Raw genomic sequence first — 57,671 nt, 5'->3', positions numbered from 1 at the left:
GTCTTATTACGAGTCGGCTTATGGTCGAGTTCAAATCTAAATGTTGCCATCTTTCGGAGAGTATAAAGGTTTTTCCAGCAAAGATACAATGAATAAATTTTAACGTGCAAAAACGTGCAAAAATCTTACTTTTCCTTACACAGAAAGAAACTCAATTAAAAAATATCCAATAGTAACACGTTAATATTCAATAGAATTAAAATATATTTGAAAATATCAGAAAGTAATGTTGGTGGTTCTGTTCCGAGATTAAGTGTTTCATAATTAGCAATACAAAATTACTTAATCTTAGGTAGACTTCGGCCTCCTTTTTTTTGTATTGCTGTTTACCTCTACAACATATACTTTTGTCTGAGTTCACTCTTGGGGACGGACTCGCCACCCCCACCGTTTAGGCGTCCCCCTCCGAGAAGAGAGGAATACTTTTACTCAGCGAGCTGCAACATAAAAACTTTGCGTTTCTATTTGGATTCTTCGTAGTTGAGTGGAAACATCATTTTCGAATGTCAATTCTTTAATCATCTTGAGAAAAGGTTTTCAGCGTGAACTCGCCCGGAAAGGCATTGCCGTCCGGAAAAAATTCCGGCGGGGTTCTACCGAAGTCTATGGCCTCTCCTACTTCAAGGATGGTCAGAAGTTCAAGGCTTCGCATGTTGACCGCAACGGCAGATGCTCTTACGATGTCATCTGCAAGGCTGTCAAGGACAAATACGGACTCACATACTCGCCGCTGAAACAGAAATACGAGGACCGAATTCCGGTATTCAAGGAGCGGATCAGTCAGGCGATTTATGGCTGTAAGTCGTGGGATGAGTTCCCGCGCCGACTCGCCTGTGCAGGAATTGAGGTGAAATTCCATGATGACCACAACACCGGCAAACACATCGGTGTGAAATTTACCGACAGAGACATAACGGTCAACGGGTCTAAAATCGACCGTGCTTTCACATATCGCCGCCTGAACAACCTCTTTGATTTCAACCGCAGGCACGGACAACAACAGTCTGATTACGCTCCGACGCGCCCCAAAGTAACCGTTGAATATACCCCGACGCAAAAGTCCTCACTTGTGGAAGATGTGCTTGAAGCCACCGTCGGGGCAATCGGAAATCTGTTCACTCTCGGCCCCGGCTTCGACCCGGAGGAACAGGCGTTTCAAAACGCCATCAAGAAAGAAGAAGCCAGACGTAAACGCAAATCAAGAAGAATCTGAATATGTCAAAGCTATATGATGACGTCAAGAAACAAGGTGAGCAGATTGACGACCTGCAAAAGACAGTTACCAACCACGGCACACGCATCGAGACCCTCGAAACCAAGGCAAAGGCAAAGGCAACGCCACCGCCACAAGCAGTCAATCCAGGGCCGATAACGGTGAAATTGCCCGACAACATAGCAACCAATGAAAGCGTCAGCAAACTGCTTGATGAAAAGCTGACGGCAACCTCAACCGACGGCACACTCAAAAAAGTCATGGAGCAACTGCCGGGTAGTCTGTCGAAAGGAGTTGCGGATGTACTGTCCGACAATTTTGGAGACAAGGTCAAGGACGCTCTTTATGAAGGATTCCGCAGGGAGTTTGCGGATGAGCGAAGAAAGCTCTATGACGTGGTAAACGACATGCGCTACAAAGCCCAGTCGATAATCTGGGGGCAATGGTGGCGTGCAACCCCACATTGGGTCTATACCATCTTTGCGGTTCTACTTCTCGCCGCCGGAGGTTTCGGTTATGGATTCTTCTATCTGTTGAATCAGAACAGCCGACTTATCGAAACCGAATGGCTCTACCGCAGAGAGCGTACACTCTACAAGAGCGAAAAAGAACTTCAACTCCTATTGAATCACGAAAAGGATTTCTTCACAGGAACGTCCCATGAGCAAGATAGCATCAAAGACGTAATCCGCTACTGGGAGCAAAAAGGAGATTTCGACAAGACTTTCCTCTACTTCAGCCCAGCAGAAGACTAATTCCAACGCCGCCGAGAGTCACCACCCTCTCGGCGGTGTTTTGTCTATAATTGTCTGGCATCTTTGTGGGTAGTTGCAGAATTTATCTTTATTTTGGTGGTAATCTCAGAATTTAATTGTAGATTTGCGTTTAAGATCAAAGAATTGTAATCAGTAAGCAAAACAAGTGAAATGGAATCACAGAAGATAAATAGGATAAAAGTTGCATTGGTTGAGAATGGTAAAACCGGTAAATGGCTTGCCGAGCAAGTCGGTAAAAATGAAGCTACGGTTTCCCGATGGTGCTCCAACAAAATGCAGCCCTCCCTTGATACGCTTGTGAGGATTTCAGAGTTACTTGATATTGATGTTAAAGATTTAATCGTAAGCAATAAAGCATAGTCATGGACAAGAAAGAAATATTTAATAGAATTGAATATGTGGTGGCTTGTGTCGGAGCTTTCGCACAGCGATATAATCTCTCCAATATGCAGGCCTACGCATATCTGCGCCGTTTCACGGGCATAGATTTCCTTCTTGACTGTTATGCCGCCGAACATACCCTTTCCATTGATGACGCTGTTTCAGACCTTCAGGTCATTTGCCAACGGGAAGGAGGGAAATTATGATACGCCTCTATCACGGGTCAAACGTATCCATTGAGCATATTGACCTCTCACGCAGTAAGCGTGGCAAGGATTTCGGACAGGGCTTCTATCTCAATGCCAATCCGGATCAAGCCATGGAAATGGCTGTCCGGACAACCCGATTCCTCAGCGAAGGAGCCGCCACTTTATCGTGCTTTGAGTTCGATGAAGACGAAGCGAAAAGGGGCGGGCTTAACATCAAGATTTTCCCTGACTATTCCGAAGAATGGGCGGAATTTGTGGTGATGAACCGCAAGAACAACTCCGACATTCCGGCTCATCCTTACGATATTGTTATCGGGCCTATTGCCGATGATACTGTTGGCGTTCAGATTCGCCGTTTCATAATGGGCTATCTGTCGGCATCTGCATTGGTCGAAGAACTGAGATTCAAGGGCGGCCATGCTGTACAATACTTTTTCGGCACACCCAAAGCCATACAACTCTTAAAACGCATCGAATTATGACACAAGACATACAGTTCCAAATAGAATGCCTTGCGGCTGAACTCACTGAAATGCTTATGGCAGAATATGGCTGGGACATACACCGCGCCCTTGACGAGCTTTATTTATCAACCACTTTCGCGAAACTCAACGACCCCGAATGTGGTCTCTACTATCAGGGGGCAGTCTATATCTTCCAGTTCCTCAAATCCGAAATCGAAACCGGCAAAGTCGCATAGCACCTTTTGAATCTTGGAATGAGAGTTATGGGGTTAATCTCCAATTGCGAGAAAATACCCGGGTTCTTTAGTTGGGATGCATAATATAACCCTTAACCCTTAATCTCATAAGTAAGCTCAAATTTCCAAGCATATTCAAATGCCATCTCAAAAAATTTCGCTAATTTTGCAATATAGTAACCTCATAATTCTGAAGATGACCGAAACGATTAAGACTTAACGGAAGCAATTCCGCTAATCCAAACAAATCCCAAAACTCCAAAGCAGTCGTTACAGGCTCGGTCAGCCCTCAGAAAACTGCCCCGGAGTTTTATTATTTTTAGATGGCACTTACTCAAAGCGAAGATGCACTGGAAAAAGGCTTGATAAAGACCCTCACTGATATGGCGTATGAATACGTTGAAATCAATGAGGAAGCCAACCTTATATCCAATTTCAAACGACAGTTGGAGAAACACAATGCCAAAGAGCTTGCGTCGCATGGTCGAACAGAACTTACAGATAATGAGTTCAATAAGGTCATGCTCTATCTTGAAGGCGGTACAACGTTTGAGAAAGCCAAGAAGTTGCGAGATCTACTGCCATTAGAACTTGATAACGGGCAGCGTGTATGGCTCGAATTTCTAAACCGTCAAAAATGGTGTCAGAATGAATTTCAAGTTTCCAACCAGATTACAGTAGAAGGTCGTCGCCAATGTCGCTATGACGTTACTATATTGATTAACGGTCTGCCTTTGGTGCAGATTGAGCTGAAGAAACGTGGAGTGGAACTGAAACAGGCATACAATCAGGTTCAACGCTACCACAAGACATCGTTCCACGGCCTGTTCAACTATATTCAGATTTTCGTGATTTCCAACGGCGTGAACACACGCTATTTTGCCAATAACCCCAACAGTGGTTACAAGTTCACGTTTAACTGGACTGACAGGAAAAATAATCCGTTCAACCAACTCAGCCTTTTCGCTGCTGAATTTTTTGACCCGTGTACACTTGGCAAAATAATCAGCAAATATATAGTACTCCATGAAGGAGACAAATGCCTGATGGTTTTGCGCCCATATCAATATTATGCTGTTGAGGAGATTCTTGACCGGGTTGTCAACAGCAACGACAACGGATATATATGGCATACAACCGGGGCAGGAAAAACCTTGACTTCGTTTAAGGCGGCACAGCTCGTCTCGGAGGTCGATGAAATTGACAAGGTTCTTTTTGTCGTTGACCGTCACGACCTCGACACACAGACTCAAGCTGAATATGAAGCTTTTGAGCCGGGAGCCGTTGATGGCACAGACAATACCAAAGAGCTGATTCAGCGTCTCGGCAGCGATTCAAAAATCATAATAACCACTATCCAAAAGCTGAATTGTGCGGTCACAAAAGATTATTATAACCGCCATATTCAGGAAGTGCGTGACAAAAAGGTCGTGATGATTTTTGATGAGTGTCATCGAAGCCATTTCGGAGAGAGTCACAAGAATATCGTCAATTTCTTCAACAATCTTCAGATATTTGGTTTCACCGGCACTCCGATATTCGTAGAAAACTCTAAAAATGACCGTACAACCAAAGAAATTTTCGGTAATTGTCTGCATAAGTATCTGATCAAAGATGCGATTGCCGACGACAATGTATTGGGCTTCCTTGTTGAATATTACACCGGCAACGCTGAATTTGATCCTGAAAGCGAGAGCCGTATGCGTGAAGTCGCACGGTTTATACTCAACAACTTCAGCAAATCCACTTTTGATGGCGAGTACAACGCTCTATTTGCCGTTCAGTCCGTGCCGATGCTTTTGCGCTACTACAAAATTTTCAAGGAGTTGAACTCCGATATCAAAATCGGTGCGATATTCACATACGCGGCAAACGGCAGTCAGGATGATGAAGCCACCGGCATGAACCGTGGTTTTGCAAACCCGAAAGTTGCGGCCGATGAGATGCAGGAAATTATAGATGACTACAACAATACCTTCGGCACATCCCATTCGGTAGAAAACTTCGGACTCTACTATGATGATATCAACAAGAGGATGAAGAAGAAAGACCCGAAGATGAAGCCGCTGGACTTGTTGCTTGTCGTCGGTATGTTCCTTACCGGGTTCGATGCCAAGAAACTCAACACTCTCTATGTCGATAAAAATCTTGAATATCACGGACTGTTGCAGGCATTCAGTCGCACAAACCGCGTGCTGAATGAGAAAAAACGATTCGGCAAGGTAATCTGCTTCCGCGACCTCAAAAGCAACGTAGATGCGTCTATAAAGCTGTTTTCCGACAATAATCCTATCGAGGATATAGTGCGCCCGCCATTCAAGGATGTCAAGCGCGAATACATTGAAAAGACTGAACAGTTCCTGTCGAAATACCCGAATATCGATGAGATAGACAATCTTGAAAGCGAGAACGACAAAGTGGCGTTTGTGCTTGCTTTCCGCGACATAATCAAGAAACATGCAGAAATGCAGATTTATGAGGAATATTCTCCTTCGGATATTTCTTTCATAATGACGGAGCAGGAGTTTCAGGATTTCCGCAGCAAGTATCTTGACATTGCCCAGAACTTCGGTGCCAAACCGGCAAAAGTAGCCGCAGAACCCGCCGCCGCTTATGGCGATGATCCGGAAACGACGCTTGAAGATATTGACTTCTGCCTCGAATTGCTCCACAGCGATGTTATCAACGTGGCTTATATCCTCGCTCTGATACACGACCTTGACCCGACAAGCGAAGATTATTCAGAAAAACGCAGGGAAATTCTTGACACGATGATTCGTGATGCCGAGATGCGAAGCAAGGCTGAGCTTATCGACGGGTTTATCAGCGAAAATGTCGATGCCAATCAGGATGAGTTCCAGCGGTCGAAGGCTGACGGCACCATAGATCTTGAATCCCGGCTGGTGGAATATGTACGCAAGGCAAAAGACCGAGCCGTAGAGCAACTTGCCGAGGAGGAACAAATAGACCGAGCGGCACTTCATAAATTCATGGAGGAATACGACTATCTCCATCGCGAGAAAGACGAGATACTTCAGGATGCCATCAAGAAAAAGAAACTCGGTCTGAAACAACGCCGGAGCGTGTTCAACCGCATTATTCAGAAACTCCGTAAAATTATAGAAATATACAACTGGGAATAATATATGAGCGAGGAACTTCAACAGCAGCTTCGCAGTCAGCTTTGGACTGTGGCAAACAACCTTCGCGGCAATATGTCGGCGAGCGATTTTATGTATTTCACCCTCGGATTCATATTCTACAAATACCTATCCGAGAAGATAGAAATGTATGCCGATGACATATTGTCGGAGGACGGCGTCACATTCAAGGACGCTTGGGCAAGCGACGATGCCGAGCTGAAAGCCGACATAAAAGACGAGTGTCTGAGCAACCTCGGATATTTCCTCGAACCGGAATTTCTTTTTTCGAGTATAATCGATGCGATTGACCGCAAAGAGAACATTCTGCCTCAGCTTGAACGCTCTCTGAAGAAAATTGAGGACAGCACGGTCGGACAGGACAGCAACGAGGACTTCGGAGGTCTTTTCTCTGATATTGACCTCGCTTCGCCGAAGTTGGGAAAGTCTGCCGATGATAAAAATACGCTAATTTCCAACGTGCTTGTAGCCCTCAACGGCATAGACTTCGGACTTAACGAAGCCTCCGATATCGATATTCTCGGCGATGCCTACGAGTATATGATCGGACAGTTTGCCGCTGGTGCCGGCAAGAAGGCCGGCGAATTCTACACTCCGCAGGAAGTCAGCCAGATTCTCGCCGAAGTCGTGACCACCGGCAAGACACGTCTGCGCGATGTATATGACCCTACTTGCGGTTCCGGCTCCCTTCTTCTACGCACAGCCCGCAACGGCAATGCCGACACAATCTATGGACAGGAGAAGAACCCCACCACGTTCAATCTTGCCCGTATGAATATGCTCCTTCATGGTGTCAAGTACAAGGATTTCACCATAGAAAACGGTGACACACTTGAAGCGGATGCTTTTCCTGACAGAGAGTTTGATGCCGTGGTTGCAAATCCTCCATTTTCGGCTCAATGGAGCGCAGCGGAGAAATTCAACTCCGATGACCGTTTCAGCAAAGCCGGGGCACTGGCTCCGAAATCGAAAGCGGACTACGCTTTCATCCTGCACATGATTCATCACCTCAATGATGGCGGCACACTCGCCTGTGTAGCTCCTCACGGTGTATTGTTCCGTGGCAACGCCGAGGGAAAGATACGCCGTTATCTTATTGAGAACAAGAACTACATTGACGCTATTATAGGTTTGCCTCCAAATATCTTCTACGGCACAGGAATACCTACCTGCATCATCGTAGCCAAAAAATGCCGCAAAGAGGATGATTCCATTCTTTTTATAGATGCAAGCCGGGAGTTTGAGAAGGTTAAGACGCAAAACAAACTGCGCCCTGAACACATACAGAAGATTGTCGACACCTATCGCAATCGTACTGAAATCGAAAAATACAGCCATCTGGCTTCGCTTCAGGAAATAGCCGACAACGATTATAACCTCAATATCCCCCGATATGTGGACACATTCGAGGAAGAGGAAGAAATCGACATCAAGGCTGTAATGGCCGAAATCAAAGAACTTGAAGCGAAACGCTCAGAACTCGACGCGCAAATCGAGGTCTATCTCCGCGAACTTGGAATCGTGGAATAAGAATCCTTAATGTAGAACCGTAAAGATTGAAAATCCCGATGGCTGACACTGAAAACAACAAAAACTCCAATTCGCCCGCTTTGCGTTTCCCCGGCTTCACCGATCCGTGGAGTAAATTTGCGCTTGGCGATTTAGGCACTTCTCTTATAGGGCTGACATACTCCCCTAAAGATGTTGTTCAGGAGGATGGAATCATTGTATTGCGCTCGTCAAATATACAGGATGGAGCATTAGATTTCAATGACATAGTAAGAGTTTCCAAAAAGATAAGGCCAGCTCTTTTTACGCAAGAAGATGATATTTTAATCTGCTCACGAAATGGTAGTGCTCGTTTAATTGGGAAGAATGCAATTATACCGAAGAGTCTTAGTGGGCTAACATTCGGAGCTTTTATGATGGTGTATCGCAGTAATCAAAACCGATTCATTCATCACCAACTTAATACCAAACGCTACCAAGCTCAAGTTTCTGAAAACCTCGGAGCGAGGATTAATCAGATTACGTCTTCAGACCTTAATTCCTTTGAGTTTTTCTTTCCGTGCGAAAGGGAGCAAAACAAAATAGCAGAATTCATTGATTTAATTGACGAGCGCATAGCTACCCAAAGGAGGCTGATTGAGGATTTTATATCCCTACGGAGTGCTATACTGCAAGATGCAATAAAAAAAGGATTATCCAAAAAGTCTTGGAAATTTACCACGTTAACCGAAATTCTAACCGAGCGAGGCGAAAGGAACTATAATGGATATGATGTTTGCTCGGTATCGGTTTCTGAGGGAGTTGTAAATCAAATAGAATATCTCGGTCGCTCGTTTGCAGCCAAAGAAACCGGACACTACAATGTCGCCCGCTATGGGGATATTATATACACTAAAAGCCCGACTGGAAGTTTTCCATATGGCATAGTCAAACGCAACACTCAAAAAGAACCAGCTGCCATTTCCCCTTTATATGGAGTATTCGTCCCCATACATGATTGGATGGGTATGTTGTTAGAATATTACTTTGAGAGTGAAGTAAATACTTTCAACTATCTTCATCCAATAATTCAGAAAGGTGCGAAAAATACAATCAACATCACAAATAGTGGATTTTTAGCAAATAGCGTTCCTCTGCCAACAAGTGAAAGCGAAGCATTAACCCTCGCAAAATGCTTGGACACGATTACGCATAAGATTGTTCTTGAAAAGTCCGTTTTAGCCAATTATACAGTTCAGCGAGAATACTTTCTTTCTAAGATGTTCGTGTGACATAGATTGAGGATATATTTCAATCAATGTCCTCAATAAATGAAACACTATATGCGACGTTGACCACGAATTACAAGATATCGTTTAGTGAAATTGGCAACGATTATGGAGGGTTGACCGGGAAATCTGCCGAAGATTTTGGAAAAGGAAAACCTTTCATCACATATCTGAATGTATATCAGAATCAAGTAATAACCGATTGCAATTTTGATTATGTTGAGATTGGAGATGGAGAAAAACAGAACAAGGTACGACAAGGAGATCTACTAATTACTCTATCATCGGAAACTCCAGAAGAAACCGGGTATACTGCGGTATATATGGGAGATGACAAAGAGCTATATTTAAATAGTTTTTGTTTTGGCATACATATCCCAGAGTCCGAGTTGGTCTATCCGCCCTATTTGGGATACCTTACTTCAACATCATATTTTCGCAGAAAAATAATCCCTTTTGCACAGGGCTGTACCAGATTTAATCTACATAAGCCATCGTTAATGAACATGAAATTCTCCCTGCCTATCAAAGAGAATCAGATAAAGATTTTCAATGCACTCCAATTGATTGTCAAAAAAATATCCACTGAAGAAGAAATACTCAGCAACTTCACTTATCAAAGAAATTATCTACTTACAAAATTGTTTATATAAACATCTCTTTAAGGAAATAGCTTCTTTGTTGTTCGTATCTATTCAGAATCGAGGCTTCAACATTCAGCTTAAAACTAAACATGGAGAGGTTTTTTACTATTTCTGCTTGTCTGTTTTTGGAATGAATTGAAATGTTCATCTCCAAAAACTCATCTACATTTATAGACCTACCATCTCTGATACCATAGGTGACGAGAACCAAAGACTTTATAAACTTTGGGCTGTTGAAGTATTCCTTCAGATAGCCATACTCCAATCTTTTATTTGGTCGAAGAATCGTATAAGCTGGGCTGCAAATGCCTTCAACTTCGGCAAAGGCAAGCCCTCCTTGAAAGCTGCGAAGATGCAAAATATAATCTCCAGCATGAACTCGCTTATAAGCCTTTACTGACTTCGCTTCTGCCTTTATATCAATATCAAGGCTTTCTCTCTCAATCATTCCAAACTCTTGGCTGGCTGACAATATACTATAATCAGCTTTGCCATCATTGCGTAGATTTGAGACCTCTAATACGTCACGATATTTAACGACTTCACCGCTCACGTCTGAGAATACTCTGTCTACAATTGAGGACTTTAGTTTTTCCAAATCCTCAATCAGCCTCCTTTGGGTCGCAATGCGCTCGTCAATTAGCGATATCAATTTTATTAATTTTCTCTGTTCGTGTATAGACGGGATACTACATTCAATATTTTCAATTGTTTTTTTTGATAAGCTTGGAACTCCTGATGCTTCATTATATTTATACCAGTCTATATTTTGGAAAAGATACAGCACGAAACGCGGATACACACCAGAAAATGAGTGGGTATAGAACAATGTATCAACAGTCCAAAATGCACCATTATAATAAAACGGGCGATCTATCGAGCCTTTTCTTCCAATGAAAACAGTTTCTCCCACAAAAAGAGCTTGATTAACTCTGGTCATTAAGCCTCCAGAACCGAACACAGGAACATCACCTTTTTCCAAATGTTTATAATCTTTACCATTCCCAATTTTTAGAATTTCTTTGAACTTAAGTTTCTTCCACGGCTCGGTGAAGCCGGGGAAGCGCAGAGCGGGAGCGTTGCCTTGCGCTCTCTCAGCGGGCGAATTGGAGCGATTTTTTCTTTAATTATCCTAATCAATTCATTTCATCGAATATGGAAAAAGAAAAAATCACCATCAAAGACCTCGCTATCCTTTGGAAAAAGGACAAGCGACAGTATGTGAAGCAATCCACATACTCAGCCTACGCGCTGATAGTAGAAAATCAAATCCTTCCGACTTTCGGCAGTCTTTATGACGTGACCGAAGTGGATGTGCAGTCGTTTGTAATCGACCGACTTAACACCGGTCTGAGTCAGAAGTACGTCAAGGACATACTCATAGTCCTAAAAATGATAGTCCGGTTCGGTGAGAAACGCGGTTATCTCCAGCACTACGAGTGGGATATCAAATATCCGACCGCTCCCGATAAACAGGACATAGAAGTCCTGACAGCAGCAAACCACCGCAAGATTCTGGACTACATCAGTCAGAACTTCACATTCCGCAATCTCGGCATATACATCTGCCTTACTACCGGTCTACGCATCGGCGAAGTTTGCGGCTTGAAATGGAGCGATCTCGACATTGAACGCTCCATGCTGGCAGTGCAGCGCACGGTAGAGAGAATTTATGTTCTCGAAGATGACGGCACCAAACACACTCAGATTGTGGTCAACACACCCAAGACCGCAAACTCCACCCGCGAGATACCCCTAAACAAAACCCTTATGACGATGATACGACCTTTGAAAAAGGTGGTCAACGGCGACTACTACGTCATAAGCAACGAGTCGCACCCCATTGAGCCGCGCACCTACCGCAACTATTACATGAAGCTGATGAAGCAGCTTGGCATACCGCCGCTGAAATTCCACGGACTTCGACATAGTTTCGCCACACGCTGCATCGAAAGCAACTGCGACTACAAGACCGTCAGCGTCATTCTCGGCCATGCCGACATCTCTACGACCCTCAACCTCTATGTCCATCCCGGAGCAGAGCAAAAGAAGAAGTGCATCGACAAGATGCTCCGCTCCCTCTGACAGTCAAAATATACCGCCATATATTCAGTCAAATTATTGACGGATTAAATGGCGGTATATATATATATGTTGAAAATTAATTTATATCAAAATTTTTTCGTATCGTTGTGTAAACACATAAAGACACATCGCTATCGCAAAAATCAAAGTTATACAACTGACAGACCAGCAAAGTCTGCAATTAGAGGAAGGCTTTCGCCAAGGCAAGAGCCACGCATACCGCATGCGCTGTCGCGCAGTGCTTCAGAAATCCACCGGCCTGACTTCGGAACAGGTTGGAGAACAGACCGACATGACCCATATATCAGTCAATTCCCGGGTGAAACGCTTCGAGACCGAAGGAATCAAAGGACTGGAAACACGTCCCGGACGAGGTCGGAAGCCAATAATGGACTGCTCGGACGAAGAGTCGGTACGCAAAGCCATAGAGAACGACAGGCAGAGCGTGAAGAAAGCGAAAGAGGCATGGCAGCAAGCTTCCGGGGGAAGAAGCCTCCGAGAGTACCTTCATGGCTTTTTTATCCGCCTTGGCGCGGGATATAGACGTATAAGGAAACGTCCAAAGGGGAAACCCTCGCCGCAACTCTATGCGCATAAGACCGATAAGCTGCAAGAACTCGTACAACAGGAAAAGATGGTCTCATCGACATTCATTATGGAGATGAAAGCCACATCTGCACTGAGGAATATGCGCTACACGGATGGCAGTTCCGCGGTGAAGATGTCTATATTCCATCTGAAAGAGGTCTGAGACTCAATATTTTCGGAATGATCGACCGAAATAATCGGTATGAGGTTCTCTACCACCGAGAACATGACCGCCGACAAGGTCGCTGACTTCCTTGACAGGCTTTCGCTCCGTATCCGCAAGAACACTTTCGTGGTTCTTGACAATGCGAGCGTCCACAGATGCAAACTCATGCGGGAGCTTCGGTCTATCTGGGAGAAGCGTGGATTGTATCTCTTTTTCCTGCCGCCATACAGCCCGCATCTGAATATCGCCGAGACGCTTTGGAGAATTCTCAAGGGCAATGGCTCAGACCTGCGGATTATTGCTCCACAGATTCCCTGCTCTATGCAACCAACCGTGCATTGGCTGCACTTCGATCTGAACTCAATATCAATTTTGCCCATGCGGCTTAGTATAAATTAATTTTTACGACTTACTTATCCTATATAATTTTAATTACAATTAAATTGGATGCATAAGGTAATGATATGGAGTGAAGATATTTGGGAGATTTTTCTGACTGGTTGACGCGATAGAAACAGTAATTCCAGCCTTGTCCCATATCGGTGTATAACGCCTCTTTCACACCCTGAGAGAGTAATGCGTCAATGAAATTTCCAAAGGTGACGATACCTTGACTTTCATAGAGAGCCAACTGATTGTCGGAATCAAGACATAAGGCGCGGAACACGTTTATATTTCTAAGAGGGCGTGTTGTCTTAACAGCGTTGCCATTGTGAATCATCATTTCTTGCGCGAAGCCCATGCCACCTTCTTGTGCAGCACTATCCAAAGCAGAGGTATAATCTTTGTAATGGAATTGTGGCCCGGAAGGCGAAGACCATGTAAATGCTCCGGTATTACGCTTGCATCGATAACCCTTGAAACGCTTGCCTCCTGCAACGTGATCTCCAGCCACATTTGCGTGTCCTTTATCAAACTCTGTCCCGGTAAAAGCACCTGCAAAAGCTAAAATGATGGAATCGTTCTCCGGCGAGGGAATTTCTCCACACATCATATCCATTTTCTGCCCAGTCATATCGGGTTTTAGACAAATCAAATCGCCATATTCGGTTTTGATATGTGAAATGGAAAGTACATCAGGCTGAGTCTTTGTGAAATCTATGATCATTGGCTCCTTGATATCGGGATGGACTCCTCGGATAATATCCATAAATAACTTGACGCGTGCCAAAACCTCTCTGCCGCGATTCCGCCACCATGAAGTGCGTCGCCCGGGAGTCGTGGCATTAAATCCTATTGCCTCAATTCCAAGATGTTTCGCCTGATATAATGCTCGTTCATTGTGGTATTTCTGAGAGATGATGGTTATCGAGTCCTGACAATACACATCCCGCATTTTTGCAATAGAATTAAGAGTACGTGTACCGTCGTAGTCAAGAATAATCCGTGTAGAATCAACGCCTTGCTTCATCAAGGAATCGCGCATGGCAACAGGCTCGTCATATCCATTCTCAGTGTTACGGTAATCTCCGCCACTGACGACAAGCCAATCAACCTTACCGGCTTTATATAGATCTGCTCCGGCTTTAATCCGATGGTCAAAATAATAGTTCCTACGCCCAGTCCAGGTTGAAATTGGCGATGTCCCAAGAATAAGACCTACATTACGATGCGGAATACTATCTACGTTTTCATATAGCCGCCCCTTTGCATTATATGCCACGGATTGGTCACATACAAAAATTGCGCAAAGTATTATGAACAATATGATTCCAACTACTATGCAAACTTTTTTCTTCATAAGTCTTAATAAGTAATATTTGAAACACAGACATTAGTACTCTTCATAATATCCTGTCTATTTCTTCTTAAAGATAATGAGTACAATTAGACCTGCAAATATAACATCAATAATATTCCATGTCAAGCGGTCAAGGGTGATTTTCAGGAAAGGCTGATATAATAAAGCTATAGCTCCAGCTGTAATAGCAAACGAAGTCATCCTTCGGTTATAGAAATGATATGCCCAGCATCCTGCAATGACGGCGGTTGCAAGACGAATGATTGTATAAAACCCGTAAGGAAGAGGAAGCAGACACAGAATTAACGCTATTGCTAAAACTACAGATGCTTTTTCTAAAGTAGAAAGATGTGAGATCAATTGAGTTTTCACGACTTTATAAGATATAATGTACGATTATCCCTTTTTCCATTGAAGAATTTGTCGAGAATACGAGAATATACGCCGTCAGGTGCTACTAAATCAAAAAGTGTCATTGAGGACTTTAACTTTTGAGCATCTAATTTTCCAAAAATGTCTTCTGGATTGTTTGTAGAGAGATTAAGAAGTTCATTTAGAATATCATTCATGTGAGCTGACAGAATAGGATTCTCTAGATATTTTCGAGCCTCATCTAATCCACTAATACCGTAATAATGCGCATTATATGATTGTCCCAAACCACGTAATTGAGGAAGAGTATATCAAATCCAATGTGATTCTTTTTTGCCATTACGTACTTCATAGAGAGCCGTTTTATACATACTCTCATGAGCTTTAACGAACCGACATACATCGTCAGTCAACTCATTTTCCCATTCAAAATGACGCAGTTTAACCATAAGTGTATTTGTTAAGATAGCGCACCGGGATAGCCCCGATGCGCTATCGGGGTTTCAAATTTTATTTCTTGAACAGTCTGTATATTTCTCTTACCCAAAGGACAAGCGATGATACTACTACGATGATTGCAAGGTCGAGTGCTCCCGAGGGATTGAAACTCCAGTCAAGGGTATGAAGCATCGGCTCTACGTTGAAGAACTCGTATGCAATCTCGGTAATAAACAGCTGACCGATAACTATAATGCCAACAATAGTCCAGAAGCCTTGGCTCATTTTCAGCTTGAACACGCTTTCGCCAGTCTCGAAGCTACGGGCATTGAACATATACCAGAAGTGTGTCCATACGAATATCGAGAACAAGAGCGTTGCTTCGTATGGTGTCATTTCCGCTGCAGAACCTATTGTGGTATGGAACATTTGCGGTATAGAGGTGACCTCTGCATGGTTGAAAAGCCAATAGAATCCAAGGGTGATGGCAAAGAAGATAAAGCCTACACTGCATAGCTCCCATAGCATCGGTTTTGAGAGAATGGAGGCTTCACGCTTACGGGGCTTTTCATCCATCACTCTCTGAGAGGGAGGAAGTGATGCAAGGGCCATTGCTCCGAAGGTATCCATGATGAGGTTTACCCAGAGCATCTGCGTAACGGTAAGGGGCGATTCTGTTCCCATGAATGATCCGAAAAGCACGAGGAAACAGGCTGCGACATTGACCGTGAGCTGGAACAGGAGGAAACGCTGGATATTCTTGTAGAGGGAGCGACCCCACATCACGGCACGACCGATTGAAGAGAATGAGTTGTCGATGATGGTGATGTCGGATGCTTCTTTGGCAACAGATGTGCCGTCGCCCATCGAAAGACCGACATGGGCGGTTTTGAGCGCAGGAGCGTCATTTGTTCCGTCTCCTGTTACGGCAACAACTTCGTTGTTGGCCTGCAGAGCCTCTACGAGACGCTTCTTGTCCATAGGTCGGGCGCGGGCAATGATTTTAAGTTCGCCCACACGCTCCTTTAGTTGCTTATCGGAAAGTTCGGCAAATTCCGTACCGGTGATGATATTGCGGTCAGTATCTGTCACATCGTTCCAAAGACCAATTTGACGACCGATTTCTTTTGCAGTTCCGGGAGTGTCACCGGTTACAATCTTAACTTTGATTCCGGCATCAATAACCTCAAAGACCGCGTCGGGCACGTCAATACGGACAGGGTCAGAGATTGCAACAATCCCAAGGAACGTCAGGTTATCGGCAACCACTTTGCCGTCAGCGATTGTTGCGTCCTTATCGTCAAGTTCCTGATATGCAAAGCCGAGAGTGCGCATTGCCTGATTCTGATATTCAAGCAGCTGTGCGTCAATTTCAGCCTTTGTAACCCCATGGGTGTTCTTGCACATACTGAATACTATTTCTGGAGCCCCTTTGATATAGAGGATGTTCTTTCCAGTCGCAGATTTTACGACAGTCGCCATATATTTACGTTCAGTAGTGAACGGCAGTTCTTCAAGTCGGGTTGCACCATTGCGCAGGTCAAGATAATTGGCGCCTCGCTCTTTGAGCCAAAGCAACAGAGCGCCTTCGGTAGGATTACCAAGCACTTGATGTTTGTCACCTGAGAGGTCGAGCTGTGCGGTCGAGTTTACTGCTATTCCTTCGTAGAGAACCTTGTCAGAGGGTTCACCGAAGAAATTGGTCTTGTAAACCTGCATCTGGTTCTGAGTCAGAGTACCGGTCTTATCGGTACAAATCACAGTTGTGGCACCCATTGTCTCACAGGCGTGCATCTTGCGGACAAGGTTGTTGGTCTTGAGCATACGGCTCATCGAGTATGCCAAAGAGAGTGTTACTGCCATCGGCAGACCTTCGGGCACTGCAACCACGATAAGGGTAACGGCAACCATCAGCGTCTTGAGCGTATGGGCAAGGAGGAGCGACCACATGGCACTGTCGGCACCGGAATTGAGCATTGAGAACGCTCCAATCACCATAGCAAAGAAGACGATGAAGAATCCTACGATTGTGAGAATACACTTGGCTTTTGACCAGTCTTCAAATTTCTTGATAACAAGCCAGAAAAACAGAGCCACGGGTATTACTAACGTCCATGCCTGCCATGCACCCCAACCGAGGAAGTGGATCAACTGACCGACGATTATGAGTCCGGCAAATATGTAACTTACATTGGTAATCCAGTCAGCAAGACCGTCAAGTTGCTCATTGAGAGGAGTCTTGACTGAGTCATCAATCTGAGCTTCCTCAAATACCTTGCCCATTTCGGTAGCATCGCCCACTTTGAGAACGCGCATTATGCCATGACCTTCCATGACCTTTGTACCACGCATTACATGGTTTGATGGATAGGTTGCATCCTTGTCAAAGTGTGCTTTGTCGGTGGTCTTGGCACAGAGAGGCTCTCCTGTAAGAGTTGATTCATCAACACTCAGCGTAACAGCATCAAGCAATTCTCCGTCGGCGGGTATCTCGTCACCGGTATTAAGAATTACTATGTCACCTACAACCACATCTTTTCTGGGGATAGTAGTCATAGAGCCGTTTCTCATCACCTCAACCAGCTCATCGTCATTTACCTGATTGAGAATCTTAAAGGCTTTGTTGGCTTTCTGCTCAAAGATGAAGGCAAGTGTTGTTGCAAGACCGATAGCGACAAAAATGCCGATTGGTTCAAAGAACACTTTCCAGTCCTGACCAAGTCCGAAAAACTCATAAAATGAGATTCCGATGGACAACACACCTGCGACCAACAGGATAATAATCAGCGGATCGGAGAATTTATCTAAAAACTCTTTCCACCAAGGGTCTTGTTCTGGAGGCGTCAGAATATTGACGCCATTCTTTCTGCGGCTCTCCAACACTTCCGCGTCGGTCAAGCCAGTATAAGTGTGATTATTTGGCATATAATATTGAAGTATTGTTTAAGAAATAGGGTGAAGAAGCCAAGTAAACTCAACCTCTTCACCCCAAAGGATACGTCAGGCTGCGTCAAAATGCGCCTTCTCGTTTCAGTTCATTAACACGGCGTTGAATAGCTTCGTAATGCTTACCAAGCTTATCCTTACGCTCTTGTCCAATGCCATACTCGCCACGAATAACTTTTATAGCTTCTGCCTCAACGTCATTGGAAACGACAGATGGAGCATTGTTAGTGGCAACATTATTAGTGGTTTGGGGAGCGGCAGGGGTGGTCTCTTGAGTATTTACAACAGCCTCTGATGGATTAGAACTTTCGTCATTATTGGCGTTTTCTTCTACAGCATCTCCTCCGGAAAGAATTTCTGCTTCATTGGACACTTCCTCAGTATTTTCAGCGGGTGTTGTTACCTCCTCAATAGTTTCTTTCTCAACTATAGGTGAGGATTCTGTTGATTTACCGGGAAGCAACCACCAAATCAGAAGAATGATAACAATTATAGCCAGTATTACCCAAAGCCACTTGCCATTCTTTTTCTCTTCTGGTTCGGGGGTCGGGTTAACTGAATTAACCGAATCTGTTGGTTGTGGTTGTGCTACAGGAGCAACAACCGGTTCATCGTCATCCTTAGAGAGGTCGAATTTACGTTTCCCACCCTTTGAAATGTCGAATCCGTGGTCAGTTCCTTTATTTAATTGAAACTTACTTTTGTCTTGTTTTGCCATAATGAATGAATTTTATTCTTCTGTATACATGTCAACAAGAGTCTGCAAGCCACCGTTATAACCATTGCCGACTGCTTCAAACTCCCATTCGCCCTCATCATTGATTATAAAGCGAGCGGCAACGAGTGCATCTTCGGATTTATAATCTTTGCTGAGTTCGTAGAAACATAGTGCCTCGCCGGATTCTTCATCGATAACAGTAATCTTGGCGTTTTCAACCTCGCCAAATGTCTCGACATTATCATCATTGGGGACGTATACGGTTGCGGGAATTGCAACTTCTTGCACTTCAGGAGCGATCTTGCCAAGGCAGATATTGATAGTTTCAATACCTCCTTCCATCTCGTCTTTTGCTCCGAGGACTGCTCCGTCGGCACTCATGGGACGAGTAGAATCAAGATAGTTTTTCTTATTACCAAATTTGGCGCGATCGAACTTTTCAGTACGATTTACAGAGTTGTAGAATACGAAACCCTCGTCATTAACAATGATTCCGTCAAGGTTCAGAAGCCAAGCTTGCGTGTCTAAATCCCCTTTTTGCCATGTAAGCTCGACACGGATGTTGTCGAGGCCAAGACTTTTCGATAGGGCAAATCTATCGCCACCATCGAGTTTTTTGAGGTTGAATTTACCCATAGCTTACTTTACTGGTACATGTCAACAAGGGTTTGAAGCCCACCATCGTAGCCTTTGCCTATAGCCTCAAACTCCCAGTCTCCATCTTCGTTAAGAACGAGAGCACCGGCAACTACAGCTGTCTCAGATGAGAAGTGCTCTTTGAGATTGTAGGAACACAGTTCTTCGCCAGTTTCTTCGTTTGTGATAACGATTTGAGGATCTCGAACATTCTTGAATGTTGTTTTACCTTCCTCATCGTAAATGGTTACGCAGAAGACTATTTCTGTGATTTCGGGACGAACCTTGGAAAGGTCAACGTGCATGGTTTCGCCGGCTTCCTCGCCGCCATCATCCTCTCCATCACCAAGGTCATCAGCGGAACCCACTACTGAGCCATCGAAGCTGACAGGGACTGTGTTGTCACGCCAGTTTTTCTTGCTGCCGAATTTTGTGCGGTCGTAAGCTTCGGAACGGTTGTTGGACTTGTAATAAACAAAGTCAGCATCTTCGGTTATTACACCATCATCGTTAAGGAGGAACGCGGATGCATCAAGGTCTGCACCTGATTTCCAATTCAGGTCAACCTGAATTGCTGAAAGCTCATCACCTTTGCCGAGTGAGAACTTTTCACCTTTTGAAAGGTCGAATTTTTTTGCCATTGTTGTTGATATTATATGATTATATTTTTCGGTAGTCTGCAAGCAGTTTTTTATATTCAGAAGAATTGAGACCAGCTTTTTCGCATAAATCTATATATTCTTCAATCTCTTTGATGATACGGGAAATTTGTTCGCGATTTTTTGATTTTCTATATTCTTCGATAGCGGCTTTCCTTAATTCCACGCCTTTTTGAGAACGTATTATGTCAGAAAGTATACGAGCCATAACGTTGTTGTTTTGGCTCCTATACCAATCGCGAGCTTCCTTGAGTTTACCTTGTGCTATTAAAGAATCTCCATCGTTATTCTTTTCTCTGGCGGATTCTTTATATTGCTTGGTCTGATTGTGAATTCTTCCATCAATAACGCGCCAGTCACCATTTCCGTTAGCCGCAGAAGCAACCCAAACCCATTTGCCGTTAGGGTGAATGTCACCATCTTTATGCCTGGATTTAGATCGCTTAGGTTCATCAGCGGCAATCAATGAAAGTTCGTTTTGAACGGAGCTAATAAGACTGTCTGTTCCTGGTTCCTTTTCCAAAGAATTGAGAAAACTTTGAAGAATGGAACGAGCATCAGATAAATTTCCCGACCTGACTTTTCCTTTCGCTGTAGCCTTAATCTCTCGCCATTGCCGTTCAAATGATTTAATTGAATTATGATTGACAACTGGTGCTTGAGTGATATTATATTTCGCAATTTCAGTAGAAATTTCTGCGATTACATTATCAACTCCTGATATGGCTTGACATTCAGAAAGAAAGTCCTTAAGCATCTGTAGTGCCATGTCGGGCTGTCCACCACGCTGCTTTCCATTGGCCTCGGCCTTAACCAGTCTCCATTTCTTTGAAATTTCCTTTATTTTAATTTGATTGTCGCTTTCCCGCGGAGGATTAACATCAACGGGAGATTCAACAATAATTGTCTCAGGTTCAAACATAGGAACTACTTCAGAGATAATGAGGTTCATCGTGTTATCTCGAAGTTTTTTATCTGTCCTAATAGTTTTTGAAAATCCGGGGCTAAGATTTTGTTCAAAATATGAATTACCGGCAACAATTCCACGCAGCAGAAGAAGAACCCTTGAACGATTTATAATTCCATTCTCTTTAAGGAATTGTTCCAAAGTGTCCTTTATAGATACTACGTCAGAATTTTGGATATAGTCTATTGTGTTCCTATTAAGGCTATAATGGTATTGCTGCCCGTCGGAAAGCAAGATTGTATCATTGACCAATGGCAGCGATGAACTTAAAAAGTCGGATGCAGCTTTACTTATTGCATCTTCTTCATCTGACTTTTGGAGCCATGGATTCTGACCTATAACCCTTTCCCATATCATCTTCTCAACATACTTCTTTCGCGGATCAATTCCTAAGTTTTCAAAACTTTTGACAATGGGAGCGAAATCATTATTCACACCGAATATAGAGAACGTTAAATCAGCACCTTCTGCCCAAGCGACCACGACTTTGTCGCAGACATATTCGTTAGATAAGGATTCATTAATATATCTATTTATATAACAATCATAATCAACGACTCTGACTCGATTATATCCGCTGTCCTTGAATAAACCATGAAGTAAGGCTCTTTCATTAGGCTTTATGTCTGACTCACATACAATTGTCAGAGGCATATTAGCCCGATTGTCGCTCAAAGAGCCAAATCTATTAAACAAGACATGACGGAAAAAATCTCGAAAAATAGATTCCGATGCATCTAGCAATAGATTCCTAATTGGACGAGTTTGACCTCCAATAGTATATGTGCTATCCTCCACTAATCGTTCAAAGTAATTATCGAAAGCGTTAGTGGTTCCAGAATGGGCTGCACGGACAGCATCATCCCCAATTACAATACCTGTATCGGAGCAATAGAAAGCCAATGGGGCGGGCCAATTTCCATTAGGGAGCGATACAAGTTTGTTCTCACCATCGCGTTGCCAGTATTCAAAGGAAATGCGATGGTGAGATATGGATATGATTATTTTATAGCTGTCTCCGTTCATCTTAATAGTCTCAACAACGTGTTTTCATAGAATTTCATACCCTCAAGGATAATGATAGGAGCAACGAAGCTGAAAGGTTTACCGCCCTCCTGTGCTTCTCGTCTTGCCGAACGGAATTCCGGCATATTCTGTACATAACCCGAAATGTTCATATCACGACAGGCGACCTCAAGCTCGGCTGGATTAACCGACCAATTAAAGAGTTGGCGAGCGGCTTGATAGAAGAAGCTACAAAATTCAGTGAATTTATCGGCTTGAGATTTAGTGTTATCGGCACGAAGACGTACACCAATTTGGCCAAGCATCGCAGGAGTAATGGAGTTGGTAAACTCTATTGGCCGAGGTATATTGTCATTACCGGTCAACTCAAATCCTGACTCTCCGATAATTTCGGAAGGCTGCTGAGTACGTGGACGCTGAAGAATGGTATCTCCCTTGGCTAAGCCTTTCGATACTTCATATTTGATATTAGTATCATGAAGCTGAGGCAGTTCAATATGTTGCCATCCAGCGAGGGTTTCCATTAGATGGTTTTTACCATATCCCATTACGAACATCTGTCCATAATATTGCTTAGCTGCTGCAGAATTAATGGTATTAAGCCATTGGAAAAGTCGGGAGCCTTTACCTGCAAACGTAACACGGACATTAGGTTTGCGACGAGCAGGCCATTCGGTCTCAGGAGTCTTATTCAGATCATCAATAAGTTTGTGTGCGACTTGCCCGGCATAGAACATCAAAAGACCGGTTACATACATGTTAACGCACATTAGCTGAGGACAATCAGCTGCAATGCGCCGATATAGATGTTCCAGTTGATTATCGTTAAGACGATTAACGATTTGATCGAAGAAGTATGGCGCTGTATGCTCATTGTATGTGTCATTACCGAAATTAAGTCCAACCATTTGGATTTTGTATTCGGCACAAATGGAGCTTAAAACCTTCTTGAATTGAGGAAATTTTGCAACAGATTGTGATACACGTTGAGCAGCAAAACGCAATGAATTTTGCTTTATCATAGTGACTCCATTCTTAAGGTAGAATAAAGCCGATATATCGGTGGTACTACCACCGACATCAAAGCAAAGATTTAAGACGTTGGTTTCAGTGCCATATTTCACCGAAATGAAATTGGCAACTGCTTCCGCTTCTGATAGGCTCGGATTTGAATTTGCATTCGTCATCGTGTATAGAGGCTCCGGATCATACGACACCTCTTTGTCCGGGTTATCGGGCATAAAATCCTCAGACGAGTTCTCTTCGGCAGGAGCTTTGTTTTCCAGTGCACCAAATCCAACATTATCATCGAAAGAGTTGTCACTGCCAAAATCTCCGCCGAAACTGCCTCCGAAGTCCGAGGAACCCTTACTTCCAAAACCGCCCCCGAAGGAAGAATCTATACTGCCGAAGCCGCCTCCGAAACCGCCACCAAAACCACTTTCGGAACCGGTTGATGTTTGCCCCACTGTACCAAACACCCCGGTACCAATATCGGTTCCTAACGAACGGGTATCAGTATAGCGGCTAACATTTAACTCGTATCTTTCGCCGTTTTCTTTCAAAACCGGTGAAATCGATTTTAGCGTCTCCCAAATACTCTGATATGAATACAGAAGTTGCCCCGCCATCGCAGATGGATAAGACCATTTTATGCTATTAGGTACTAAACCCTGGGCAAACAGCGTAGCATAAACTTGAAGCATAAGAGTCCGCAAGAATGCACTCTTATGAGCTTTATCATCATCGGTGTCCTCCCATTTCATATTATGGATTTGGGTAACTTCTCCAACCCCATTAGGATAGAACAAAGTGATTTTATTCTTTTCGGAATTGGAGAACGGAAGATTATCAGCAAAGCTTGGGAAACCGCCTACGACTTCACGCTCGTTCCTCATTTTGAGTGTTTCGCCAGTTTTAAGTGCAGGCAAGCGACGATTATCATGAATAGTCAACACGCTCTTGATAGCGTTTGACATAACGCTCGGACCTGCACCTTGAAAAAAGAAAACTTGATTCTCACGAGGGAATAACGGCTTCCCGGGAAGTTCATTCCCCATTAGTGAAACACGCTGATTCCCAAACGAAAATCCTTGTTCCTGAGTGCTGTCGCTCGAATATGCGATTGATGTATTGGTACTTCCAAAGTCAATTCCCAAACGGACAGGATTCAACGATGAGTGAGCACCGGGGCGCATCCAATCATGAGGTAAGTTCGCGCCTTGAGCAGAACTATAGTTTATGAGAAGATAGCCACCTTCGTTGCCGGTAGGAGAAAGAAGTCTTACCCCTTTGAACGGCTTGTTTGAGCGATATATCTCGTATTTGTAAGGGTTGTCTGCAACTGCTTCATCAGAAAGAACCAATAGCTCCGATTTGACAACCCTGTCTGGCGCAACTATTCTTCCGTCGCGACTTAGGAGAACAGGAGCTTGCTCTCTATCAACGACAATTCGGAAATAGTCGCCTTGCATATCACCGACGAATGGAAAAGCACGATATGACGTACTGGTGCCGTTGTGAGGCAGTTCGTTATACATAAAGTAGGCATTCCATTGTGGAGAAACGAAATTAGGCCAAATTAAAATATCCTTATTTTTGATTTCTCCATCGGAAGTATATACTTTCTTGAACTGTCTACGTATGCCAGAGTCAGTAACCAAAGTAAGGATTACTTCAAGGTTATCTGTGCGCACAGACGGGTCATATGTCGCTTTAAGGGTTGATGCAATTGCACTCGATGAGCCAGACATTCCAACCAAGGTGGCAACATTTTTTCCAAAAACGTTTAAGCCTTGAGCACTTAATGGAAGTGCAAAATATGCTTTGTCATGCATCCCCTTGACGTCGGCTGTCAGAACAAGAATTGGAAGATTCTTAAATTCTGTCGCACTAATATTTAAGTCAAGTTTGGCGATATGAGCATTATCTTCGAGCAAGAGATTTTTGGGATCGAATTCTACACCTCCGTTCATTTCTGTTTCCGAAATGACACCTTCAACGCCATTGAGAATATCCTTATGACAGAATAGTTTCTCAAAAGGTCCACCAAAAGCTGCACTCACAGGAGGAGTACTGCCAATAGAAAGTTCAAATCCATCTCTTGCAGCACGTTCTTCAATTTCTTGTTTCCAAGAGTTGAGTAAAGTGCGTATTGAGATATAATTAACACCTTCCCCGGCAGGAAGCGACTTATAATATTCCTCTGCTTCGCCTAATCCTTGCAGGATATGACTAACATAGGCATGTAAGGTCGCGACTTGCATGGGTTTCATTGATGATTTTAAAGGGTCAATGAATTTACCCGTTAAGACATCAATCCATGGGCGTTCATCTGATGCATCACATTTGTAGCCTGTGGATGTGAACAATAACGATTCAGGAGCAGTGGCACCGACAACCGTGTTCCTATATTTTATTACGTTAATAAACGGAGTCGCTGTCTGATTGTCAGTAAGATTTTGGTCGCACCAACGATTTCTACGGCGAAGAAGCATATTTCCAAATGCACCTTTAGGCTCGTAAACATTATTTGTTTTTGCGACATCTTTGCCATCGCTGTATGAGAGTGCGATTTTTCTTACGCTGATATGTGCATAATCGAGTGCCATACAAGCAATAAGACCTTTCCATTCGTCAACTAATTGACTATAATAGCCAACAAGATTATTCGTGGTAGTATCACCTCCACTTGTCGCAACATGGTCAAGCGCTGTTTTGAACAAGTCAACGCGAGCGAAAGCAGTCGGGATGCCGGACACGAGTTGACCGACATTTGTATGTTTGCTTAATTGTGGTGTGATTATATTTTTGATGAACACAGAGGTATTGCCCAACTCCTTCCATTTATTGAGATCACCAGAAGGAATGGCTGATGTGTTCACATCTATTGTAAGCGATTTTTCTGCCATAGTTATTCGTTAAAATGTTGAGCAATAGTAACCGCATTATACATTTGTGCGAGAAACTCCTCTTTAAGAGTTGTTGCTTGTGCCTCATCGGGGATTGTATCTTCACTCTTGAGTAGGCTTATAAGTGTATTGAAACGCCTGTCTGATGAAGAATTTAGCACAGCTACACCTGATTTGTCCCAGTGATGAGCTTCATCTGCGAAGATGGTTCCGGGGTCAATGTTATGTAGACCGTTGATGTCTGTAATAAATGCTTCAGGAGCAAAAATAAATTTCCCGGCACCTACTGATTTGAATACTTGGTATATCCACCCGAATACGACGCTGCTCTTAACGAATTTGTATCCAAATTCCTTGAGATACTCATCTATCTCGGCGCATTGTGCATCAGAAAGTTCGTTGAAATTAGTGAATTTTGCCGAGTCGAGATAATTAAGCAACTGAGCGGTTCCACAGGTGCCTTCGTGCGCACCTTCAAATTTTGACAATATAATGTGAGCCAAGGATAGTAAGGCTCCGAGTTTATTCTCGAATACTTCACCGCGTTCAGCCCCCACAAAACTTGCTCCAGACAATTGCATATTGCCATTGTCATCGACTGCAACTGTTCTAAAATCGTACTCGGCTTCGCCTATTTTTTCAAGCTTTGCACGATCTTCGTTAAAGAAGTCATATGCAGCAACTGCACACATCAACTCTGCAACATGACAATCGTTTCGCTGTTCATGCCCTCCTGTAACCACATTCCCGGATTTACCATCTGAATAGTTTATTTTCAAACTGCTCGGCCAGCCAATGTGGTACATACGCTTATAAGTCTTCTTTACGGTTGTATCATCATTATAGAAACTTAAAGCTGCTTGAGAGTTTAGAGCAAAATTATTGGCGTCAGCAATGATTTTATCTATAGTCAGTTGCTGAGTTGTAGGCGTTTTGAATGTGAAGTAGTCGGTTAAAAGAGTAGATCCGAAAAGAACTTTTTTCAGGTTTAACTCATTGTTACCGCCTGTAAGGATTTTAAGGGCTTCACTTATTGCGATAGGTATTACTGGTATAGATGAAGCGCCAGTTCCTCCAAATACACTTCCGAAAACAAATACTCGTGCGGTTGCAGCGTGTTTATTGAGAAGTTCAAGATATCTGGCAAGTTCTTTCTCTTGTGTCTTTACAGCATCTCCGCCTTTTTTGGCGTTTATTGCAGCTTCAATTATACCATGATACATGAGCATTGAGCCAAGATGAGTTTGTGCTCTGTATCCATGATCAAGTTTGAATTGCTGAACTGAATCTCGTTCAAACAGGAGGTCTGAAAGGTCTTGGTTGTCTTGTCGCTGTTCGTCGGTAAGATTTTTAGTTGATGCCAAAGCATGTAGGGTTTGCCTATTCGGTGAAGAATAGTCAGTAAAAAATCTATATAAGTTTAACTTGGCAGAGAAGAACGTATTACTGCGTTGTTCTCCACCCTGATTCGATGCGTCGTTTGTTTTAACTTTGTTGTAGAGCCCTATCAGACTCTCGACTCGATCCTTATTACCATTATTTTGGTCGGTATCAAGAGTAAGAATCTCAATGGTATGGTTATCAAATAGTCCGGCCGCGCATAAATGCACGAAAGATTCAAGGCACCTCATTCCGGTACCGCCGATGGATATTAGGAATACTTTATCGTTCATTTATTTCTCTTTGTGCGTTAGAACCACGTGCCAACTTTAGAGTTGGGGAAAAGTTTGCTGACAACAAAACCGATGAGAATGTAAACAACAACACAAACACCGGCAGCTATTCCTGAGTGCATGAAGTAATTGCTTTGTATGACCGGAACTGTAATGCCTTCGCCAATGGCGAAGTTGATTATAAATCCAACGACACCAGTTGCAACACACAGTACCCAAAAACAAATTCTGCGAGTTGTGGTTCCTGGATTGTTTGGTTTAAACAGAATGAGGTTTGAGATTATCACGGCGAGCAGAAAAAATGACACCATGATTACGATTGCCCACATATAGGCAGATGTGATTGATACTTGTTCCATATGGTAAGTGTTTTATTTATTCAGATATGGTTTTTATATAATATGTATAAAGAATACGACCTTGAGGATTTGATGAACCTGCGGTCAATGTTTCTTTAATAGAATTGGCTAACGATGGATTCCCGGGCCAGCCAAAGAAGTTGTTTACTTCAGCTATATTTGGAGTGGCTTTTGAGATGACAATGTTGGCTCTAAATAGATTTGTGGGATTGATGCCCCCGATAAATGTGCCATTAAAAAGATTGTCAAAATCAACAGTTATTTCTTTCCAGCCAATAGGCAAACCTTTACCATCATGCATTGATGCTGTAAGGAACATATTAACTTCGGGCTTATCAATTCGTTCTATTTCTTCTATTTTTATAGAGTCTCCTTTCGCTGAAATTGTCATCATGGTTTCACACATATCAAAAACGCGGACTTCTACATTTTCAATATTGAAACCGTTTTGAGCTCCGAAATCAATATACAAGTCACTTAACAGATGGTCATATTTGATGTCATCTGGAATTCCGGCTTCCTGCATACGTTTGGCATTAGCAATGGCATCAGTCCAATTTACACCAAGTGGATAGTATTCTGCGTATGCGCCAAGAGATATGTCTAAGGGTGCGAACTGACCGGGAGCTCCATTTTCAGTGGCATAAGGTTTGGCATAACTTATGTAGTCATTAGATCCTCCATTTTCCATTACAGCTGTTACAACATCGACACCATCGTTATTATGGTAGTTACCCCCTTGTTTTAAGGATATATATTGCGTACTGGTAGGATAAGCAAAATTGCGGCTCCCGAGAACGTATCTCTCGGTATTAGGAGCCGTCATAATAACTGCATTTGTAACTAATGAATTTAGCCGATTGGCATTATCATCAAATACAGCCAAGAACATATGCTTGGCTTTCCCTTTTTCCACAAAGTCCCATTTGTAAAAGGTTATGTTATTACCATTAGCAAGCCATGTAATGAAATATTTTTTTGCGTAAGCGGCTTGTTCTATAACCTGCCCCTTATATTCTTCAAAATCGGTCATAAGGAGTGCCGGTTGGTTCTCGGATATTATTTTTTGCAATGTGGCTTCAATCGGAGCTTTCTGTTTATCATAGCTGTTACGATTAAGCATATAATTATAAAGTTGCGTATGAGAATAATCCAATGGAGTTATTTTCTCATCAGCTAATCCATAGAACTTGATAGCTTGGTTTGCTGCAAGTTTATTTATAATTGCTTGAAGCATCTCCTTGCTTCCAGGGGTAGAGTATGCGTAATTCATGCCGTCTGACATATCAACATACACCGATGCGCCATCATTCAGCAAATGCACGTTCTGAGTCATCTCGACGTACTTGTCAAGCTGGGAGCGTTGAAATGTATATGAAGGAGTTCTTGTGAGGAACCAGACCAAGAGACCAATGATTGCTATTACACAGATTGAGCCTCCAATGATTAAAAATCTTGAAGTTGAACTATTCTTTTTGCCATTGCGAGAACGGCGAGATGAAGAAGTATGTGATGACCTGCGAGCCACGACTGGTTTATTGTTTTGTGCTCTATAGACATCTCCTGATTCGAGCGGGTACGAAAAAAGCGTGAGTTGTCTGTACTTGTTGCTCGTCCCACTATCGGAGGCTTCTCGCATTGCCTATTGGAGTTGGACGGCAACGCAGAAGCCCACGCTTGAATATGTGTCAAGTGTATTCAGCGATAGCTCCTCACGGAGTACACTGCTGAATACAATATAATACATATCCACGGGCATCTACCGTTGCTTCATCCCTGACTCCAATGTGAATTTTGCGAGAATTCCCGATAGTCAAGAATCAAGCGTCGAGTAAACGCTTTATATTATGTCTCTGCATCCCGCCTCTCTAAACCCCAGACCGGGGCTCCTGCGATGCGGTCTGCAACTGCAAATGTAATACGAAATTTTAATCTAACAAAGAAATATGTTGAGAAACATATAGTCTTCAGCTCTAAGGAGCGTAAAATTATTTATAAAACAGAAGTTGTAGCTGAGGAACTGCGTGCTGACGGCAATTATTGGATTGAAACTCCGCCAATGCACATGACTTGGAGATTAAAGGCGATAGAGGAATATACAGGAGAGAAACTTGATGAATCAGTTTTGAAATTACATGGCTTCAAAGGAGGTAAAAGTCTTCAACATCCGATGTGTAACAATCCTGAGTTGTTTGCTTATATCGAATCTCAATTTGAGAAATAATGAACTACATCGAAACAGGCCGATTGATTCTTCGCTCGTGGAAGCAGGGGGATTTACCTTTGTTCGCCAATATGAACAAGGATTCACGTGTTATGCGCTATTTCCCGGCAACACTGAGTGATGCTGAGGCAGAGGCTTTCTACAATCGTATTCAGAATGAGTTTGACTTTAAAGGCTGGGGATTATATGCAGTGGAAATAAAATCCACAGGTGAGTTTATCGGATATGTTGGACTGCATGAAATAGGTTTTGATGCCGACTTCACTCCAGGCGTTGAAATAGGGTGGCGTCTTGCCGCTGATTATCACAATCAGGGATATGCAACCGAAGCCGCCAAAGCTGTGCTGAGTCTGGCAAAGATTGCGGGAATTGAAAGGCTGTTTTCTTTCACCTCCAAGATAAATGCCACGTCAGAGCGTGTGATGCAGAAGATTGGAATGGTAAAGGCCGGAGAGTTCAGGCATCCTAATCTGTCTGATGATTCTCCGCTGTGTGTTCATGTGCTTTATAAGCTTGATTTATAACAAAAGGGCGAATAACCATGACAAAAGTCGCGGCTATTCGCCGATACTATACCGGAAAGTTCCCTTATTATTTCCTATTCTTCTTTTTAGCTGCCTCTAATTTGGCTTTAACCTCTTCCTCAGCCAGTCTCTTGGGAATAATGTCGAGATTAATGGTCTTATAGCGTTTATAATGCTCGAAAAGATAATTCATTTCTTTGGCAGAGAGTAAAGGAATGCGGTCTTTCCCCGGATTCCTATCGGCAAGTTTCGCAATAATAGTTCCCACCTGCACGGTGCCGAAACTTTCAGCAAATACATTCTTGATGAATAAGGCGATGTTTTCGCCTTTCAGTTTCAGGAATTTCCCGACATTATAGCCAAGATGTTTCAAGTCTTCTTTTGACAGGTGATTGCTCCGTAGCTGAACAGCATCGAACTGGGCTAACGGATTGACTGTCCAAATTTTCGCATTATTGTGTAGTTTGTCCAGTTCGTGAGACTCCATGAACTGTTCCATCGTATGTGTGATATATGCACAGATAAACGACACTTGTTCAAGATTATATAGTTCTTCGTGACGTTTTAGTTCGTTAAACGCCTCATCACATCGCTGCTTTCGTGTCATTATCTCCTCATGCGATTCGATATTGTCTTTATGTTTCTCATAAAAATCACAAATTGGACCCATGTCCTCAAGATAATACACCGACCCATCTGGAGTAACGTAAACCTCTTGCTCTGTTTCCTCTATCAAAGTGGACCCATCCGGATTCTTGTGGACATCCTGAATGCATACCGATGAGAAGAAACCTACATCTTCATCATATTCCCGCTTCTTTTGAATGCGGGTAACTCCATGCTCATGGTCATAACGCTCCTCATCAGTCATAGAGTCAAGATATACGTTGTATGCTTCCTCAAGTTCAGCATCATAGTCTCTCGAATCATTATATGATTTCTCAATCATAATCTCATCGTCAGATAATTCCATGCCTACATAAGCCTCTTCTCCATCAGGGAAACGTATATGACGCATATCGTCTACAATTTCCAATACCTCAAACGGTCGGTTTTCATTCATGGGAATGGCGACTTTCGATTCTCCTTTGCTCTCTGCTACACAAGCAGTTTCTTGAATCGGCTCTGAGCATTGTTCCTGTATTTCTTGTACATCTGTCGTGGATACCGAGACCTTTTCACCGGTCGGAGTCTCGGCAATAGCCATGACTTCACGGCGGCGAAAAAGAGCCGAAAGGCGGTTGAACACGTCTTCGATTACCGATTGGAAACCGCAATAAAGACCGATTGAGAGGACAAAGAAAACGGCAAAGAGTACATTGCCGGTAAATAGGTCGGTGCCAAAACGGTGAATGGCGGCATGTCTGCCAAGCAGAGCCATAATGCCGCATCCGGCAACTACTGCACTCCAGATAATCATTTTGTCCCTGGTAGGGGGAAGTGTGTTCCTCAATCGCGGGGGCATCTCTGTCATTTTTAGATGTATAAAAAGTGGAATTAAAATATTTTATCACCAATATAGACAATTTAACCCCGCGATTTGTTCATAAGAAACCAGATATTGGGGCTTTGTTAATCTTATAGCAATATATCATATCATGGCTAAAATCGGGCAATAATATTTATTATATGATATGTTAAGGGTATAAACACGACCAATCTTACCGTTGTCGTAAGGTTGGTCGTGGAAGATTATGAAGGTCAATTGGTTCTATAATAGTGGTAGCTCCGAAAGCATCTGTTTGAGGCGTATTGCCAGGCGAGGCATAGGCTCTGCCACTGTCAATGCCACAAGCTCTTTCTCGCGGGCAATGTCATTGATGAGGCGGACAACTTCCGTAAGTTTTAATCCTCCTTCGGGTCCGTCGGCTACTGCTGCAAGAATATCGGAAGGGTCCATAACGTCCATATCGAAGTGAATCATTACTTTCGATACATTGCTTTTGCGTAACCAGTCGATAATGGGTTCGCTATTGGACGCAAGCTCTGCTGGGGAAAAATGTGCTAAGCCAAAATCGTCCACTCGTTTTTCAATGTAAGGATATTCGCACTCCCTTAGTCCTGCGAGGCAGATTCGATCGAGAGAGACTTTAGCCGGAAGTTGTCTGATAATACTCTCATCACCTTTTCCCATGATAGCTGACAATGCCATTGCATGATACCCGGTATAATCATCGCCGGGCAATGTGATGTCGGGGTGGGCATCAACCCAAACCACCACTACATCATCACTGTATTTATCCGCCAGATATGTAAAGACGGGCACACTGACCGAACACTCTCCACCGAGAGTCACAACCTTATCCGGATTTGCAATCTTCAAGGTGTCAAGTGCCGCCTTTGTCTGTAATACAAGGGCATCACGGTCTAATACTCCGTCCTTAACAACTCTTTTTGAAATATCAGTAGATACAGGAACACGGAACGTCTCGCAATCCGATTTGGGAGCAAGAAATTCAAGCAGCATCGAGCCAAGGTAATATCCTCTTGAGGCATCATCCGGAGCTAATTGGGGAATCCACCGTGCAATATCAGCACCTTGCCACTGTGGATAAATCAACCTTATAGTTCTGTTTTCCATATTATTTAAGTTTGTATATTGTTTTTTTTGGAGGCGATTTTGGATGTTATTATAAAATAGTTAGCGATACCCGTCTGCCAAGTTCCTCAAAAATTCGGAAGAGGGTATTGAGCTGAACATCGGCTTTGCCGTTTTCAAGACGGGAGATATAGGTTTTCTTTGTGCCGATACGCTCTGCTAACTCTTGTTGTGTAAGTCCGGCTTTTTGCCTTTCCTCTTTCAAGGTGGTTGCTAAGCAAAATATTTGAGCATCCTTCTCAAACTCATTGCGGCTAGGCGTTCCTTTTTCGCCGTACTCCATATCAAGAAGTTCGTCGAAAGTTCAGCAATTCATTTTTCGGAGTCCTTTATTCTGTTCCATAATTCGTTATTATAATGCCAAAATTAACGAAAAAGTTTACCTTAGCGAAGTAATTTGTGAATTTAAGCCAACAATTTTGAAGTATTCCACTAATTTTTCGCAGATTATAATTATTTTTGCGTAGCTATTCAATATTTAGACAGTTTTTATGAAAAAGTACATTCTATTAAGTTTCTTTATCGCGTTGGGCTTGTTCGCTTCGGCTCAGAAATTTGAGCCGGAATGGGCAGGAGAAGTTGCAGTCTTAAAAGTTGACGGTGATACGCTCTCAATTCCAACTGAAAAATCAATCCCTCAAGTAAAAACATCTGCTTCCGCTGGTCGACTTCTAGTTGGCATAGGTAATATACGCAGAAAGGCCGTACTCAAAAATGGCAGAGCAACCACTCAAATTCCTCAGACAGGAACAATCACATTAGTTGTTAGATGCAAAGACAATGAGACAGACCCTACAACCTTTATACAATTAGTAAAGTTTGAGGAAAAGAAAAAAGAGCGTAAAACTGAATTAGCCAACGTAAATTGGCTGGGGAATGTTTCAGAAGGCAATATGGAGTATATAAACTTCAATGGAAAAAAATATGGTAAGTCATCATACATATTAACATTTCCGGCTCAAGAAGGAGAATATGGGGTTCGTGTTCTTAATCCCAATGACCGAGATGAAAAAACAACAGTGTTCTATTGTTTCGGTATACACCCCGAAAATTGTCTTAAATCTGAAAAGTCAGAACCAAAATATTTAGATCCTATGTACGAAAATTAACTGCACCTTTTCGCTAACCCCATAGAGTCCATAACTTCGATGCCGAATCAGCAAGTTATGGACTTTCATATTTTCTAATCAACTTGGTATGCCCTGTTCGAGTCAAACACTCAACAATGATATTGCAGCTTACGCTCTTGGCGTATGTTTGTCCTACAAATATATTGTTTACGCATGTTAAAGTTTATTTGATGGTGATTGAGTTGGCGGCATCGCGTTTCTTATAATTTATGACTTCGGCGTAGATCTGAGTCGTGACAACGTTTTTATGCGTAAGCATTTTGCTGACGGTGTAGATGTCAGTGCCGTTGGTAATCAGGAGTGTAGCGTAAGTGTGACGGAGTCCGTGAAAGGTGATTTTCTTCTTGATACCGGCATCTTTGAGGCATTTCTTGAACGGTTAGAGAGTGTCGGCACAGCTCAACCCTTTGAATCCCATCCCACGTCCATCTTCACCGCAATATGACAATGCTTCATCGCTCACGGCAATGTCGCCTGTGTCTTTGTCTTCTGTGTGCGGATGCGCATACAGTAGCCGCCATCGGGCGATAGCCCAATGCTCTCCGCAATGCAGAATGTCACTGCCGCTTCCGATGCAGAAGCGGTTAATTTATTGATATACAGATGGGTATAATTCTAATCCGTACAAGTGACGTGCATTTTCTACGTTTGTAAGTAGTTAACCGTCTGCTACTTAAATCGTTACAAGCCGCATTTGCCAAACCGACAACAGTGACTTAATGCAAATTTAGCTATAATAATCCGATTATCAAAGGGATATAGCAACTTTAACTTTTTGCGACATACAGATGCGCGTACAAAACCGGCGAAAATCAGCTTATCTTGAATCTCTACAATAATCACTCCGATTCTCTGATGAAGCGGGTGATTCGCTCGTTTACGATACGGGTGTAGTTGCGTTTCGCTTTGTCGGGGAGGAAGCTTTGGGCAATGAGTTTTATTGTGCCATCGGGTAGGGAGGTGTACTTGTTGAGGATTTTATTCATACGTCTTTTTACCAAGCCGATTTTGTTGCCGAATCGCTCGAAGTCGAGACGGCAGGGATGTCCGGTTTTATCAAACATGTCACTTTTCTCAATGTCGGGTGATAGTCCTCCGTCAAGTCCAAGATCATCTCCGTTCACATGAAGGCTGGTATTAAGAAGGTCGTATGCGGGAGCTAAGCGGTAATCTTGCCCATTAAGAATCAGTGAGAAATTTTTAAGGTGAGCATCGCCGTTTGCATAGATATAGTTGAATACGACTAATTCAAAGAATCGTTCCATATCAACCATCCATGCAGCGACGTTTGCCCGAATTGCCTTGGCAATATCCTCGTAGCTACCATTATATTTGAAATGAAGGCCGGCGGTCTGTTCGTTTTTGCCGACTAACGAAGCGAAATCTTCCATCGGCAGTTTTGAGCTGTCGGGCAGAATATCGAAACGGCGTGTGATATATACCGGCTGACCTTTGGATGTGAAACACAATCCATTAGCTGCTGTATGTATGCCATAGACCTGCGATGCTATCTGCATGGTCAGGTGCTCATTAGCTGGAATAAGTTTGCGATCACGAAGCGTTTTATCCCAAGGTGCAGGTTTCAGGATATGAGTAGAGCGTTCATCGTCCCCCGCAATTCTGATTTCGCCCGATTTAATTATTGCAGGGAATTTTTCTTGCACACCGGAGACAGAAATACGGTGCATCGCATCGGCAATCTCACCGGCATTTCTAAATTCATCAATATCAAAATTGAGAATAGAATTTACCTTTACTCCGTTAAAGAGCATTTTTGTCGCTTTGGGGCTATATGTATTAAAGCCATCTAAAAGTAGGGACGGACAGTTTTTTATTTCAGTCATTGTTAATTCTCCTTATATTTACTGCTCCGATGAAGTCTTTGTCGGCCATAGCTTCAAGAATCCCGAAAAAATCATTCTCATCAATTCTTAGCGAACGGCATATAACCCGTCGATTGGCTCCTTCAGGAACCATATTAGAAAAAAATGGGAAAAGATGCTCGGAATTGAATGCGGTGCTTTGCTTGGGTAAAGTCGCTGAAATCGGAGGCAATGCGGAATTTATATAGTCTTCTTTGTACTGGAACGTATAGTCTGCACCGGGATATTTTTCAGTAAGTATTCCGGCTTCTGTATCATTGTAATATACTGCTAATTCTCTCATCTGTCAACGGTAATTATATAGTCTGTCGTACCTTATAATCTATCTCAATACCAAGCACTTCAAGAATCTTCTTTACGGTGTTTAGTGCAGGATTTCCCTTGCCACGCTCAATATCCTTGATTGTGGCAACTCCGACCTGCGCCATTTCAGCGAGATCCTGTTGTGTGAGGGATAGGATTTCCCTACGTTGCTTCATGATATCTTTAAGCTCCATAGTATGACATAGTAAACTTTTGTGCAAATATAGCAAGAAATCCTGACGCAACCAAATAAGAGTATGATAAAGCATACTTTCATTAATACAATTGCCCAGTAAAAGTCTTTGGAACGAATAGAGTATTATATGTTGTACTTTTATGAACGAGATTAGGCGTAAAGTATTCATATTCTAAAAATAATTTGGTTGAATTGTGAAAAAGTATTAACTTTGTGCCCACAAATTCTGAAACAGATGTTTAGGCAGCACTATAATACAGCAACTACAACAGCCATTCAGAGCTTAAAACGCTCCGAAAGCATACCTTGTGTGCTGTCAGCAAATACAACATCATTACGCGGATATTCCCGACTGCGTTGTTTCAGTGGCTCTACCGAGATAAATTAATCGTCAAAACAGACGAACTGAAATACACCAACTGTCGGAAAGTCTTTACCACGCTTCCCGACAGTTGTTTTTTTGTGTCCATACTGGTATAACCTTCTCCACCACGATTAGCTGCGGACACAGTAAGTACCAACGTTTCAACAACTAAACAAAAAATGTATGAAAATCCAATACGCATCTGATTTACATCTGGAGTTTCATGAAAACAGCAGATGGCTCAAAGGTAATCCCTTACTGCCCGTCGGCGACATACTCGTTCTTGCCGGTGACATCGGTTATCTCGGAGATGAAAACTACGAACGGCATCCGTTCTGGGATTGGTGTGCCGAGAACTTCCGGCAAACTGTAGTCATTCCAGGAAATCATGAACTCTACAAAAGTTTCGACATCAACGAGCTTTATGAAGGTTGGCAACTCAATATTCGCCCGAATGTAAAGGCAGTCTATAACTGCGTTATTACCATCTCTAAGGATATAGAGCTTATAGCATCTACTCTTTGGGCAAAGATTCCTCCCCACGAGGAATTCCAGACGGTACGAGGTGTAACCGATTTCCATAGAATACGCAACGGACAGTTCCGACTTTCTGCACAACGTTTCAATCAGGAACATGAAATGTGCCGCGAATTCATTGAGCGGAGTGTTGCTGAAAGCAACGCTCAACACGTGATTGTCGCAACTCACCACGTGCCTTCTTTTGCGCTGATGGCTGATGAGTTCAAAAGAAGTCCAATCAACGGCGCATTCACCGTGGAATTGGGCAACTATATAGCCGACAGCCGTATAGACTATTGGATATATGGTCATTCACATCGAAACATAAACAAAATAATAGGCAATACCCGGTGTATCTGCAATCAGCTTGGCTACACATTTCACGGAGAGCAAACCAGTTTCCGCCGGGATGCCATAATAGAAATCGAAGACAATGAACTATAAATTTGATGGTGATAAGGTGCTCTTCACGTCTGACACCCATTTCAATCATACCAATATCATCCAATATTGTCAGCGTCCTTTCAAAAGCACTGATGAGATGAACGAGGCGATGATAGACAACTGGAATAGTGTTGTCGGTGAAGACGATACAGTGTTCCACCTCGGAGACTTTTGCCTTGGAGGCACAGCCGAATGGAATAAAATACTTAATCGACTCAACGGCAAGATTTATCTGATTCTCGGCAATCACGACCTCAAGAACATCAGGCAGGGCTTTATCGAACGCTTTGAACACGTTGCAATGGCAATGCGCATAGAGATAGGGAAAAAGAAAATCTACCTCAGCCACTATCCCTACCTGTGTTTTGATGGAGGGTACAAGGATGACGTGTGGCAGTTGTTCGGACACGTTCACACTCGCCCCTCCAACACCGGAATAGATGCTGGTCGTCTCCAGTATCTTTATCCGACTCAACTTGATGTCGGAGTTGACAACAATAATTTCACTCCACTCTCATTCGAGCAAGTCAGGGCAAAAATCCTGAAACAGCTCGAAATAGCAAGGAAGTAAATCTGAAAAACGCTTCAAAACTACAGACTTCAGTATTTTACTCAAAGAAACGTCTATATCACGATATTATTACTCAGATTATTAAAGAATTACTTATGCCGTGAGATTGGCGATAGATCAAATAATAATTGCCTTATCTGTTTATCGTCAAGACGCAGCGTTTCTAGCATTTCAAGTAATTCTTCTTGTCTTGGTTGACCCATAGTCAACCGATATAGTGATAGCACGTCAATAAGTCGGTGATATTTATCAATATCGCTACTCATAGGATATTGAGGTACTATTCGCTCAATCCATTCAATATCAATATTCGGATCATGAAGCCATTCGGTGGGAAGACACCAGTTGGGCACCATTTCTGAATAACGCTTACCAAACTGTTTTCTGACTTCTTCGTTAGCGCTGTCAAATAGTTTATCCCAGTCGTAAATATCTGGAAAAATCTTGGCAATATTTCGTCGAATTGCCAAGCATTTGTATCGGTTAATTCGACCTTCACGTTGCTCAAGATCTTGTGGATTTGAAGGTAAGTTCCAATGAACAATCTTTCGGCAATACCAGTGGAAGTCGAGTCCCTCTTGACCAACGGATGTACTGGCAATAATGAAAGGATAAAATGGTGATTGAAATGCGGTTCTTATATTGTTACTGCGTACCTCGCTCTTTTCATCGGCAGTATTTTTCGCCTTTGTAAAAGGTACGGCGTATGACACACGCATAGCGAACTTATTCCCGTCGGCAGAACCGAAAGAGTTATCAGTGTCAATACGGAGCGTTGAAACATTTATGAACGCATCGTTCATCTTTTTGATGAAATTATCAGGCGTTGAGCATAAATGATAGTATTCATCAAGAACGGTCTGTAGGTTTCCAAGTACGCAATAGTCAATAACCCCATCCAAGAAGAACTCATCTTCGTGATACTTATCTTGAATTTTATCAATGATGTATCCCGATAATCGACGGTTGAATATGGTTATGAATCCCTTGGCTGCCTCACGCGCCATATCAAAATCTTTTAATATGCGATAAAGGCATACACCGGGAGCAGCGATAGCCATATCGGTGAGAATCTCAATAGTATTAGCTGGCATCTCATCCGGACGTTCTGTTTCGGGATTATCGAGCCATTCAATCACACGCAATATCTTACCATAGTTTCGACGTTCTGATGTTGGAATCCCTTGGACAGCGTTAGAAATCTGACGTTTTATGTGAGTCTTGATTATGTGTAGTTTTTCTCCATAAAAATCTGATGGAATATAAAGTGATGCAAGGAATTTAGAGGGATATACCAGAATACTTTGAGCATCTGGCTTAAGGCGATTACCACCTGTGCGCTTATCATACCCAGCCTTCTTATATTTTGAGAAAATAACTTCGCGCTCCGCTTCATAGGTCATGAGTGTAGCAATCATTCGTGGTACCATCTCCCACGCTGAGAAGACAAGCACTTTTGAAAAACCATGATTCTTTACGAAAGGATTTTCTGCATTGGTGGTGTAATAGGGACGTGACGCTGGAACCCAGAGTAGAAGTTCTGTTCCACGTCCTTTGGGCAACATCATATCGCGCAAATATTGCATACGGGCATTCCGCATGGGAATCTTATGGAACTGAGATATATCTTTTTCTCTAAGGAGAACCTGTTCGGAAGGTTCGGGTAATCCCTTGAATCGGCCTTGATAGACTGTAGAAATTTTTTGCTTTAGCTCATAGGTGTCCATGAACGAAAGCAGATATGGCGATGATTTGACATATTCCATTGGTACATTTGACAATGAAAAACGTAGTTTTGAACTTCGCCCAGAAGCTTCCTTACATGCAGAAATAATTCTCTGCATTTCGCAAAATGAGAGAATATCATCGGTAGAAATCGGAATTTCGGCTACTGCCTCAGTAGAGATTAGCCCTTCATTTAGTCTTTCTGTGCGACACATTCCGTGATACATCTTCTTTTCAGCTAATTGCTTGGAGGCAAGTATCACATCGAATTTTTCTGTGCGAATATGTGATAATTTATGGGAATAGTCAGACCAGAGCTCATGGAACTCATTTTCACCGCTAAATAGGAAATTCATCAGTCGATTGAAATCTTCATAATGCTCGTCGGCATTATACTCGGTTAGTTCCTCAAGAGTAGAGAATGGCTTATACGGAGTTGCGGACAGAAGTAATATTAGTGGTTGTTGGCCGCCTTCTTGTTCAAAAAACTTTTTGGCAATCACACTCTGCTCGCTTTCATCGTTATAATCCAACAACGAACTGAATCTCTGAAACTCATCCATAATGATAAGATCAGGCTCAAGCATAGACATACTAAGGTCTGCAAATATTCGGCGCAACATATTTATAATTCTAGTGCTGTCTAAGTTTGAAAGGTCTCCATTTTTTAAATTTCCAATCAATTCTTCCTGAATATCCAAAAATGTTTGATTGCTATAAAGATACTGATGCACATCTTTTATATAAGATTGACCAAGATCACTAACCCTTTTGGAATAACGCTTCAACCAATATCCCCATCCACTATCGCCTGAGTTGGCTTGAAACAACCGTGACAAGTGATGCTGGAAGTTGGAGAACTCGTCAAATCTTTCTAAAATAGTCACTATCAAAGCTCTTTCGGCAGCATTACCCTTGCTGTTTCCACGCAAGGAGAATGATGTTGAAGGAGTAAGCGGTATAATAATTTCTCCCATTTTACCGCTTTTTGAATTAACTATTTTTGCTTCCCGCTCGCGAATTGTCAGATGCTGCATTGAGAGACGGCTCTCCGTAACATCCGCCTTGTTTTTTATACCGAGTTTCTCTATATTTTGGTTTGCAATACTCATATTTGAGCAAACATAAACCACACGAAACATATCGTCGTTGACAGCCTTGCGCATTTCTCGCACTCGGTCGATTACGGCAGATGCAACGTGGGTCTTTCCGAGGCCGACTTCATCAGCAAGAAGCACTCTACGCTGACCTCCGGATTTTATCTCATTACCATTTGTATCGATTGTTGCCTGTCGAAATATATCGGCAATGCGATCGGCAGTAGCCCTTTGAAAATCATATATTGCCATAATCAACGAAGTTTTTTGATTGAACGTTTGAACATGTCAGACATCTGACGGAAAGAATCAGGGACGACTGTCGCATCCAGTCGATTTACTAATTCTTCAATTTCTTCCAATCTTTCTGGATTAGTGGCAGCAATACGAAGCAAAGATTCATAAAGTGTATTACCTTTATGATTAGCAAAAGTATTTTCTCCCATAGATTTTGCCTCATCGGTTTGCATCATTATTGACGCGAACTCTTGTGGACGGTTCGTAATCATCATCTCGACGTAGTTGAGAAACTTATCAGAAGTATTTATCAACGAACGGAATATATGATTATCGCGATCCTCAGGAATACCTTTTGTTGGAATCTTTATTGCCATTCTAATTGGTTTGATTGTCTCATCAAATGGAATGACCTTAAGAATATAAAATTCCGAAAGCTGGATTCGTGATATACCGTTCAATTTACATATCAGCGCATCCGGCATTAGCTCTGACTCATTACAAGGCTCTTGAATTGGGGCAAATGTTATTCGGCCATTAATGCCATTACACTTCTTAGCTGAGATAACAACAGTATATTCTCCTTCAATTTCAATAACCTCGGCTGAGAGGTTATTCCTACTAATCAAGTTTTTGCGTATAGCAATAGTAATAGAATGATCCTCTTGGCTGCTTTCAGATTTTGGTAATGACGTTATTTGTTCACACAATTGCTTTTTCTCATCGCAAAATTCAGATTTGAACGTCTCAAATCGACCTCTACCTATAGGCATTGATAGCCTGAGAAGGAACTCCGAATTTTGGTTGAAGCCACTTTCAGTAGCATTTGCCGAACCAAGCCAATAATAGATTCCATTCGGATAAGTTTCCGGAGCCCAAGAAAAATACATCTTGGCATGAAGATTCATCGGCTGAATATCATTTTGTTCCGCAACCTGCGACATAACCCAAATCTCACGTTTATTGCTGGAATAAATACTCAAGATTTCAGGTGTAAGACTATCAATGCGAGTAATCAGCACCTTTTCGCTCGATGGCTTATATTCATTGAGCCACTGAATAGGATTTGAATTGCCGTCACTCTTGAGGGGTGTCTTATCAATGAAGGGTGATACTATCATCATCTTCTGTCCTGCTAAATCTCTTGTAATGTCTATTTTCGGATTCAGATTCTCGCCGAAATGAATCGGAAGAAACTCATAATCTTCGAAAGGAGAATCAAGAACAAATTTACCCATTGAGTCGAGGTCGTTGACAAGTTTTCGAATCTTCTTTTTCTTGTCAGGATTAGCCTTCTCCGCAAGAATCATCAATAAATCTTTAAGAGGTTGATGTTTGCGGCGAAGTTCAGCAGAAGTCTTTACATCAAGAGGTGCTGTCATTGTAGCCGCGATATCTAGACTTGAATCTTTTGTGAGATTACGACTCATTACCACAAGTTTTATCTGACGCTTGGTACGGTCGTCAAGCGAACGCTCTTTTATCACCCATATTTTCGGATGGAAGTTAGCCAATTCTTTTCCTTTATGCTCGTCTGCAACCTCAAATACACTCTTGTCAAGCATGGCATACAGTGGATTCATGCGTAGGGGCGGTTGTAATCCGGCACGATTACAAAAGAGGGCAATACGATTATTTGCTTGACGCAAACCTTCAAGCAGACGGAATGGAGATTGGAAATCAGCATCGGTTACGTCACCAAGACGAGCAAAAGACAAGGCGATGGCGAGGAATGCCTCCGCATCAAGACTGTAGGTCGTACCGACTGCAAATTCCAACTCATAGCCTGGAGTTGCAACTATTTCATTATATACCAAGTCATTCATTGCTCAATCCTTCCTCAATTTCAGACAACACAGTTCGAACAATTGTATTCCATCGGTAAGCCATTGGCTGGGGAGATTCAAATGGTTTTCCTTGCGGCATGTCTTTATAGTTTAGGAGTTTACTTCTTTTTAGACCCTTGATGGTTTTCTCTCTCAGTACGATTTGTCTATCAAGTTCGTCAAAATTCTTTTCCGCAATGAGTTGAGCACTCTTTTTGATAAAAAGCTTGCATGACTCCTCGGTCACTTTTGACGACACGAACTGGATTATCTCATTGATAGAGTCTGGAGTAAATTCATATGCGTATTTAGTCAGTAGCCTACTAAATTCCGCCGCCTCAATTTCTGCTGATTCTTCAGCTCCGACTAGTATATCATATTGCATAGCATATCTCAGTCGTAGTAGATAGGCAAATCGTGAATAACGCAAAGCTAAATTGTAGGTTAGATATAATTCATCTGGTACATTATCTTTTAATAATGTACCCAAGTCATCATCATCGAACGAGAAGGCGGGGACCCTCTCGTATAGGCCACTGTCAAGCAGATAACTAAGCAACGAACCATGAGTAGTAGTCACTATCTGCTGCTTGAGAAATTCAGCCTCTTTACGCATTAATGTAATAGATAACTGCGCTTTGCTATTGAAATTATAGTTCACACCACAAGTTTTGAATAGCTGACGATTACCTGTCAGGTCATCCGAATCATCTCCATTTTCTTCGGTTCCCTTATGTTTTCTCGGCATGTTTTGATAGATGGCAGAACGCTCAGCAAGAGTTGCATAGATATTGCCTCCGGAAGGAATTAGTCCATATGTTTCCATTCCGGCTTGATATACATAGGCTGGATCATACTTTACATATTTCGCGCCTCGACTTTCCTTCAACATATCTGCGCCGATAATACCGGTAGTATCTTTTGAGGACCCTTCAATAAGACGATATGTCAGCTTAACTTCCTGTTCGCGCACAATGGTACGCGCTTCGCGGGTGTCGGATATTCGTGTCTTTTCGAGATGGGCATAGAGTGCCGGCATTAACAAGAAATATTTGGCATGAGTCTGCAAGACTGACATGCCCGGGAACATGGTATTTGAGAAAGCATCTCGGATACGTCCAAGCCCAAGTTCGTCAATCGCTCCTTGACCCTGCAATAGTTTCATCACCTTGTTAGCACGGTTCAGAGCCTCTTGATTAAAACTCACAAATCCTATTTCCATTCGTCGTAATAGTATATCCAAGTGTAACAACATTTTATTATAATAAAACACAGTATAGATTTCATGCTCATAATTCCGAAGGCGTATTGTTAATAATCCAAGTTGCATTATTCTTAGCCCCAATTCGTGAGAGGATTGCTTTCTCTTTAAGCGAAGCTATGGCACGATCGACCGTCCGTTTACTCAGACTTGTTTTAGTTGCAATATTTGCTATTGAAATTTGCGGGTCGTTCATTATAAGCCTGATAACAGCCATTTCTTTCAATGTAAGTCGTGCGGATAATTCTTCTGACGTTTCCAAAACGTCATTTTGGCGTTTAGGAGATTCCCAAACGTCATTTCGAGATTTTGACTCTTCCCACCGGATGTGAAGAGTTCGGTTACGGAGATCTGCCGGTATGCCAAATACCGCAAAATTCATGAATCGTTCAAGTGGTTCAAATGTACGGTGAACGCCCTTAGGTATATTCTCGTATTGAGAACGAACGAGGGCATTACGGAAGAACCATGAGTGCTTTTCAAAGCTCTCATTATTCACATCGAACCCAAAACTTCTCAAATACTTGATAAGGAAGACTGCGGTCGTTCTAGTGTTCCCTTCCCCAAAGGCATGAATCTGCCAAATGTCTGAAATGAATCGCGTGATATGTCTTATAGCCTCAACGGAAGAAACAGCACTATAATCAAATTTTTTCTCTTCACTAAAATCATATGTCAGAAGTTCTGACAAAGAGTTTGCACTACCATAGCCGATAGTATCGCCATCAAGAATCCACTGATTCTTGGTAATATTATAGGTGCGGTACTGTCCGGCATGAGAAAGGACATCTTTGAAGAGAAAGCCATGAATGCGGGACAACTCCATAGGCGAGAATGAAAAAGCCTTCTCTGCTAAAAGTAGATTGATTCGGTTTGAAACTTGGTCTGCCTCAAAAGTCCCGTCAACTTCAGCTTGCTCGCGGACAGACCTCTGGCTATAATACTCCTCCAGACGTTTGCCAACTTCCTCACTTGAAAGCGAACCTTCTATGTTTGCCTTGGCTTGTTCAAGCAAAAACTCCGATGGCTTCAATCGGTCAACATCCTGTAACCCGATAGCAATAGACCAGTTACGGGCACGCTCCTCCACTCCCGGCTCACCGGAAGTCAGATACTGCTCAAGCCCTTGATATTTTTCTTTGTATGACATCTCTAATGATTATTCTGAATCTAACGAAAGGACGTTATCGTTAAAACGGTTGAAGTCCGATTGGAATAGGCGATCTTGAATAATGAGGTGTTTTTTCAAACTACGACTCAGCAAAACTGTTGGCATAATAGAATTTGAGATGCGATGTACCTGACGCTCATCTTCGGTTTGAACTCCCGAGAATTTCTCGGTAGTTGCCTCTTGCAATAACTCTCCGGTATCATATATATTTTTCAGATGTAACCCGATGTTATCAGTGGAGCAATCAAAAAGCTGCGCCATAGCCTTCTGTGTGCACCAGATACTTTCATCCCGGTACACAACCTGCACACCGTACTCCTTCCCCTCAATCTGAAAGATCTGGAATTCCACCGTGCTATTTCGTATCTCAAACTTCTTAGCCATCTGTATTATATTAGTGTAATTTTTACATCGCTGTTTGCATATCGAGGACTTTTAGATTGCCTTTCTTATCAAACATAAAGTTTCCTTCATTCAAGTCGATTCGTCCGTAAGGACAGATACTAAACAATTCAGCATACGCCTTTTCTATGAACTCAAAGAAAACAGATACGTATTGAATCCGTGTGGATATTTGTTGATCTGAAAGTTTCATAAGCGTATCCTCATTCTCATTGATATGTGATATATAATCGTTACACAACATTATACATCGATTGATTTTAGCTGTTTCTTTGTATTTGTATATCGACCAAAGGTCGCTCCAAGTTAGATAATTGGTGATTGGATTATCTGGAAAAAGAGAAAACCATGCATGTCTGAAATCACGGAAAGCTTGATTGACCCATTCTTGTTCAGGTGATTTATACAGTCGTTCCATAATAATCCAAGTATACATTCGCTCCTCAATACCAGAGTAAAACGCTCCCATAGATTCTATATCACAGAGATGTTTACAATGGCTACCTTGAAGAGCCTTGCATACCGAATCAGAAGTTAATTTCAGAACTTTCTCATCAGGTATGGCAAAGGCAATTCCGTGATTACCAGTCCCAAGTAGTCCCGTAAGCCTTATATGGGGATATTTGAGTGAAAATTCCTGTTTTAATTTATCGATTTTTCCTTGTGCCATTTTTATGAAGCGTCATCTTTTAAATCAGAATCAACATCAAAGTCAAAAAGGGTTGGAGAATTATTAGCCTGACGTTGTAGTTGACGTTTCCTTTCACCGGTCGTTATTTCTGGAGGATTATCATCTTTCCCGCATGAGTGTACTTCTATAACTTCATATCCACTAATTTTAGTTTCTCCTTCTTTATCAACCGAAGTGTAGATTTTTAGGTCACATATAATATATGTACCGCCTGTAAAATCCACATCGCCTTTTAAAACAGAATTTCTAAAATCTACATCGCTTAACTTAAAAGGAACTGGCTGAGAATTATAGACTCCTTGCCATTTAATTTTTCGTTTGCGAAGCACAGGCGCAATAATATCAATTCTGACGTTATAAATTGTATTTTCATCCTCCATCGCGTCAGTGATAATATATGCATCGAAAGAATGTCGATTGATAACAATTTCATTATTGTCAGCATTACCAACGGATGAAGAAAAGCCGATGCCTGTAATACGAGATTCTTTTTTTGCTTCACAATATAGATTCGATACTCTTCGTTTTATCTTATTCTGAATGTCTACTGTTGCATGTTTTAATGAATCTGCACGCAGTTCTCTTACTTCCTTTTCTAATTCAAGACGTTCTTTTTCTTTCTTTAGATTGTGTATATAGGAACCATCTTTAATGTATTCAAATGCCCAATTAAGAACATTATCTAAGGAAGTAGATAGGGGATTAACAGATAATGCTATAACGAGAGCAATAACCCATTGGAGTTTAATTTCTTTTCCATCTTTGGCTGTAAACTTTAATCTACTCCAAAGGCTACCTTCTAAAAGTGGCTGTACGCTTACTTCTATATCTGCACTTACTAATCTCTTTACTTCCTGAATAATCCCCAATAATTGGTATTCGCATTTATTAAAAATAAATGCGTCCATAAAATGTCCATCATCCGAAAATAGATAATGAGTACTGAGTTTGTTAAGAGTTGCCATTCGAATCAAGAACTATGGTGGGTAATAGTTATTTTATATCAAACTTCGATGGTTATGAGAATTTGATGGTTGGAATTGCTATGAATATGTTTCGTTGTAGAGGTCAAGTAGATTCTGTTCCTCTAATCTCCACTCACCGGTTGGCTGAATTGCATGATCCAACCCCTTGAGTTTTTGAGTGAGTTTAGTCAGAGAATATTTCTTGCCGTTATACTCAACCTTATTTTCGCTAACGACCGTAGCATTGATACTTTCATCAGCGACGAAAGTTAGAACATCACCATCGATTAGCCCCATCTGATAAAAGTTAAGATTGGGTCGGCGCTTTCTTGCTTTGGAGGAACTTTCCTGATACTGAATAAAATTATCGAGATTCTGACTTATATCAAGAATATCATCATTGAAATCAAAATATATATCCCCGTCTTTGGCTATAACTGTCAATTTAAAGTCTATAGATTTTGATATTTCCTTTACTGCCGCAAAAACTACTGGATATAGTTTAGAGGTTGTAAGGGCTTTCTCTAATTCATGTAATTTTGATAGCATTTCGGAAGATGGGGTAATTCCCATCTTTTTTACTGTGTAGATTGCGGATTTAAGATCTTTTAGTTGCTTTGTTGAATCAGATATGTCAATATTTTCGTTAGCATTTTCAGTATCCTTTTTTTCACCCGTTTGTACTATTTTCTTTCGTGTACGATTAGTGAAGGCTCGGAAGGAAGGGTATTTTGAAGATAGGTATTCTCGCGTAATAACAGCCGGAGGGTTATCAAGTAACTCTATGCCAGATAGTGTAATCCGCGCAAAAGAACGTTGAGGTCTTTCTGCAAGCCCAGCTTGACACAAGTAAGTTAACGACCATGTAATACGATCGATTACTTTCGTATTATTGCCGCTTCTTGTAGTCTCTGCCAAATCATTCTTGGAAAAATTGAAATAATTAATGACATCAGAGCGTAATTGCTGAAGGGAAACTGTTTTCCCATCTTTTAAAGCCTTTAGCGTCGCTAATATAAATTCTTCGAAATCTGGTACCATAATGTTATTCCTTAGGCATTATATAACCTTTATCTTCTGCTTTAGTGACAATCTTCACGAGTCTCTTACACTGAGCAGTAGTAGGTAGTGAATTCTTTCCAATATAATTAGCAATAGAGTTTATGAAGCTAAGATCGCCAGAAGAGAGTAAATCCTCCTTCTTTAAATCGGAGTAAACATTTCTCCAATAGTTCTCTCCAAGTTTGAATATTTCAACTGATTGATCTATACTAGAGTTGAAACGGTGGGCTCGTTTAGCGGAAGCTTCAACATCTTTAGTTTCATTACGAGAAATTAATGACGTCTCGAACTCATCAGAAAGTTCATAATTAACCTTCTGAAATCCGGTCCAAGTACCTATATTTCGTGAAATAGTTCGCACGAGTCCACCACCAGCCTGATCCATTAGATATGTATGAGCCAAGAACGCTATGGCGAGTAGCTCCTTTGCCAATGCAGAATAAACATTTTGTTTTTGCCAGATTGCCTTCCAATCAAGATCTTTATCTTTTGGAAGCAACGACATTAGTTTAGCAATAGCATACGGTACAATTTGTGCTTTATTGCCCCCTTTCGGATACCAAGATGATTTATTGACAAGACTATCAAGCTTATCAAAGATGATGACCGAACAAATAGCTTTCTTGAAGTATTCTTCGTTTATAGAGTCACGAGACTCTGAATAAATTTTTTCTATCTGTTCAGCGAAACGATTGAAATTTATTGCTGAACTTTGGCACACTTGATGAGGATTCATTGCAAGTGTATTTAAACACTTTGCCAATTTTTCTTTCTTTACGACCTGTGATTTTGGATGCATGTCACAATATTTCTTACGCTGCGCTGGCGTTAGCTTCATCTGCTCCTGTTCCCACTTACCTCTGGAACGTTCATAAAACCATTTAGTTTGAACAGGGTTTCCATCAATAGGCGGAGCTAATACTCTATCTGACAATTTCTCCATCATCACATGGAAAGGATGATTAGAAAAGAAATCAGCAGCCGAAACTGCGTTTTGACTATTTGCACATTGAGAGATTGTTTTAGTAATTTCGTTGTAGTGGTCGATTTCTTCCTCAGACATATCATTCTCTACGTTAAGAACAGTCAATTTCATTGGTACAAATATATTCTCCATCCCGTTTTTTGCCTCCTTCCGAATTATGGCATTTGCTAAAGAGGCAGTCGTCTGGCCTCCGTTTATGATTTGTGGGTCTTTGAAATGAACTATCTTTGTGCCATCAGGAGAGAAAGCTACTGAGCGAGCTACAATAGCTATGCCATTGTTATAGGTAAAGAATTTATGAGGTTGCTCCATGATTGTACGACGAATGCCCTTATTGACATTGCCTCTTACACTTAGGAAAGCACGAATATTACCTTGGAGTAGTTTGCTACCGTATTTCAGATAAAGATTAGCCAAGAATTCTCCCGGGACAATCCCAAGATAGGAATCAAAACTATCAGTATTACCAAGCTCCGCCTTAAGATACTGGATTCCGGTACAACCAAATTCAGTTGTGTCAAATTCAATAATTTCGCTCGAATTTGATGCAAATGTTTGGAAAAACCGCTCAATAGTCCATACGTTGAGTTCAACGGGACGTTCAAGGAAGTCTTCTTGTGAAACACTTTTTACTTGTTTACTTAGGACTGAGTCAGAAAGAATATAGAACTTAAATCTCATAATATCAGTATTTATGAGACCTTTGCCGATGTATTTCTTGAATTCTTTAGCAATGTCTATGACTTCATCAGAATCATCGCAGTAATCCGAGATTGAACCATTGACAGCTTCTTCAAGGAAATTGCGCATTCGTATTGAGAGCTCTGCAATGCGTGAATTTGTAAGGGTTGAGGGTTGTTCTCGCTCGTTAGAAAAATCGCTGGTAATGAGAACAAGTGATGCATCAGCATCATCGTATGCGTAGGCATCGAATGCCATTATACGTCCTCTGCGGCCTTTCATCTCCACAGACATTGGAATCGGATCCTTTAATTCTCCGATTGCTTCCAAATCTTCTAGTGCCTGATTTATGAATTGCGTTTCAGGCTCACTTCCTTCATGCTCTGCTTGGAAGCGAAGATTATCAATATATTGAGTTCTAAATTCGAGAATGTCCATAGTAAATAATTATTCCGTTGACATTTTGAATGGTTCTAGTTCAGCCTTATTGAGGTCATAGCGTACACAGCTAATTGAAATAGGGATATATTCTCTTTTTAATCGGGGGAAACTGTCATTCACCACATATTCTTCAAAAGAGCTCAGTGAAAACACGTAATTATTGTATTCTGGTGAAAAATCATATCCGAAACCACTGAGTTTATTCAAAAAAATTTCCCGTTGATGGATATTTAACAGTTGCAGTATCGAATTGACTATCTCATTTAACTTTATGCCATTAAATGAGCTACTCATCTTCTCAAGTTCATAGACAGCTAAAGTCCCATCTATGTCACTGTCGAGTTGTTCGAGGGATGCAATCTTAATTGCACCTTTGCCTGTGGATATTGTTTTAACCTCATGCCACTCGTTATCAAGGGAGAAATCTTTATGAGTATATTCTGGACCTGTCCATGCCTCAATTGCAGAATCAGGACCATGTTGCACAAACATGTTGTCTTTAAGATATAGTAATTCCCCAATGAGTCCCATGACTTCATTTTCATTAAGACGACCTTGATTCGGCCTAAAAAGCCTTTTCCAAGATAAATATCGCTGAGATAATAATTTGTAGGCGATATTATCGTCTGTTATATCTAATGTCGAGTTTACAAGATCTTCGCAAAATGTACAGAAGTATTCAAGGAGGTCTTGATTTTCTAGCGAAAAGCGGATAGAAATAAGTTGCTTATGCTTAGTCTGTGATACCGATATGACCTCAGAACCTACAAGTCGTGTGGGTGTAAAGTGGCCAAGAAATTCAAAGGAAAAACAACCATTATCATCTTTCCCTATGTAAAGATTCAACGAATCATTATCATTAAGACGTATGAATTGTCCCGGATGAAACCCTTCTGAAAATGTAGTATATATCTTATTCTTCATCTTCTTCCTCCTCGCTTAAGTCATCAAGCATGTTTAACTTGTAGTACGTCTTGTTCGCCTTGTAGTGGCAAGACTTGCCATGATCGTCCACAGCTGGAAGACCAATGCCGAATGCTACGATTTTTTCTGATTCCAAAGCATCCATAAACTTAATCAGTTGTTTGGTATCATCTTTATCTTCTTTAGTGGGATCCACCAATACAATGTATAATACAGGAGTCCTGTGAGGCAACTCGGCAAAATACGCATTCATTGGCATATTCCTACGTGCGACTTCTTCTGGGGTACAACAACCTTCATCTACCCAACGCTTTCTTTGTGATTCTTCGGCCTCCTTTATCTCATGAGGGTAGAGAGCCAATTTACCAGCTGATGCGCTTAGAAGGCGTCGTCTGGAGGTTATCTGAATTACACGCTTGGGATTATAGTAGACTGTACGGGCTGCACACTGAATGTTTTCAAGACCCGGGATGTCATAATACTCCTGACTTTCACCACCAACGAATACGATATTCCAATTCTCTATGTCAGAGTTCTCCGGATCTCGTAGGAAGGTTAATATGTTCTCCACATTAAAGAACATATTTACTAACGAGCATTTTATCGAGGAGATGAAATCAATTACTATTTGTTTAGGTACATTCTCAAAAAATCGTGATGCACCATTTTTATCATTAATGTTTTTATCATCGTATTTACGAATGTCTGCGAATCGGAAAGCATATCCTGACTCAAATAATTTTCTAGTTAAAGAGACTACGGCTTCTCTGTTTTTCTTATTCTGCTTGGCATTTAGACTCACATATGGAGTCTCAAAGAAACGACCATAGTAAGAATACTGAACATCAAGATTGTATGTGCTACGCATCTTATTTGATGCTGTGATTTGTAGCTCGTCACAGTTATCTCTAACCTTAATGCCGAAATCCTTTGGAGTAAGCTGTTGGTCAAACATGCTACGAATATCTTGTTTTAAATCATCAGAAGAACGTGCAATCTCAGCATACCAACTGGCACTAAGAGGGGTAGTCCATATTTGGAAGATATCCTCATACCCATGACGATACCCAAACCATCGGCCCATCTGCATAAGGACATCAAATGTTGCGGTGTTTCTATAAAAATAGCTAACCATCAGGCCTTCTAATGTAAGACCACGGGATAGTGCGATGCCACCAACGGCAATAACACGGATGGATTTGTTAGTCTTATAATCCAGTTTATCGCTATTTTTAGAACCGTTAATTACCATAACCTTTATTTTCTCAATGGCAGTTATAAGGTTCTGTTTCTTTATCACGTCTGCAAAAGTTACGTCTTTTACATTTGTGAAATGTTTCTCCCATATTTGCTGGAACTCCTTGAATAATGGCAATTTGAAATTTTTGGCAGTATTCTCCGAGAAATCATAACGTATGGCATTGAAAACATCTTCTTTCTCCTTGTCAACATGTTCAGCAATACGATGTTGCACTTTTACAAATCGGCTCATGTTAATCAACATACTTCGAGGTGAAGAATGATTGCCACGAAGATCGCGTATTACATTCGCAAGGAAAAAGCAAAGGATGCTTTCGCGCAAAGAAGCTGGATATATTCCATTCCACTCCTTCTTATGACGATAGTAGAATGGTCCTAAATTCAGTGTTTCCGGATTATTCTCTACAGCATCTCTATATTCATCTGAGCTGTAATCTGGTTCCTCAATATCTGTTATATAACGAAGACTTCTATGGCAATCGCCTTCCTTATAAAATATTCGATTTGCTCCCACGTAATTCGAGGGGGTTGGTAGGGCATATATGAAGTGTTCTGGGAATAAATCTGCGTGTTTCATAGAATCCTCTGAGTCTGGATCAATGAAAACATTGGCGAAAGGGGTTGCCGTAAAACCCACATATGTCGCATTTTTAAAGAGATTACATAGCTTACGAATCAATTTATTAGTTCGAGTGGGATCAGTCTCATCTTTGCGTGTATTAACCGAGGCATTATCAGCTTCATCGTCAATAAGTAGCATAGGGACATCAACATAATTATAAATGGAATCAAGATTAAGTTCCTTAAGCCAATTATATAGTTTCTGAAGAACAGAAACATTTTTCTTTACCACAAACAGAACCAAGGAGTTCTGTGAGTGGAGAGAAGTTGCAATCTTATCACTACTGCTTACGAAGTCGGTGACGCAAGATGTGAATGGTGAAGCGTTAATTTGATGATTAGTTTTGCCAACTCCAACACGTTCGCGAATTTCACTCTTATGTTGTTTCTTGATTGTATAACCGATAATACCTTCATCAATGCGCTCTTGAGTCTGCTGACGTAAACTTTCAGTTATGCCTGCCAAAAGAATAACTACCTTATAACCAGCATCAGCTGCTTTACATATTAAACCTGAATACGTTGCAGTCTTTCCAGACTGAACATCTCCTATGATTAACCCTCGAGTAAGACGAGTACCATCAAAAGAATCTTTTGGATTACCCAAACAGTTCATAATATTGGGGAGTGTTATTTCATCTAAAAGATTGATACTATTGAGGTCAATATTAGTGTTATCAATTAAGTGCTGACGATATCGTGTCCAATAACCATTAGTATATGTGTCGTTGTCATACCAATCATGTCTATCGTCGTATTCAGAGAAGATACATTGCCCCGCAGTATGGGTTATGCGATAAGCGTATTCAATATTTGAGAATATTTTAGCATTGTCTTCGGCATCAATATCAGCATGTAACCATCCTATAACACGGTCTATATAAGCTTGAATGCTATCGTATTCAAGCCGTTTGCCCTTGTCAATATCCCAGTCAATCTGCTGTTTAAGCATTGACATTATCTGCATATGTTCTTGCTCAGTTAACTTCATTGTTAAGTCTTATCAAAAGGGTTTCACGCACTTGAGGAAAATTACATAACGGTTCTGACTTCATTAGGTCATCCACAATGTCTGAATAGGGTCGATTTGTGAAAGACATAATGCTTTTTGCCATACTTGTACCAATTTCCAACACCTCGTCAAGACGTTGATCGGATTCCTGTATTGTAATCTTCTCGTTAGATTTATCAATATACATCTGTTGAATGGGAAGATTCTTTTCGACTTCATTTAAAAGCATTTGAAGCAGATAAAAATCGTCATCCGTCATTTTATCACGTATAAACTGAAAGAGTTTACTATCTCTGTTTATTTGATAATAAAATGACTTGTTGCGGTCTTGAAAACGCTCCCATATATAATCTCGGTCATCATCAATTTTCTCCTTCCTTCCACGATGAGTTTGCTTCGTAGTTGAAATGTCTAATGCCTGAATAACCGTATTTTTCAACTGTTGTTGAATGCGTTTAGGTATAGATGCTGATTGTTTCTTAACGTCAATACTCCATATGTCATCAAGAGAGTTTGGTATATCAACTCTTATACGGGCATTCTTCGTCAATTCTGCTCGTGGCTTCATACCGAACCAAGTGCCCCAGATTATCAAACGATTATTTCTGTAAATGTAGAATCCTTGACGAAGACGTAAGTTCTCAATGCCTCCAATTAATTTTCGGTCTTTATCGGAAAGATCGGTGATGTAAGGTAGAACAAATGGTTTAATTCTGATATGACGCTCAATTCCTGTCGTATCTTGAATTGCAATACTTCTCTCTTTCTTTGTTGTCGTTTTAGGATGAGACTCAAGGAACGGATCTTGAGGACGCACTTTATGATTATTTATATAAATGGATAATTTATTCTTATTAGCTGATAAAAAACGGTGAAAGATGAGAGTGAGTGCATCATCCAATCTCATTTTCATATCGTTTAGTGCATCAAAAACAAGTCCCTCACTAGACTTGTGTAAAATGTCAAAATCCTGCCAAAGTACAAGTGTGCCTTTCCCTTGAATTCTTAATTCTTCAATGTATGGTAGCCGGAGGATTTCTTCTATATGTAGTTCTTTGGCTATCCAATCTTTCTTTTGAAGAATATAATTATAATCCCAAGAATAAGCTACCATGTTCCCATCATGATAACTGATAACTGTCAAAATCTTACACTGAGAGAGCGATGCAGATTTTAGACCAAGTCCGAATCGGCCTAAATCATATTCATCGCGTTTATCCTCGGATGCTATGCTCCCGTAGCGCATAGCATCTACTAAAACATCTTTAGACATGCCAATACCATCGTCCAAAATACCAACTGCTAAATCATCTAAAGGTGTATTTGGAAACATTATTTTGACAGTGCTACATTTTGCGGTAATACTGTTATCGATTATATCGGCTACTGCTGACTCAAATGAATAACCCATTGAGCGCATAGAGCCCATGAGCATATCTGCTCGTGGATCAATTTTTTTGTCCTTGCTCATGGTCTTCAGTTAATTTAAGGATTTGTTGAATAACAGCTTTAGCTAATAACGGAGGAACGGCATTACCAATTTGTTGCTGAATATGAGAGATTGGTCCTTCAAAATAGAAGTCATCGGGAAAACTTTGAATACGTGCTGCTTCCCGAACAGATAGACCTCGATCTTGAAAGGGATGTATAAGCATACTCTTTCGGTAGTTCGATATAACCACAGATGGTTCATCGGCTTTGAGACGTTTGTAAATACCGCTATGGCATCTCTCTTTATCGGCATAATTGACCATTAGTTCATCGGGAATATCTCTCCAATTTCCTCCTTGAGGAATATGCTTGTATCGTTTAATGACCAATTCATTGTTAAGTGAGACCAGATTCTGAGTGGGAATTTCAGAATCATGTCTCATTAGTCGTTGATATGCGGTAGCTTCAGCTAAACTGCAAAGATACTTACCCTCGAATGACTGTTCTCCATTCCCAACGATAGGTAAGTCGCTTATTGCTTCCCATACGGATATTGGCTTTTTGTGTTTTTGGGGAAATTGAAATTTAATACCTAAACGATTACCTACCATGAAATATCGATTACGTCGTTGAGGAACACCGTAATCAGAAGCCCACAAAACTTCATCTGCCACTTCATAGCCTAAACTTCTAAAACATATTTCAACCAATCTTCTGACTGCTCCATTACTCATATTGGTAAACCCGTACACATTTTCGAAAAGAAACCAATCCGGTTGTATTTCTTGAACGAATCTTAGAAATTCTTCAAAAAGTGAATTATTAGGATTCTTCATAGTCCGGGTTCTAGTGTTTGACAATGAAAAGCCTTGACAGGGAGGGCCTCCCATAATAATAAAGACGCCCTTATCTTTAGGTTTTAAATCTGTGGGATCTAAATCACGTATATCCGAACAAATGACTTTGGTGTCAGGAT

At 41.7% G+C, this 57,671-nt stretch carries 50 protein-coding genes and 2 pseudogenes (2 of these 52 cut by a window edge); 18 read left to right on the top strand and 34 right to left on the bottom strand.

Annotation, left to right across the window (positions count from 1 at the left end; genetic code table 11):
- On the bottom strand, window positions 1-50 hold the 5' portion of the coding sequence (locus tag E4T81_RS00780) for a hypothetical protein (RefSeq protein WP_135040581.1). Its footprint begins 229 nt before the window's first position; only the first 50 of its 279 coding nucleotides appear in the window; the start codon lies at window positions 48-50; the stop codon falls past the left edge of the window.
- Between the two features lie 473 nt (window positions 51-523).
- On the opposite strand from E4T81_RS00780, the gene E4T81_RS00775 reads away from it, so the two are divergent.
- From E4T81_RS00775 to E4T81_RS00730, 10 genes are all read left to right on the top strand, one after another.
- Window positions 524-1,213: a hypothetical protein gene (locus E4T81_RS00775; RefSeq protein WP_135040579.1), complete on the top strand. Its 690-nt coding sequence runs from the start codon at window positions 524-526 to the stop codon at window positions 1,211-1,213.
- Window positions 1,214-1,215: 2 nt separating this feature from the next.
- Entirely contained in the window at window positions 1,216-1,968 is a 753-nt protein-coding gene (locus E4T81_RS00770; protein ID WP_135040577.1) for a hypothetical protein, read from the top strand.
- A gap of 171 nt (window positions 1,969-2,139) precedes the next feature.
- Window positions 2,140-2,349, top strand: a complete 210-nt coding sequence (locus E4T81_RS00765) for a helix-turn-helix transcriptional regulator (protein ID WP_123398420.1) — start codon at window positions 2,140-2,142, stop codon at window positions 2,347-2,349.
- 2 nt (window positions 2,350-2,351) lie between these two features.
- Window positions 2,352-2,576: a DUF3791 domain-containing protein gene (locus tag E4T81_RS00760; RefSeq protein WP_135040575.1), complete on the top strand. Its 225-nt coding sequence runs from the start codon at window positions 2,352-2,354 to the stop codon at window positions 2,574-2,576.
- On the top strand, window positions 2,573-3,061 hold the full coding sequence (locus E4T81_RS00755) for a DUF3990 domain-containing protein (protein WP_135040573.1): 489 nt from the start codon (window positions 2,573-2,575) through the stop codon (window positions 3,059-3,061). The genes E4T81_RS00760 and E4T81_RS00755 overlap by 4 nt, the downstream gene beginning before the upstream one ends.
- Window positions 3,058-3,279 carry a hypothetical protein gene (locus E4T81_RS00750; RefSeq protein WP_135040571.1) on the top strand — a complete coding sequence of 74 codons (222 nt, stop codon included), beginning with the start codon at window positions 3,058-3,060 and terminating at the stop codon, window positions 3,277-3,279. Before E4T81_RS00755 ends, E4T81_RS00750 begins: the two co-directional genes overlap by 4 nt.
- 323 nt (window positions 3,280-3,602) lie before the next feature.
- A complete protein-coding gene (locus tag E4T81_RS00745) occupies window positions 3,603-6,422 on the top strand; it encodes a type I restriction endonuclease subunit R (protein WP_135040569.1) in 2,820 nt (939 codons plus the stop codon).
- A gap of 3 nt (window positions 6,423-6,425) precedes the next feature.
- Window positions 6,426-7,970 carry a type I restriction-modification system subunit M gene (locus tag E4T81_RS00740; protein ID WP_135040567.1) on the top strand — a complete coding sequence of 515 codons (1,545 nt, stop codon included), beginning with the start codon at window positions 6,426-6,428 and terminating at the stop codon, window positions 7,968-7,970.
- Window positions 7,971-8,008: 38 nt separating this feature from the next.
- Window positions 8,009-9,220 (top strand): restriction endonuclease subunit S, encoded by a 1,212-nt coding sequence (locus tag E4T81_RS00735; protein ID WP_135040565.1) that lies wholly within the window; start codon window positions 8,009-8,011, stop codon window positions 9,218-9,220.
- Window positions 9,221-9,246: 26 nt separating this feature from the next.
- Window positions 9,247-9,870, top strand: coding sequence for a restriction endonuclease subunit S (locus tag E4T81_RS00730; protein ID WP_135040563.1), 624 nt, complete (start codon window positions 9,247-9,249; stop codon window positions 9,868-9,870).
- Here the strand turns inward: E4T81_RS00730 and E4T81_RS00725 are convergent.
- Window positions 9,863-10,930: a restriction endonuclease subunit S gene (locus tag E4T81_RS00725; protein ID WP_135040561.1), complete on the bottom strand. Its 1,068-nt coding sequence runs from the start codon at window positions 10,928-10,930 to the stop codon at window positions 9,863-9,865. The genes E4T81_RS00730 and E4T81_RS00725 overlap by 8 nt on opposite strands.
- Before the next feature lie 86 nt (window positions 10,931-11,016).
- Between E4T81_RS00725 and E4T81_RS00720 the strand changes: the two genes are divergently transcribed.
- From E4T81_RS00720 to E4T81_RS00710, 3 genes are all read left to right on the top strand, one after another.
- Window positions 11,017-11,946: a site-specific integrase gene (locus E4T81_RS00720; RefSeq protein WP_135040558.1), complete on the top strand. Its 930-nt coding sequence runs from the start codon at window positions 11,017-11,019 to the stop codon at window positions 11,944-11,946.
- Between the two features lie 223 nt (window positions 11,947-12,169).
- The gene (locus tag E4T81_RS15830) at window positions 12,170-12,697 is read left to right on the top strand and encodes a hypothetical protein (protein WP_245206970.1); all 528 of its coding nucleotides are present in this window, start codon (window positions 12,170-12,172) and stop codon (window positions 12,695-12,697) included.
- Window positions 12,698-12,736: 39 nt separating this feature from the next.
- Window positions 12,737-13,099 (top strand): transposase, encoded by a 363-nt coding sequence (locus tag E4T81_RS00710; protein WP_245206969.1) that lies wholly within the window; start codon window positions 12,737-12,739, stop codon window positions 13,097-13,099.
- Window positions 13,100-13,118: 19 nt separating this feature from the next.
- On the opposite strand, the gene E4T81_RS00705 is transcribed toward E4T81_RS00710, so the two are convergent.
- From E4T81_RS00705 to E4T81_RS00645, 12 genes and pseudogenes are all read right to left on the bottom strand, one after another.
- A complete protein-coding gene (locus E4T81_RS00705) occupies window positions 13,119-14,441 on the bottom strand; it encodes a vancomycin high temperature exclusion protein (RefSeq protein WP_135040556.1) in 1,323 nt (440 codons plus the stop codon).
- Between the two features lie 57 nt (window positions 14,442-14,498).
- Complete coding sequence (locus E4T81_RS00700; RefSeq protein WP_135040554.1) at window positions 14,499-14,813, bottom strand: DUF6804 family protein; 315 nt, start codon at window positions 14,811-14,813, stop codon at window positions 14,499-14,501.
- Window positions 14,810-15,262, bottom strand: a pseudogene (locus E4T81_RS16045) (DUF1810 domain-containing protein). The gene E4T81_RS00700 and the pseudogene E4T81_RS16045 overlap by 4 nt, the downstream one beginning before the upstream one ends.
- Window positions 15,263-15,323: 61 nt before the next feature.
- The gene (locus E4T81_RS00685) at window positions 15,324-18,176 is read right to left on the bottom strand and encodes a cation-translocating P-type ATPase (protein WP_135040548.1); all 2,853 of its coding nucleotides are present in this window, start codon (window positions 18,174-18,176) and stop codon (window positions 15,324-15,326) included.
- A gap of 85 nt (window positions 18,177-18,261) precedes the next feature.
- The gene (locus E4T81_RS00680; RefSeq protein ID WP_135040546.1) at window positions 18,262-18,915 is read right to left on the bottom strand and encodes a hypothetical protein; all 654 of its coding nucleotides are present in this window, start codon (window positions 18,913-18,915) and stop codon (window positions 18,262-18,264) included.
- Window positions 18,916-18,927: 12 nt separating this feature from the next.
- Entirely contained in the window at window positions 18,928-19,551 is a 624-nt protein-coding gene (locus E4T81_RS00675; protein ID WP_135040544.1) for a TerD family protein, read from the bottom strand.
- Window positions 19,552-19,559: 8 nt separating this feature from the next.
- Window positions 19,560-20,192, bottom strand: coding sequence for a TerD family protein (locus E4T81_RS00670; RefSeq protein ID WP_135040542.1), 633 nt, complete (start codon window positions 20,190-20,192; stop codon window positions 19,560-19,562).
- A 19-nt stretch (window positions 20,193-20,211) separates the two neighbouring features.
- Complete coding sequence (locus E4T81_RS00665) at window positions 20,212-22,203, bottom strand: hypothetical protein (RefSeq protein WP_135040540.1); 1,992 nt, start codon at window positions 22,201-22,203, stop codon at window positions 20,212-20,214.
- Complete coding sequence (locus tag E4T81_RS00660; RefSeq protein ID WP_135040538.1) at window positions 22,200-26,114, bottom strand: hypothetical protein; 3,915 nt, start codon at window positions 26,112-26,114, stop codon at window positions 22,200-22,202. Before E4T81_RS00660 ends, E4T81_RS00665 begins: the two co-directional genes overlap by 4 nt.
- A gap of 2 nt (window positions 26,115-26,116) precedes the next feature.
- Window positions 26,117-27,787, bottom strand: coding sequence for a hypothetical protein (locus E4T81_RS00655; RefSeq protein WP_135040536.1), 1,671 nt, complete (start codon window positions 27,785-27,787; stop codon window positions 26,117-26,119).
- Between the two features lie 17 nt (window positions 27,788-27,804).
- Window positions 27,805-28,146, bottom strand: a complete 342-nt coding sequence (locus E4T81_RS00650) for a hypothetical protein (RefSeq protein WP_135040534.1) — start codon at window positions 28,144-28,146, stop codon at window positions 27,805-27,807.
- A 16-nt stretch (window positions 28,147-28,162) separates the two neighbouring features.
- On the bottom strand, window positions 28,163-29,482 hold the full coding sequence (locus E4T81_RS00645; protein WP_135040531.1) for a hypothetical protein: 1,320 nt from the start codon (window positions 29,480-29,482) through the stop codon (window positions 28,163-28,165).
- Between the two features lie 558 nt (window positions 29,483-30,040).
- Here E4T81_RS00645 and E4T81_RS00640 point away from each other — a divergent pair.
- Entirely contained in the window at window positions 30,041-30,370 is a 330-nt protein-coding gene (locus E4T81_RS00640) for a hypothetical protein (RefSeq protein WP_135040529.1), read from the top strand.
- A complete protein-coding gene (locus E4T81_RS00635) occupies window positions 30,367-30,894 on the top strand; it encodes a GNAT family N-acetyltransferase (protein ID WP_245206979.1) in 528 nt (175 codons plus the stop codon). The genes E4T81_RS00640 and E4T81_RS00635 overlap by 4 nt, the downstream gene beginning before the upstream one ends.
- A gap of 67 nt (window positions 30,895-30,961) precedes the next feature.
- On the opposite strand, the gene E4T81_RS00630 is transcribed toward E4T81_RS00635, so the two are convergent.
- From E4T81_RS00630 to E4T81_RS00620, 3 genes are all read right to left on the bottom strand, one after another.
- The gene (locus E4T81_RS00630) at window positions 30,962-32,314 is read right to left on the bottom strand and encodes a hypothetical protein (protein ID WP_135040524.1); all 1,353 of its coding nucleotides are present in this window, start codon (window positions 32,312-32,314) and stop codon (window positions 30,962-30,964) included.
- Between the two features lie 291 nt (window positions 32,315-32,605).
- Window positions 32,606-33,475: an arginase family protein gene (locus tag E4T81_RS00625; protein WP_135040523.1), complete on the bottom strand. Its 870-nt coding sequence runs from the start codon at window positions 33,473-33,475 to the stop codon at window positions 32,606-32,608.
- Between the two features lie 49 nt (window positions 33,476-33,524).
- Window positions 33,525-33,776, bottom strand: a complete 252-nt coding sequence (locus tag E4T81_RS00620; RefSeq protein ID WP_135040521.1) for a helix-turn-helix domain-containing protein — start codon at window positions 33,774-33,776, stop codon at window positions 33,525-33,527.
- 208 nt (window positions 33,777-33,984) lie between these two features.
- On the opposite strand from E4T81_RS00620, the gene E4T81_RS00615 reads away from it, so the two are divergent.
- Window positions 33,985-34,602, top strand: a complete 618-nt coding sequence (locus E4T81_RS00615) for a hypothetical protein (RefSeq protein WP_135040519.1) — start codon at window positions 33,985-33,987, stop codon at window positions 34,600-34,602.
- A 184-nt stretch (window positions 34,603-34,786) separates the two neighbouring features.
- On the opposite strand, the gene E4T81_RS16040 is transcribed toward E4T81_RS00615, so the two are convergent.
- The 4 genes from E4T81_RS16040 to E4T81_RS00595 all read right to left on the bottom strand — a co-directional run bounded on the left by E4T81_RS16040 (window position 34,787) and on the right by E4T81_RS00595 (window position 37,003).
- Window positions 34,787-34,960 (bottom strand): tyrosine-type recombinase/integrase, encoded by a 174-nt coding sequence (locus tag E4T81_RS16040; RefSeq protein ID WP_371683025.1) that lies wholly within the window; start codon window positions 34,958-34,960, stop codon window positions 34,787-34,789.
- Between the two features lie 502 nt (window positions 34,961-35,462).
- Window positions 35,463-36,467 carry a HipA domain-containing protein gene (locus E4T81_RS00605; RefSeq protein WP_135040517.1) on the bottom strand — a complete coding sequence of 335 codons (1,005 nt, stop codon included), beginning with the start codon at window positions 36,465-36,467 and terminating at the stop codon, window positions 35,463-35,465.
- Entirely contained in the window at window positions 36,460-36,789 is a 330-nt protein-coding gene (locus tag E4T81_RS00600) for a HipA N-terminal domain-containing protein (RefSeq protein WP_123618267.1), read from the bottom strand. Before E4T81_RS00600 ends, E4T81_RS00605 begins: the two co-directional genes overlap by 8 nt.
- A gap of 13 nt (window positions 36,790-36,802) precedes the next feature.
- Complete coding sequence (locus tag E4T81_RS00595) at window positions 36,803-37,003, bottom strand: helix-turn-helix domain-containing protein (RefSeq protein ID WP_135040515.1); 201 nt, start codon at window positions 37,001-37,003, stop codon at window positions 36,803-36,805.
- 549 nt (window positions 37,004-37,552) lie between these two features.
- Here E4T81_RS00595 and E4T81_RS00590 point away from each other — a divergent pair.
- Both E4T81_RS00590 and E4T81_RS00585 read left to right on the top strand, forming a co-directional pair.
- A complete protein-coding gene (locus tag E4T81_RS00590; RefSeq protein ID WP_135040513.1) occupies window positions 37,553-38,332 on the top strand; it encodes a metallophosphoesterase in 780 nt (259 codons plus the stop codon).
- Window positions 38,322-38,903, top strand: coding sequence for a metallophosphoesterase (locus E4T81_RS00585; RefSeq protein ID WP_135040511.1), 582 nt, complete (start codon window positions 38,322-38,324; stop codon window positions 38,901-38,903). Before E4T81_RS00590 ends, E4T81_RS00585 begins: the two co-directional genes overlap by 11 nt.
- Before the next feature lie 89 nt (window positions 38,904-38,992).
- On the opposite strand, the gene E4T81_RS00580 is transcribed toward E4T81_RS00585, so the two are convergent.
- From E4T81_RS00580 to E4T81_RS00520, 13 genes and pseudogenes are all read right to left on the bottom strand, one after another.
- Window positions 38,993-41,977, bottom strand: a complete 2,985-nt coding sequence (locus tag E4T81_RS00580; RefSeq protein WP_135040509.1) for a helicase C-terminal domain-containing protein — start codon at window positions 41,975-41,977, stop codon at window positions 38,993-38,995.
- A 2-nt stretch (window positions 41,978-41,979) separates the two neighbouring features.
- On the bottom strand, window positions 41,980-43,788 hold the full coding sequence (locus tag E4T81_RS00575) for a hypothetical protein (protein WP_135040507.1): 1,809 nt from the start codon (window positions 43,786-43,788) through the stop codon (window positions 41,980-41,982).
- Window positions 43,781-45,010, bottom strand: coding sequence for a DUF6361 family protein (locus E4T81_RS00570; RefSeq protein WP_135040505.1), 1,230 nt, complete (start codon window positions 45,008-45,010; stop codon window positions 43,781-43,783). Before E4T81_RS00570 ends, E4T81_RS00575 begins: the two co-directional genes overlap by 8 nt.
- 67 nt (window positions 45,011-45,077) lie before the next feature.
- Window positions 45,078-46,199 carry a Fic family protein gene (locus E4T81_RS00565; protein ID WP_135040503.1) on the bottom strand — a complete coding sequence of 374 codons (1,122 nt, stop codon included), beginning with the start codon at window positions 46,197-46,199 and terminating at the stop codon, window positions 45,078-45,080.
- Window positions 46,200-46,340: 141 nt separating this feature from the next.
- Window positions 46,341-46,604 (bottom strand): annotated as a pseudogene (locus tag E4T81_RS00560) (cell filamentation protein Fic); the annotation flags it as partial.
- Window positions 46,605-46,626: 22 nt separating this feature from the next.
- Entirely contained in the window at window positions 46,627-47,292 is a 666-nt protein-coding gene (locus E4T81_RS00555; RefSeq protein WP_135040501.1) for a hypothetical protein, read from the bottom strand.
- 2 nt (window positions 47,293-47,294) lie between these two features.
- Complete coding sequence (locus E4T81_RS00550; protein ID WP_135040499.1) at window positions 47,295-48,278, bottom strand: hypothetical protein; 984 nt, start codon at window positions 48,276-48,278, stop codon at window positions 47,295-47,297.
- Window positions 48,279-48,356: 78 nt separating this feature from the next.
- The gene (locus E4T81_RS00545; RefSeq protein ID WP_135040497.1) at window positions 48,357-49,319 is read right to left on the bottom strand and encodes a winged helix-turn-helix domain-containing protein; all 963 of its coding nucleotides are present in this window, start codon (window positions 49,317-49,319) and stop codon (window positions 48,357-48,359) included.
- A 4-nt stretch (window positions 49,320-49,323) separates the two neighbouring features.
- On the bottom strand, window positions 49,324-51,444 hold the full coding sequence (locus tag E4T81_RS00540; protein WP_135040495.1) for an AIPR family protein: 2,121 nt from the start codon (window positions 51,442-51,444) through the stop codon (window positions 49,324-49,326).
- 9 nt (window positions 51,445-51,453) lie between these two features.
- Window positions 51,454-52,371 (bottom strand): PD-(D/E)XK motif protein, encoded by a 918-nt coding sequence (locus tag E4T81_RS00535; RefSeq protein WP_135040493.1) that lies wholly within the window; start codon window positions 52,369-52,371, stop codon window positions 51,454-51,456.
- Window positions 52,361-55,243 (bottom strand): Z1 domain-containing protein, encoded by a 2,883-nt coding sequence (locus E4T81_RS00530; RefSeq protein ID WP_135040491.1) that lies wholly within the window; start codon window positions 55,241-55,243, stop codon window positions 52,361-52,363. The genes E4T81_RS00535 and E4T81_RS00530 overlap by 11 nt, the downstream gene beginning before the upstream one ends.
- Window positions 55,230-56,735, bottom strand: coding sequence for an ATP-binding protein (locus E4T81_RS00525; protein WP_135040489.1), 1,506 nt, complete (start codon window positions 56,733-56,735; stop codon window positions 55,230-55,232). The genes E4T81_RS00530 and E4T81_RS00525 overlap by 14 nt, the downstream gene beginning before the upstream one ends.
- Window positions 56,713-57,671 carry the 3' portion of a DNA cytosine methyltransferase gene (locus E4T81_RS00520; protein ID WP_135040487.1) on the bottom strand. Its footprint extends 130 nt past the window's final position, so the window shows 959 of its 1,089 coding nt (coding positions 131-1,089); its start codon lies beyond the right edge, outside the window; its stop codon occupies window positions 56,713-56,715. The genes E4T81_RS00525 and E4T81_RS00520 overlap by 23 nt, the downstream gene beginning before the upstream one ends.

The organism is Barnesiella sp. WM24 (genome assembly GCF_004570975.1).
Classification (GTDB): domain Bacteria; phylum Bacteroidota; class Bacteroidia; order Bacteroidales; family Muribaculaceae; genus Muribaculum.
This window is presented reverse-complemented; position numbering and strand designations above follow the sequence as displayed.

Coding starts and splice junctions, on each gene's coding strand:
- E4T81_RS00660 (WP_135040538.1), bottom strand. CDS start 26,114: ATGGCAGAAAAATCGCTTACAATAGATGTGAACACATCAGCCATTCCT.
- E4T81_RS00565 (WP_135040503.1), bottom strand. CDS start 46,199: ATGTCATACAAAGAAAAATATCAAGGGCTTGAGCAGTATCTGACTTCC.
- E4T81_RS00640 (WP_135040529.1), top strand. CDS start 30,041: ATGCGGTCTGCAACTGCAAATGTAATACGAAATTTTAATCTAACAAAG.
- E4T81_RS00755 (WP_135040573.1), top strand. CDS start 2,573: ATGATACGCCTCTATCACGGGTCAAACGTATCCATTGAGCATATTGAC.
- E4T81_RS00580 (WP_135040509.1), bottom strand. CDS start 41,977: ATGGCAATATATGATTTTCAAAGGGCTACTGCCGATCGCATTGCCGAT.
- E4T81_RS00625 (WP_135040523.1), bottom strand. CDS start 33,475: ATGGAAAACAGAACTATAAGGTTGATTTATCCACAGTGGCAAGGTGCT.
- E4T81_RS00710 (WP_245206969.1), top strand. CDS start 12,737: ATGAGGTTCTCTACCACCGAGAACATGACCGCCGACAAGGTCGCTGAC.
- E4T81_RS00615 (WP_135040519.1), top strand. CDS start 33,985: ATGAAAAAGTACATTCTATTAAGTTTCTTTATCGCGTTGGGCTTGTTC.
- E4T81_RS00760 (WP_135040575.1), top strand. CDS start 2,352: ATGGACAAGAAAGAAATATTTAATAGAATTGAATATGTGGTGGCTTGT.
- E4T81_RS00525 (WP_135040489.1), bottom strand. CDS start 56,735: ATGAGCAAGGACAAAAAAATTGATCCACGAGCAGATATGCTCATGGGC.
- E4T81_RS00765 (WP_123398420.1), top strand. CDS start 2,140: ATGGAATCACAGAAGATAAATAGGATAAAAGTTGCATTGGTTGAGAAT.
- E4T81_RS00680 (WP_135040546.1), bottom strand. CDS start 18,915: ATGGCAAAACAAGACAAAAGTAAGTTTCAATTAAATAAAGGAACTGAC.
- E4T81_RS00655 (WP_135040536.1), bottom strand. CDS start 27,787: ATGAACGATAAAGTATTCCTAATATCCATCGGCGGTACCGGAATGAGG.
- E4T81_RS00735 (WP_135040565.1), top strand. CDS start 8,009: ATGGCTGACACTGAAAACAACAAAAACTCCAATTCGCCCGCTTTGCGT.
- E4T81_RS00750 (WP_135040571.1), top strand. CDS start 3,058: ATGACACAAGACATACAGTTCCAAATAGAATGCCTTGCGGCTGAACTC.
- E4T81_RS00770 (WP_135040577.1), top strand. CDS start 1,216: ATGTCAAAGCTATATGATGACGTCAAGAAACAAGGTGAGCAGATTGAC.
- E4T81_RS00730 (WP_135040563.1), top strand. CDS start 9,247: ATGTCCTCAATAAATGAAACACTATATGCGACGTTGACCACGAATTAC.
- E4T81_RS00630 (WP_135040524.1), bottom strand. CDS start 32,314: ATGATTATCTGGAGTGCAGTAGTTGCCGGATGCGGCATTATGGCTCTG.
- E4T81_RS00575 (WP_135040507.1), bottom strand. CDS start 43,788: ATGAATGACTTGGTATATAATGAAATAGTTGCAACTCCAGGCTATGAG.
- E4T81_RS00740 (WP_135040567.1), top strand. CDS start 6,426: ATGAGCGAGGAACTTCAACAGCAGCTTCGCAGTCAGCTTTGGACTGTG.
- E4T81_RS00745 (WP_135040569.1), top strand. CDS start 3,603: ATGGCACTTACTCAAAGCGAAGATGCACTGGAAAAAGGCTTGATAAAG.
- E4T81_RS00600 (WP_123618267.1), bottom strand. CDS start 36,789: ATGAGAGAATTAGCAGTATATTACAATGATACAGAAGCCGGAATACTT.
- E4T81_RS00665 (WP_135040540.1), bottom strand. CDS start 22,203: ATGAACGGAGACAGCTATAAAATAATCATATCCATATCTCACCATCGC.
- E4T81_RS00535 (WP_135040493.1), bottom strand. CDS start 52,371: ATGAAGAATAAGATATATACTACATTTTCAGAAGGGTTTCATCCGGGA.
- E4T81_RS00685 (WP_135040548.1), bottom strand. CDS start 18,176: ATGCCAAATAATCACACTTATACTGGCTTGACCGACGCGGAAGTGTTG.
- E4T81_RS00705 (WP_135040556.1), bottom strand. CDS start 14,441: ATGAAGAAAAAAGTTTGCATAGTAGTTGGAATCATATTGTTCATAATA.
- E4T81_RS00720 (WP_135040558.1), top strand. CDS start 11,017: ATGGAAAAAGAAAAAATCACCATCAAAGACCTCGCTATCCTTTGGAAA.
- E4T81_RS00555 (WP_135040501.1), bottom strand. CDS start 47,292: ATGGCACAAGGAAAAATCGATAAATTAAAACAGGAATTTTCACTCAAA.
- E4T81_RS00545 (WP_135040497.1), bottom strand. CDS start 49,319: ATGGTACCAGATTTCGAAGAATTTATATTAGCGACGCTAAAGGCTTTA.
- E4T81_RS15830 (WP_245206970.1), top strand. CDS start 12,170: ATGCGCTGTCGCGCAGTGCTTCAGAAATCCACCGGCCTGACTTCGGAA.
- E4T81_RS00675 (WP_135040544.1), bottom strand. CDS start 19,551: ATGGGTAAATTCAACCTCAAAAAACTCGATGGTGGCGATAGATTTGCC.
- E4T81_RS00590 (WP_135040513.1), top strand. CDS start 37,553: ATGAAAATCCAATACGCATCTGATTTACATCTGGAGTTTCATGAAAAC.
- E4T81_RS00650 (WP_135040534.1), bottom strand. CDS start 28,146: ATGGAACAAGTATCAATCACATCTGCCTATATGTGGGCAATCGTAATC.
- E4T81_RS00620 (WP_135040521.1), bottom strand. CDS start 33,776: ATGGAGTACGGCGAAAAAGGAACGCCTAGCCGCAATGAGTTTGAGAAG.
- E4T81_RS00540 (WP_135040495.1), bottom strand. CDS start 51,444: ATGGACATTCTCGAATTTAGAACTCAATATATTGATAATCTTCGCTTC.
- E4T81_RS00585 (WP_135040511.1), top strand. CDS start 38,322: ATGAACTATAAATTTGATGGTGATAAGGTGCTCTTCACGTCTGACACC.
- E4T81_RS00530 (WP_135040491.1), bottom strand. CDS start 55,243: ATGAAGTTAACTGAGCAAGAACATATGCAGATAATGTCAATGCTTAAA.
- E4T81_RS00670 (WP_135040542.1), bottom strand. CDS start 20,192: ATGGCAAAAAAATTCGACCTTTCAAAAGGTGAAAAGTTCTCACTCGGC.
- E4T81_RS00550 (WP_135040499.1), bottom strand. CDS start 48,278: ATGGCAACTCTTAACAAACTCAGTACTCATTATCTATTTTCGGATGAT.
- E4T81_RS00595 (WP_135040515.1), bottom strand. CDS start 37,003: ATGGAGCTTAAAGATATCATGAAGCAACGTAGGGAAATCCTATCCCTC.
- E4T81_RS00645 (WP_135040531.1), bottom strand. CDS start 29,482: ATGACTCAGAACGTGCATTTGCTGAATGATGGCGCATCGGTGTATGTT.
- E4T81_RS00570 (WP_135040505.1), bottom strand. CDS start 45,010: ATGGAAATAGGATTTGTGAGTTTTAATCAAGAGGCTCTGAACCGTGCT.
- E4T81_RS00605 (WP_135040517.1), bottom strand. CDS start 36,467: ATGACTGAAATAAAAAACTGTCCGTCCCTACTTTTAGATGGCTTTAAT.